The sequence below is a fragment of the Parabacteroides sp. AM08-6 genome (assembly GCF_003473295.1).
Classification (GTDB): domain Bacteria; phylum Bacteroidota; class Bacteroidia; order Bacteroidales; family Tannerellaceae; genus Parabacteroides.
Map to the genome: position 1 here is coordinate 230,687 of NZ_QRMP01000001.1, position 57,671 is coordinate 288,357.

The window sequence follows — 57,671 nt, forward strand, 5'->3', positions numbered from 1 at the left end:
TTATATTTTTGCAAATAATGGTATATAATAATAGCCCACCTAAAGGGACAATCATTGCTCCACGGGTTCCGGAAAGAAGCATTGCATACATACTTAGAATTGATATTATCGCGAAGTATATTTTATAAGCAACATTTTTAGTGTATAAGGCTGTTATCCCAAATAATATGAATGCATATCCCATGTTAGAACCGAAATTACCGGCATCGGTAAAAAACGAAAAATAACGTGTGCCAGTTCCTATTATATGCGTCAAGGCACCTCCATTATTTAACCATTTTCTTTCTCCTGTATCAAAGCCTAGAAACTTTTGCATAAAGGCTTTAAATATCGCAGTGAGTACCAAAATGGAAAATATGAGTGTTAATGTTTTTACAATTTGATATCGGTTGCATAATAATGAAACTATTATAGTGATAATAAATCCGTTGAACACAAGTCCTCTTGATAAATACCATCCTTCGAATAATCCTGTCGGATTTATGATTTCAATTGAAGTATAAATCATCCAAATAAGAGAACCTAATGTTAGAATATTGAATGCACGCTTCCATTCAATATTATTTAATAAAGCAGCATGAATAATTATTAATAGGACTATAAGAATTAAAAGTACATCCATGATAACACTGATACCAGAAATATTCATGTAACGAGTTGTCCCCATGATATAGTAGTTGATGATAAATAAGGTATAGAAAAGGATTATAGGGCGTTTTACTATAGATGTAATCAGGGTGAATAAAAATGGTAGACTAATGATAATGCCAAATATTAATAAACTGTTATTTATTAATGATATGACAATTCCAATTAAGCCTGAAATTAAAATTGCAGGGAGTAAATGATTTTGTTTAATATATATATTATACTTATCCATATATTTATTCTTTTACAGCGGAATTTCTTGCTGTGAGTCCTAAATATATAATACGGTTCGTTAAGTTTCGCATGGAAGCTTTAGGAGGTAGAGGGCCGGTAAAGTCTTCTACAGCCTCTCGTTTTGCATTATTCAAATACATATAAAGAGGGGCATCGGCTTTTACCTCTTTTAAATATTTTAAATATTCGTCATCACTGTTTTTCCAAACTCTACATGCGTTAACAATTAATAAATTCACGTCTGCTTTCTTTAATAATTCAGATGGAATTGTATTTTGTTGCATACATAAATGCTCTATGACTATAATATCAATATTTTTGTCATTTATCTTAAAGTAATCAAAATTATTTGCAAGTAAATAAGATGAATTGACTGTAAAATCTTTTTCTGCAACGAGACAAATCACATTTAAACCTTGTTCTTCCCATTGCTCTTTCAAATATTTAATTACAAAACTTTTTCCTTCTTTTTCTTCAATACTAAGAATATTAATAAAAGTAGGTTTTCCTTTGTGTAGAAAAGAATTCAATCTGTTACATGTGTAGGCGGCTGAAACCCGATTGCAAGCCTTTATATATCCACGGTATTTGAGTTGAATGTTTCCGGTAAAAGCTCCAAATACAGAGGTCTTTGTTAATCTTTTAGCTCGCTCCGCATCTCTTAATGTGCGATCAAGTAGCTCTATTACCAAATTGAACCCAATAATGAAGATAATACTGCCAATCAGTGCTGCTGCCGTTAACAATCCACGTTTACTTCCGTCACTCATCAAAGGGAATGTAGGAGGAGTAATTGTATTAAGGGATGCAGATGTCAATTGTATATTTTTCTGTTTTAATTTCGCTAAATTTAAACCATGCAAAATTTCAAGATAGGATTCCTCTTTTACCCTAATCTCGCGTTCTTTCCTGTTTATTTGTGTTCCGACTGGTGAGAGTGTTTTATATTTTTTATCAAAATCTCCCCTGCGTTCATTTAAAACTTTCAATTCAGCTTCAGCTTTGGTTTTACGAATAGTTTCATTTAACCACTGATTAACCATATCATCAATAGCAACTCCTTCTTTTGAAAATTTATATGCGTTAATGTTATTTGATAAACCTAATATTTTACTTTCGGCTGTTTTTAATTGTTTTTTGTATTTTTCCAGTTCTGTATTTTCAATTATTGCATTATCTGTTTGAAAAGCCTCTATCTCTGTGATTTTACCGTTTATAGTTGAAACTTCGCTCAGTGCATCGAGAAAGTCTGAGTTTGTTTTAATCAATTTAGATTTAATATCCATTTGCGATTCTAATTTGTCAATTAGACTTATCGCGCTTTTTAATTCTCTGGTTGTCTGTTCATATCTATCTTCATAATTTGTATAAGAAATAGCAAGAGCCTTAGTTTGTTCCTCATAATTGATAACTTGGTTTGTTACATTATAGGCAGTTAAATCGTCTTCTAATATATTCAAACTTTCCTGATGTGCTTTAAGTTGTTTCTCATAATAAGAAACAATATCATTAGCTCCTTTATAGCGGGTATTCTCATAAGTACTTATTAGTTCTTCGGTAACAAATTTTATAGTTTGTAGTGCTATTCCGGGATCATTTGATTTGAATGATATTTCGATTAAATCACTGTTGTTTAAACGTACAACCGATATTGTTTTCAATGTATGGTAACTGTAATGTGGATGTGTGTAATTAAACAAATCAAATAAGAAGTTCCGTGGAATTTCTTTTTTATAATTCTCCAAGTTCTTTATTGTTAAAGCTAAAGAATCCTTATTAATTAGATTTTTTACTTCTTCCGGTACGATTTTTTGTAGGGTTGAATAATTTTTAGCAGTAATATACATATTGTCTTCATCCGGATTGCCATAAATCATACTTGCCGCAAACAATTTCAAAGAAACTTTCTCAAGAGAACCTTTTGCTTTGGTTAGATTGATTAAATTATCAAAAGTGTTATTTTGTTCGAAAAAAGTTTGTTTTTCCTCATCGAGTCCGGTTGATGATACAATTCCTGTAAAAATACTTGTATTAACCGTATAGGTTTTAGGCAAAAATTGTGTAAAGTAAGCGACTAGAGCCGTGACGATTAAGCTACCAAAGAATATTTGATATCTGGTTCGATATAGAAATCGCGATATATATAAAGTGATATCCATTTTGACTTATCTGCTTATTACTTTAATATTGGTAAGCATTTCTAATAATGTAATGGAATTATGTAGACTGGCTTTCCCTTCCTGATACGTTACTGCAGCTGAAGTTCGACGGCTTCTTTCCAATGACAATGAAATGATATCAATTTTTCCATTTATAAAATCCTGCTCTGATATTTTCATTTGGGCGTTATATAGGGCTACAGCATCTGCTTTAACTTTAAGTGTGGAAAGTTCTTTAACGACAAGATTATAGGCTTCTAAAATCTTTAACTTTCTTTCCTCAATGGATATTTCATATTCATATTGAATTTGATCAAGACGGCTTTTTTGTGCTTTGTTTTTCTGTTTTTGAATAATAAGATCGCCAAAAGGGATAGAAACCGTAATACCTGCGTTATATTGGTGTTGTGCTCTACTGCTGAAAGCATACATGAGCTCATCTGTTTCTGTTTTTGTTAATCCTGTTACTTGTCCGTATTGGTAAGTACCGGTTGCACGAAAAAAATTGAGCCACTTGAGTTGCGTTTCTTTTAGTATCGCTTTTTCTTCGTCCCGCCTTGCTTCATAAATCTTAATCGATGGATGATCATATATCGATTCTAAGAATATGGATAAGGGGGGTAACTCAAGGTTTTCAAGAGCATCCAGTTCCTCCATAATAGAGATAGTGTCTGTACTCGCAAGTTCTGTTCCGGTGGAGGACGACAGGACGTCTTGGGCAGAAATGCAGATAGATAAAAGCAGTATTATTAAAGTTAAAAAAAATTTCATCGATGTTGATTTAAACATCCTCCTTTTGAATAAAGGATGTGAACGTTTTGAGAATGATTTTTATATCCAATAAAAAGGAAAATTCCTTGGCGTACCGGATGTCAAGTTGTTTTCTTTCCTCAGCAGAGAGGCTACCGCCGTTGCCTCGTTTTTCAACCTGCCAAAGCCCGGTGAGACCGGCAGGACCCATGAATCGTTCTATATAATCGTCGGATGTGAGCTGTTCTGCTTCGTAGACAGGTAGGGGACGATTGCCTACGACCGACATATCTCCTTTTAGGATATTAAAGAGTTGCGGTAATTCGTCAATACTATATTTACGGATAATGTGACCGATACGGGTAATACGCGGATCATTTTCTAATTTGAAGAAGGCGTTGCTACGTTCCGACATTTTATTTTTTAGATATTCATTCTCGGATGTCGTATAATTGTCAGAAAACAGAATAGTATTTGTTGAACTATTACCTGATGTAGGGGTTAACTGCAGTTCTGCAGTTTCAGAAGAACAATATTGTTCTTCTGAAACTGTGGTATATTGATTCAATGCTTTATACTCAGCCAACCTTTTGTCTGCGTCAGGGTACATAGAACGAAATTTATAAAAATCAAATATTTTATAATTGCTACCTACGCGCTTTGACTTATAGACAATAGCCCCCTTGCTTTCCAATCTTATGGCAATTGCCGTTAGTATGAAAATGGGAGATAAAAAGAGGATGGCACCTAAAGATGCGGCAATATCAAACGTTCGTTTCCAAAAAGGAAGATGGAAGTTGGATATCCGTTCCATATCTGACAAGTTCTCTTCATTTTTACTCTGTTTTATTAAAAAGCTATCTGCTATGGTAAGCATTTGGCTCAAATCTTCTTTTGTTATCTCCTCTGTGACAACACAGTTGACACCTGCTTTTATATAGGCTATTTTATCTTCTTTACTTACAATTTTTCCAAATAGGATAATATAGATACGAGAATAAATCTGATGTATTTGCTGAATGGTAATAATATCAGTTTTTACATCATTCATTATCATAAAGATACAAAAGTTGGTGTTCTGAGTATGGAGCAGAGTTTGACAAAGTTGCATATTACTTTGACATTTAATGACTGTGTGATTTAGAGCTTTTTCCAGCCGGCTAGGCAAAGATGGGTGTTTTCCCCAAAAAATATATTCCATATATTTATCTGAAAAGTCTTTTTACTCTGATTTTTAACTCTTCAGGATTGAATGGTTTTATAATAAAATCTTCAACTCCTTTCTCCAGCAATCGTATTCTGGTAGAACTACCTTCCTCGCTCGATAATACCAGAATTGGAATATTCTTGAATAAATCATTTCCTTTCAAGTAGCATACAAATTCTTCCCCGCTCATTTCGGGCATATTCAAATCTGATATGATTCCATCAGGGATATTGCCTTCATTCATCCAAGAAATGGCTTCTACAGGATTCATTTTATACATTACCTGAAAATTACTGGATAAATAAATCATTATTATTTTAGCAATTTCAGGCTTATCATCAACAATCAAAATCGACTTCATTTTTTCTAATTTGATACTACCCTAGTCTGTTTTTTGTTTATTATTTGCTTACTGTTGTAGCATATCCTTACTGAAAATTATAAAAAACAACACCTCCTCCTGATTGAATATCAAGAAAAGGTCAGTATTTAAAATTTTCATTGGGAACTATTACTGATAACAGTATTTAGGTGCAAAAATACTAAAAGGTTTTGGATATCAAAGAGAATTTCGTGTTTATTTGATACTTTTCAGGGTGGATTCGATAAAAATGAGTATTTTTTTACATTTTACCCTTTTACTTGAACTTTTACGATTACTTTTCGAATGGCTCCTTGCCCAATTCCTGGAGCATGGCCATCTTCAGGAAAATAAATAACAAACTGTCCCGGATAGATTTTTGTGTAAGCTGTAGGACGGTCCACATAGAATGTTATATCATTTTCTTCATTGTATGGAATCGACTCTTCTTGCAATTCGCAGCCGGCTTTCCAACCAATTTTTTCCACACCGGCCAAAGGAAGCTGTATGTCGATATATTTTTTGTGAGTTTCAATGGCCGCATCTTTCTTTTCTTTTCCGAAAAGGCTGGCAATGCTGACGTATAGATGTGAACCGTCTATTTCATATTTTCCATCTTCCATTTTGGAGAAATCTGTGGATTTCACATAATCAAAAGCTTTTTTGAATAAAGGATGAAGGCTTTCGATTTTTGTTGTGTTATTCAGTGAGTCAAGTATCATATGCTTTGTTTTTAATCGTTTGTTAGATTTATGAAGCAAAGGTCGTGCATCTTAATGTTAAATAATAGCCTCTTTGTGCAAATAATTCTATTAAAATTCATAGCCTGTCGAATATGCGAGGAAACCATTTTGTTCTATCTTTGTTCTATCTTTGGAATAAGATAACTATATTGAAGTATGAAAGTAACAGAGACCAAGGTGCTGCCCGTACTCGAAATGAGTTGTGCGGTTTGCGCTAATAATGTGGAAAGTACGGTGAATGCCCTTCCGGGTGTGGAAGAGGCAACTGTCAATTTTGCATCAAATACACTTACCGTAAAATATATACCGTCTGTCATTACACTGCAGGCAATGCAGGATGCTGTTCGTGCTTCTGGTTATGATCTTGTTATCGATGCGGAAGACCCTGTTGCCATGCAAGAGGAGATGGCTCATAAACATTATCGTATTTTGAAACGTAATACAATCGGGGCTTGGATATTATCTGTACCGTTGGTGTTATTGGGTATGGTGTTCATGCATGTACCTGGTGGTAATTGGATAATGATGGTGTTGGCATTAGTCATTATGGTATTGTTCGGTAGAAACTTTTATAACAGTGGTATCCGCCATGCTTTGAAAGGAAAAGCAAATATGGATACTTTGGTGGCATTAAGTACTTCTATTGCTTTCATATTTAGCTTGTTCAATACTGTTTATCCTGAGTTTTGGTATGAGAAAGGTTTGGAACCACATGTTTATTATGAAGCATCCGGTGTGATAATCGCTTTTGTTCTGTTAGGAAAATTGATGGAAGAACGAGCTAAAAACAGTACCTCTTCAGCTATTAGAGGATTAATGGGGTTGCAGCCAAAGACAGCTCGTTTGGTGAAAGATGGAGTAGAAACAGAGGTTCCGATTTCATCTCTGCAAGTCGGAAATGTGGTTAGTGTTCGTCCGGGAGAAAAAATTCCAGTTGACGGACTGTTATTGCAGGGTTTTTCGACTGTAGATGAAAGCATGTTGAGCGGAGAGCCAATACCTGTTGAGAAATCTCCGGGAGATAAAGTATTGGCAGGAACGATTAACCAGAAAGGGGCTTTTACAATGAAAGCAACCGGGGTCGGTAATACGACTGTTTTGTCACAAATTGTACAGATGGTTCAGGAAGCACAAGGAAGTAAAGCGCCAGTTCAGCGTATTGTTGATAAAATAAGTGGTATATTTGTTCCGGTTGTAGTGACTCTATCGGTATTGACATTTATTTGTTGGCTGGTAATAGGCGGGGAAAGTTATTTTTCTTATGCATTGTTGTCGGCTGTGTCTGTACTTGTTATTGCTTGTCCTTGTGCTTTGGGTTTAGCAACTCCAACAGCTTTAATGGTTGGAATGGGGAAAGGGGCGGAGCGACACATCCTGATTAAAGATGCTTTCGCATTAGAAAATCTTTGCAAAATAAATACGGTGGTACTGGATAAAACCGGTACGTTAACCGAAGGTATTCCTGTTGTGAATGGTGTTTATTGGATTTCGGAAGCAACTCCTGATATTCTGAATATTTTATATACAGCAGAACAAAAATCCGAACATCCTCTGGCTTCGGCAATTATCCGTTGGCTTGATGAGAACTTTAACGTTTCGGTTTGTGACGTTGAAAGCTTTGAAAGCCTTACCGGACGTGGTATCCGTATACATCTAAAAGGTCTTGCCTATTGGGTCGGTAGCCGGGGATTGCTAGAAATAGCAGGAGTTGTCATACCTGATAAAGCAAAAGCTGAAATGGAAAAATGGCAGGAAGAGGGGCAAAGTGTCGTTTTTTATGGAAAAGAGGATAAGTTGTTAGCTGTTATGGCTATATCTGACCGTATTAAACCCACATCCGCAGAGGCGGTTCTTAAGCTGAAAAGATTAGGTATTGAAGTTCATCTGCTAACAGGTGATGGGGCTAAAACAGCTGAACAGGTTGCTGCCTTGTTAGGTATAGAACGATATAAAGCGGAAGTGCTGCCAAACGATAAAGAGGCGTATATCCAGGCACTTCAACGGCAGGGGCGAAAAGTGGCAATGGTGGGAGATGGCATTAATGATTCGCAGGCCCTTGCGCGTGCTGATGTTAGTATTGCGATGGGAAAAGGGACAGATATAGCCATGGATGTCGCAATGGTTACATTGATTACATCCGACCTATTACTGTTACCGGAAGCTATTCGGCTGTCCAGACAGACGGTCCGGCTAATTTATCAGAATTTATTCTGGGCCTTTATATATAATATAATAGGTATCCCTTTAGCGGCAGGTGTGTTGTATCCGATAAACGGTTTGTTATTGAACCCTATGCTAGCAAGTGCAGCAATGGCGTTCAGTTCAGTTTCTGTAGTGCTGAATAGTCTTCGACTAAAATTTATGAAATTATAATAGATTAAATAATCCGGAGATAAGGTTTATGCTTGTCTTCCTAATAAATTATGAATAAGTATGGCAACAATGAAATTTAAAACAAACGCTAAGTGTGGCGGCTGTGTTTCTGCAATAGGTGCAAAACTGAATAAGTTAATGACTTCGGCAGATTGGTCTATCGATTTGTCTGATTCGAACAAAGTATTACAAGTATCGGCATCTGTTTCTCCGGAAGCTGTTATTACGGCCGTTACTGAAGCCGGCTTTAAGGCTGAACAATTATTATAAGGATGAGTAAACAAAGACAAACTCACGAGGAGGAAGTTGCAAATGTTCTGACTCATGGTGCTGGAATGCTTTTCGGAATAGCAGCTATCATTATTTTAATGTTGGCGGCTATCCGAAGCGGCAATCCTTGGGCTATCGGAAGTTTTGCCGTTTATTCGGTTTGCATGACACTTTCGTATGTGACTTCTACTTTTTATCATGCTTCAGGTAATGCGCGACAGAAGCGTATATTGCGTCGTTTCGATCATAGTGCTATTTATTTGCATATAGCCGGAACATATACGCCATTTTCGCTTGTTGCACTTCGTCAGGAAGGTTATTGGGGATGGACCCTGTTTGTGCTTGTATGGGCAGCGGCAGCTATTGGTGTATATCTCAGTTTTCGTAAAATGAAAAAGACAGACCATCTGAAAACAGCCTGTTATCTGGCAATGGGGTGGGTGGTTATTATAGCCTTCAAACCTTTAATAGATGTTTTTCAACGGACAAACTCTATGGATGTCTTATATTGGTTAATTGCAGGAGGGGTGTTTTATACCGCCGGTAGTATTTTCTTTTTCTTTGACAGATATAAATATATGCATCCTGTCTGGCATCTTTTTGTATTGGGGGGAAGTGTTTGTCATTTTATTGCTATTTATTTACTGGTTTAGCCCTTAAAAAGGCGTAGCAGACCTTTCTTTCCGTTACTTCTTTTTTCTTTTGGACGAGATTTCGGGTAAATTTTCTTTTACGAAACGTTTAAAGCCACTAAGGGATACTTGATAATACTCCGCAAGTTCCGCATAAGTAGTATTTTCATCTCTTAGTTCTTTTTCAATTTGTTTTTTTTGAGAAAGTAAATATTCCATTTTAGGACTACCTTGCGGACGTCCAAGTTTAGTACCGTTTTTTTTGCTAAGGATAAGTGCTTCTTTGGTGCGAGCCGAAATTAATTTACTTTCTATTTCCGAAACGAGCCCGAAGGTGAATGCTAAGGTCTTGCTATCCAGATTGTTTTCAAAAGCATATCCTTCTTTTATGCTGTAAATTGTTACCTTTTTTTCGATACTAAGCAAGATAAGATGCATGATTTCAGTAAGTTTACGGCTTAAGCGGGTTATGTCGGCAACAATCAATATGTCACCGTCCTGCATGCCTTTTATTAATTCTTCAATTTTACTTTTGTTTCTGGGTGTATTTCTTGTATCTTTTATCCATTTATCTATTTCTATTTTTTTATTTCTGGCAAATTGTTCTATTGCATTTTTCTGACTTTCTGCTTGTTGATTGTTTGAGTATGTACGGATATATGCGACTATCATATCTTCTTTTGTTTTTAATTTTATTGCACATTTAATTTATAACAGATTGGTTTGCAATATGTTCATGCTTAGGACTCATAAAACTTTATGATTCTATAATCTCCGATCTCTTACTGTTGCGAATGTACGCAAATAAAAAAACAATGAAATATTTTGTATTTAAAAATAAATACGTATCTTTGCACCGCAATTAAGGAAAATGATTGCAAAACGGGGTGTAGCGCAGTCCGGTTAGCGCACCTGCTTTGGGAGCAGGGGGTCCCAAGTTCGAATCTTGGTACCCCGACACAAAACAAAAAGTTGAAATTCAACTGGTTAATGAGATTTCGAGTCGATACGTATTTGTGTCGACTCGTTTTTTTTATGCCAAAACGATCTTATTTTACCTCAAAAAATAGGATTCATCAATATTTATGTCCTATTAACTCCACTGATATCTAAAAGAATGGTTATCTTTACACTCAAAAAATAAAGCAGCATCTTGGAAATGAACAAAGTATTTCCGGGATGAAGGCATAAAAAGGATAAAATAGAAATCATCTTACTATTCTAATTTAATAACCAGAAAACTCTAAAAAGGATGAAACGTATTGTTTTCTTAGATTATGTACGCGTGTTTGCATGTTTCCTTGTCATAGTTGTGCACGCCAGTGAAAATTTTTACGGTGCTGCCGGATCTACAGACATGGCGGGGCCACAATCCTATTTGTCTAACGAGGCCGACCGACTATGGGTCTCTGTATATGACGGCTTCTCACGCATGGCGGTGCCCCTGTTCATGATTGTTTCCGCCTTTCTTCTTGTGCCGATGAAGGAAGAACAGACCTCATGGCAATTCTATCGTCGGCGTTTTACCCGTATTCTGCCACCGTTATTCATATTTATGATACTTTACAGTACCCTGCCTCTTCTGTGGGGACAAATAGATGGAGAAACATCATTAAAGGATTTATCGCGAATATTACTGAATTTTCCCTCGCAGGCCGGACACATGTGGTTCATGTATCCTCTAATCAGCCTTTATCTTTTCATACCCATAATATCTCCGTGGTTAAGCAAGGCTACAGCAAAAGAAGAACGTTTCTTCATTGGGCTGTTCCTGTTATCGACATGTATGCCGTATCTCAACCGGTGGTCCGGTGAAATATGGGGACAATGTTTTTGGAATGAATACCACATGTTATGGTACTTCTCAGGCTATTTGGGATACCTCGTACTAGCACATTATATACGTGTACACCTAACATGGGACCGTTCCAAACGCCTTTCTATAGGAACCGTTTTAATGATTATCGGGGCTGCATTGACTATCTATTCGTTCTATATTCAGGCTATACCCGGAGAAACTCTTTCCACACCAGTAATAGAAATAGGATGGGCTTTCTGCACAATCAACTGTGTGATTCTTACAACGGGTACGTTCCTTATGTTCACATGTATAAACCGCCCGAATTCTCCACGACTCATAACAGAAATGTCGAAACTCAGCTATGGTATATATTTAATGCACATATTCTGGCTCGGACTATGGGTGACTGTGTTCAAGCACACATTGGAACTACCAACTGTTGCCGCCATACCCAGCATTGCAGTAAGTACATTTGTATGCTGTTATATAACGACAAAAATTATCTCGCTTATACCTGGCAGTAAATGGATAATAGGATAATCGCCGGAGAAACATTCTACTTGTTTAAGAAAATGAAAAGATATGAAGATACTGTTGTTTAGAAAAGCTATGTTACTGGGAGGGCTAAGCCTATGTTTGAGTGTTAGTGCCCAAAAAGTTCACAATCCTATTATTTGGGCAGATGTCCCGGATATGTCGATGATAAGAGTTGGCGATACGTATTACATGAGTAGTACGACGATGCATATGAATCCCGGTACTCCTATTATGAAATCGAAGAATTTGATTGATTGGGAGATGGCAAGTTATGCGTATGAAACATTAGGTTCATTAGATGCCTATGAAATGGAAAATGGTCAGAATGCTTATGGTGGTGGTACCTGGGCTAGTAGCTTGCGTTATCATAACGGTATATTTTATGTGTCAACCTTTTCAAACAATAGTCGAAAAAATTATCTTTTTTCGACAAAGGACCCGGAAAAGACTCCCTGGGAAGTCAAAACGTATGAACCGATGGTTCATGACCATTCCTTGTTTTTTGATGAAGACGGCAAGGTATATATTATAAGTTGCGGTGGAAATGTAGGCATTAGGGAGATGAAAGATGATTTGACAGGGATAAAGGAAAATCAAACAAACAAAATTATTATTGAAAACGCTGATGCAATTACTGGAAAGGAGAGGATGCTTCCTGCTGAAGGTGCTCAAATGTTTAAAGAAAATGGAAAGTATTATCTCTTTCTCATTACTTGGCCTAAAAATAGTATGCGTACGGTTTTGGTGTATCGTTCGGATAATATAATGGGGCCTTATGAAGGGCGTGTGGCACTTGAAGACAAGGGGGTAGCTCAAGGTGGTTTTATTGATACTCCAGATGGAAAATGGTATGGCTATTTTTTTCGTGATTATGGTGCTGTAGGACGTGTTCCGTATTTAGTTCCGATGAAGTGGGAAAACGGATGGCCGGTGTTTGGTGAGAATGGAATTGTTCCTGATTTTCTAGATGTGGATGCGAAACAACCTGTAGTTCCCGGGATTGTTGCTTCCGATGAATTTTCAAGAAAGACGGGTGAGCGGGACCTACCTTTGGTTTGGCAATGGAATCATAATCCGGATAATAAGTATTGGTCTGTTAAACAGCGTCCCGGTTATTTGCGCTTGACTACTTTCAGATTGAATAAGAGCTTTATCGATGCAAAAAATACATTGACGCAACGAACCTTTGGACCTGAATGTTCCGGTGAAATAGCAATGGACGTAAGTAAGATGAAAGATGGTGATTTTGCAGGGATTGGCCTTCTACAGCAACAATATGGAATTGTAGGGGTGAAGATGGAAAATGGGAAAAAGTTTATATTTGCAGGAAATGCCCAGAACAGTAATCGAGAAAATGAAAATTATGAAGAATTGGCTACTATACCTTTTAATGGTAAAACAGCTTGGTTCAAAGTAGAAGCGGATTATAAAAACCGTGCGGATACCGGATATTTCTATTATAGTATGGATGGAAAAAACTGGAAACCAATTGGTAAACCTTTGAAAATGTCTTATATGTTATCGCATTTTATGGGGTATCGTTTCGCTTTGTTTAATTATGCAACAAAAAAAACAGGTGGATATGTGGACTATGACTATTTTAGGATTGGGAACAGCATATCTCTTTTATCAGAAAAAATATGAACAAATTAAAGTCTTTAGGTCTGTTTTCATTATTGGTTTTGACACCAGTCGCTGTGCTAGCTCAAAATCCGATTATTCAAACCAACTATACAGCCGATCCGGCTCCAATGATGTATAATGATAAAGTATATCTGTATACCAGTCATGATGAAGACGGGTCTACTTGGTTCACAATGAATGATTGGAGGTTATATACAACCAATGATATGGTGAACTGGACTGATCATGGTGCTGTAATGTCATATACGGATTTCAGTTGGGCAAAAGGGAATGCGTGGGCGGCACAGTGTATTGAACGTGACGGGAAATTTTATCTTTACACACCTCTTACCGCAAAAGATAATCAGGGAGCGATAGGAGTAGCTGTGGCCGATAGTCCTTATGGGCCTTTTATTGATCCGTTGGGAAAGCCTTTGGTCAGGAGTGGACATGGAGATATAGATCCTACCGTTTTCATTGATGATGACGGCCAAGCTTATCTGTATTGGGGAAATCCGAATTGCTATTATGTAAAATTAAATGAGGATATGATTTCATATGAGGGTGATATTGTTCGTGTACCTATGACTGTGGAATCTTTTGGCAAGCGTGATGGAAATCAGGAAAGGCCTACCCTTTACGAAGAAGGTCCTTGGCTTTATAAGCATGATGGAATGTATTATCTGCTGTATGCAGGAGGCCCTGTCCCTGAACATCTTGGTTATGCAACAAGCAATAAGCCTACCGGACCATGGAAATATGGCGGGGTATTGATGCCGACTGAAGGGCGGAGTTTTACGAACCATCCGGGAATTATCGATTTCAGAGGTAAGACTTATCTTTTTTATCATAATGGTTCTTTACCGGGGGGAGGCGGCTTTACACGCTCTGTATGCGTAGATGAACTGAACTTCAATAAAGATAAATCATTCCCTCAGTTAAAAATGGGTTCCGGACTTGAAAAGCCTTTGGCTACACTTAATCCTTACGTGAAGACTGAAGCGGAAACGATAGCTTGGTCTGAAGGAGTTAAGTCTTACAAGAATAATCAAGTTGGAGTTTTTATAACCGCGATGAAGAATGGTAGCTATACGAAAGTCAGGAATGTTGATTTTCGGGAGAAAGGTGCTTCTAAATTCTTTGCCAGAGTTGGTACTACCCATAATGGTGGTGTTGAAATGGAAGTTCGTCTGGATGAAGTTGATGGGGCATTAATCGGTACGATTCGGGTTCCGTGTACAGGTGGTGATGACAGATGGGCTTTGGTTGATATGGATATTGCTCCAGTCAAAGGAGTTCATGACGTCTTTTTTATTTTTAAAGGACATGCACCAAGTAATATCATGTATTTTGATTATTGGAAATTTGCTGAATAATTTTGTAAAAATGATTATATGAGACAGTTCATGTTCTTTGTTTTTCTTTTGGTCGGAATGAGTCTTTCGGCACAAGATAAGAACTTTTATATATTCTTGTGTTTCGGGCAGTCGAATATGGAAGGAAATGCAAAAATAGAGGCCCAAGATACTGTAGGTGTCAATGAACGTTTTAAGGTTTTGGCTGCCGTAGACTGTCCTGAACTGAAGCGCGAAAAAGGTAAATGGTATACAGCTGTGCCTCCTTTAGTACGTTGTCATACAGGGCTTACTCCGGTTGATTATTTCGGTCGGACCTTAGTGGATTCTTTACCGGATAATGTTCGGGTGGGAGTGATTAATGTTGCGATAGGTGGTTGTAAAATCGAATTGTTTGATAAAGATAGTTATCAATCATATTTAAACGATGTCCCTGATTGGTTGACTAATATGGTTAAAGAGTATGGGGGAAATCCTTATGGACGATTGGTCGAGTTGGCTCGTCAGGCTCAAAAAGATGGCGTCATAAAAGGTTTTTTATTGCATCAAGGGGAGTCGAATACCAATGATGTGGAATGGCCGAGAAAGGTGAAAAAAATTTATGATGATTTATTATCTGATTTGAACCTGAAAGCCGAAAAGGTCCCTTTATTAGCCGGAGAATTGGTAAATGCCGACAAAGGTGGAAAATGTGCAAGTATGAATAAAATCATAGCTACATTGCCACAGCAGATTCACAATGCGTACATTATTCCCTCCAATGGCTGTGGGTGTGCCTCCGATTATTTACATTTTGATGCTGAAGGGTATCGAATATTAGGTCGTAGATATGCAAAACAAATGTTGTTGATTTTGTGATGTGAAACTTTTTGAAACAAAAAACGGAGTGTGAAAGAATGCTGTTATTGCAATTAAAGGAAATACTATAATAATAAAATGAAAACACAATGAGAAAAAAAGAATTTTCGCAATGGATGTTAATACCACTGTTCTGTGTGTGTGTGTTGGGAATATCGGTAACATCTTGTAGTTTAAAGAAAAGACAACCACTCCCGGTAATAGGAAAGTCTGTAGCCCTATTCGATAATTTCACGTATAAGGGGAATGATGATTTTTATATCTCTAATCCTCTGGTTAATGAGAATGATTTTTATAATCCCATTTTGCCAGGTTGGTATTCTGATCCTAGCATTTGTACGAATGGGGAGGGGGATTACTTTTTAGTAACTTCAACATTTACCTATTTCCCGGGTGTTCCTATTTTCCATAGTAAAGATTTGGTGAATTGGAAACAAATAGGTCATATATTGGACCGTCCTTCCCAATTGGTTAATATGAATGGTCAAAATGTTAGTGGTGGTATTTTCGCTCCGGCAATTTCTTATAATCCGCATAATAAGACTTACTATATGATAACGACAAACGTGGGAGCCGGTAACTTTTTTGTAAAAACGCAAGACCCATTCGGTGAATGGTCTGACCCGATTATGTTGCCTGAAGTTACCGGAATTGATCCTTCTTTCTTTTTCGACGATAATGGTGATGCTTATATCATTAATAATGATGATGCTCCGGAAAACAAACCGGAATATAGTGGTCACCGTACCATTCGCATCCAAAAATTTGATATTAAGAATGATAAGACCGTCGGCCCCCGCCTGATTTTAGTCAATAAGGGAGCACGTCCGGAGGACAAACCCATCTGGATTGAAGGTCCTCACATGTATAAGATTAATGGAAAGTATTTTCTGATGTCCGCGGAAGGAGGAACAGGTGGTTGGCATTCCGAAGTTATTTTTCGTGGCGACTCTCCAATGGGGATTTTTATTCCGTGGAAGAATAATCCGATTTTGACACAAAGGCATTTGGATTCCAAACGTCCGAATCCTGTGACATGTGCAGGGCATGCAGATTTGGTTCAGACAAAAGAAGGGGATTGGTGGGCAGTCTTTTTGGCTTGTCGCCCTATTGACAACCGGTTCGAAAATTTAGGTCGTGAAACGTTTATGATACCTGTTAAATGGAGCGAAGATGGCTTTCCATATATGACTCAAGGAGAAGATTTGATTCCCTTGGTCGAAAAGCGAGAGGGGGTTAAACGGGATACTACTGTTACTTTCGGTAATTTCGAGATATGTGAAACTTTTGATGGTACAACTTTAGATATGGCTTGGATGACTTTACGAGGACCGGCTTCCGATTTATATTCTTTGACTGAAACTCCGGGGTATCTTACGTTAAAATGTACGGATGTAAGTGCTTCCGAAAAGAAAACCCCAGCTTTTGTATGTCGTCGTATGCAACATCATAAGTTTGAATGCACCACTCGAATGCTATTTGACCCTTCCGATGATACAGAAGCGGCCGGACTTCTTTTATTTAAGGATGAAAATCATCAATATTTCTTAGCAGTCAGAAAAACGGATACGGGGAAAAGTGTTTTTCTTGAGCAAATAGGAAAATTGGAAACTAAAATATTAGCGAGCCAGGTAATTAATCAAGATACAAAAGTTATTGATTTGAAAGTAGTATCCGAAGGAACTCATTATGATTTCTTCTATTCTGTTAAAAATGAAAACTGGAATTCATTATGTAGTCATATTGATGCCGGTTATTTATCGACGGCTACAGCCGGAGGATTTACAGGATCGGTTATTGGTTTGTATACCTTATCGCAAGCAAAAAAATAATGAAATAGTAAGTTTATGTTATGGTTATGATATCTTATTCTAATGATTTGGTAACGATTAGGAAGCATTTTGGTAAATCTATACACTTTGTACAGTGTAAACTGTATTAGACATGTAATTCATAATAAAGTCATTGTTTTATAAAGAACAGGGCATAAAGGAAATTTAAAGTAGTGTATACACTTACGCATTTTTTGAATAGGCGGGTGAAGTGGGTAGAATATTTGAACCCCAATTCATCCGCTATTTCGTTAATGGATAAAGATGTGTCGGCAAGACGTTGCTTGGCAATGAACATCTCGATGCTACGGGATATCAGGCTGTTGGTATATTTGTCGATTTCACGGTTCAATTCTCCACACCGAATATCTGTCCCGAAACTAATACGTCAAAATGCAGAATCCGTAAAAATGGTTGAAGAGTCAGTAATAAGTATAGCAGCTATCATTTTAAAAGCGTCTAATTTTGCATTATTAAAAAATGTTTCAAACAAAAAAGGATAGAACAATGAAGAATTTATTAATAACCGTTCTTAATAGGATAAAATCTTACTTAGAGATAGACGGAGAACTATCTTCGTATATCGAAATGATATTCTCAAAAAATGCTCGAAAATTATTTAGCAAATGAAAAAGAACATTCTAATCATCTTATCGCTTATGATAACATCACTTCATTTATCGGCACAGGTTGTAAATGCCGACAAGATGCTTGTGCGTATTTCCGAGATTGAGGTCTATGCACAATATCTCGATGAATACCTGCAATATGCCCGCACAGTAGGCATAACTTCTGTCAGTCAGGAACCGGGAGTTATCTGTATCCACCCGATGCAGTTAAAGCGAGATTCTTGTCAGATACGCATACTCGAAATTTATGCTTCGGATGAAGCGTACAAGCATCATATTAAGACTGCTCACTTTCAGAAATACAAGACAGAGACGTTACACATGGTCAAATCACTTGATTTAGTAGATATGAATGCGCTTGCTCCTGCAACAATGCTACAGATATTTAAGAAGATGCCGCAAGCAAATGATAAAACAAACAAAACAGTTACAACAATGGATAGGATAAATGTTTGCAAAGAAAATTTTGCAACCCTCTTTGAAGGAGAAGCATTAAACGGAAAAGGTACAGATCCCGAGATGATGGATATACTGCAAAAGTATATTTTCGGAGAAGTTTTCCGCACTGGTAATATAGATATGAAAACACGAGAATTAATTACTTGTGTAGTTCTGGCTACTATGCAGCAACTTCCGCAACTCGCAGCCCATTCGGCTGCAGCCCTAAATGTCGGAGTTACTCCGATAGAACTTCGTGAAGCTATCTATCAATGTGCATCAAATATTGGCTTTCCAAAAACGCTGAATGCTTTAAGTGCAATAAACTCAATATTTGAGCAAAGAGGCATAAAGTTACCTTTGGAAAATCAGGCTACTACAACCGAAGCCGACCGCTACGAGAAAGGATATGCCATTCAACAATTGCGCTACGGAACCTGTATTAAGGATATGCTGAAAGGACTACCAGACGGAATGAACGAAGAGGTTGCACGTTATCTTACGGAAGTACATTTCGGTGATTTCCAAACTCGTGCCGGGCTGGATTTGAAAACTCGTGAACTATTATCTTATTGTGTAATAACGACTATGGGTATGGACGAGCAACTACGTTTATATTTAGAAAGTAACCTCAAAATAGGGAATAGCATTGAAAATATCACTGCTGCAGTTATACAGTGTATGCCCTACATCGGTTTTCCGACAGCTTTTAAAGCGCTGAAAGTGATTAGTGATTATGCCATTGAAAAAGAATGAACAGATTGCAGCTATTGGTACAAGAAAGCCGAAATACACGATGTGCAGGTAAAGTTTGCGGTAGGAACGGCAACGGTTTACAGTCGGATTCATTTGAACTCGGTAGTCGGAGGCAACACTGTACGTTTCCCTTTTATCGTTACGGAAGTCTATGTAATGGAAAACAGCAAATGGAAACTTTCTACACTTGCCTTTACAAGAAATTTAGGTGAATAATCGAATAAGAGAATGCTCCGATAGCAAACGTAACTTTCGAGCCTGGATGTCGCAACAGTTGGCATTCGCATAAAGCTGGTCAGTTATTGATTGTCCCCCATTCAACTCAGTTGATTGTTGTTCGAATCATAATGGGAGAGTCCCATATTAGGTAACTCTAACCTGTCTGAAACAGGCTGATTCATGGTCTTTTGAGTCTAACCGCTTTCATGCTTTTTGCTATTTATCTCTTTGTTTTCCAGCTTGTTATTTTATTGACTATCTATTCCAGCTTCGTTTTGCTCAACCAATGTGATAAGACTAAATAACACTCCATAAGCCAGTGATAACATAGTTTCTCGTCGAAAGGATTTTCCTTTGCAATGTTGAATAAAAAATAAATGACGATGAAACTACTTTATTATGCAATCTTTTTTCTAGCAGTCAGTGACAGCATGATGGAGGCACAAAACATTCATGGAAGGGTGATAAATCAGGATAATAATCCGGTTGATGGGGTAGCTGTTGTATTACAAACATTGGATTCTATTTATGTGGATGCTGTCGTAACGGATAGTCTTGGTGATTTTATGTTAGAACATCAGGCCGTTCAAACATATCGTCTTTTGTTCCAACATCTGTTATATGAACCGGTTCAGAAAGAAATATCTTCGGCGGATGCCGGAAGCATTCTGCTTCAAAGTAAAGATTACGAATTGGAAGGTGTTGTCGTGAAGGCTGAACGTCCGCAGGTGAAAGTGGAAAACGGGGCTTTGAAATACGATGTCCCTCAATTGATGAAGGATAAAGCTCTCAATAATGCATTTGAGGTTTTGGCACAAATTCCGGGTGTTGTCGCAAAGGATGATATTGTACAGTTGTTGGGAACCGGTTCTCCGGGAATTGTTATTAACGGGCAACTCACCACGATGTCAATGGAACAATTGATTAATTTATTAAAGACAATACCGGCTTCCCGTGTCCAAAATGTAGAGGTAATGTATAATGCTCCGGCGCGTTATAATATGAAAGGAGCCTTGATTAATGTAGTATTGGATACTGTAACCGATACTGCTCAAACTTTGCAAGGTGAGGTGGGAGTCGATTATCTTCAGCAACATTATTCAGGAGGAAAAGTACATGCGAACCTGTTGTATTCGACTTCCCGGTTAAGTGTGGATTTTCTGATTGATGGGTATAAGGGACGTTCCTATATGGGAGAAGATATTTTGGCTCGTCATACTCTACAGGATAAAGTTACAGAAATCAACCAACTTGGGAGAGGAAGTGCAAGCCCTACAACTGGAACAATACGCTTGGGGTTGGATTATACGTTCAAGAATGAGGATAAATTATCAACCTCTTATTATCTGAATCCTAAGAAATCGGAAACTTATCGCATTTCTGCTATAAGTTTCCAAGAATTGAAACCAACTGTATCTGCTCTTGATGAACGCGAAAGTCGGACGGATGTTGACGATAAGAGTACTTTGCATAACGTCCGCCTTCAGTATAACAGTCATTTCGGCTTGATAGCCGGGGGAGATTTCACCCGCTATCATGCTCCGTTTTTCCAAACTTTTGTGGAAAATGGTAAAAGTGGAACTTTGACTGATATGCAGAATAATTCGAAGCAGGATATTTCACAAGGAGCACTATTTATTAACCATACCCACACTTTTGGAGCCGGGTGGACACTGAATTATGGTGTCCACGGCGGTTTCACCTCTTCAAAAACGTCTATAGATTACTATTATAATAAAGGTAATGGTTACGAATTGGATCCGGCATCTCTGGAAAATAACCGTCAGAAAGAGTATAGCGGAAATGTTTTTACAGAGATATCTAAGAGTTTTAATGAGCATTTTTCGGCAACCGCCTCCCTGAAAACGGAATATTTTAAGTCGGATTATACGTCTAACGGAGTTAAGTCTACTCTTTGGGATGATTGGGCATTTTTCCCGAATGCATCACTGAGTTATATGTTCAGTCCGAGTCATATCCTTCAGCTGAATGTGAACAGTGATAAAACTTATCCGGCTTACTGGAATTTGACACCGCAGCAGACACCATTGAATTCCTATTCCGTTGTTGTGGGCAATCCTGCCCTGAAACCGTTTTGCTCGTATGAGGGACAATTGCTTTATATCCTAAAGCAGAAATATACGTTTATCGCTTTTACCAGTTATGATCCGGATTATTTTGCACAATTACCTTATCAGAGTACGTCGGAATTAAAGAATATATTCCGGTATGAAAATATGGATTTTCAGCTTCAGTCGGGAATTGGTGCCGTTGTTCCATTCCGTGTCGGAGAGTTTTGGAGTAGCCAAGCAACATTGACCGGAATACGTATGCAAGAAAAATCCGTTCATTTCCATGATTTGTCATTCAACAACGTGAAATATGTAATACAGGCAATTCTGAATAATACGTTTACACTTTCCAAATCCCGCCCCAATTTGAAACTGGATTTGAACGGCATGTATTTAAGTGGAGCTGTACAGGGTATCTATTCGGTGAGTAATCTGTATGACGTGACTGCTGCATTAAAATGGCAGTTTGCAGATGATAAAGCAACTTTGATGCTGAAGTGTAATAATATTTTCAAGGGCAACGTGCCTGTCACCGAAATAGACGAGTCTGGGCAATACAGCAGGATAAAACAACTGGATGATACACGTTGCTTTACTGTCTCTTTTATCTGGAAGTTCGGTGGCTTCAAAAAGAAGGAACATGAGAAAGTGGATGCTTCTCGTTTCGGCAAATCTTAACTATTAAAAGAATGGTTACTGCCGATAATAAGTAACATTCGCAGTTTTTCATGTAGAATAGCTTCGTTTTTTTTTCAAAAGCTCATAATACTTCTTCCGTTTCACGTTCGATGAACGCAAAAAATACGTTCGATGCTTTTGCGTTCAACGTTCGTGTTTTTTGCGTTCATCGAACGTGAAACGAATCAGACATAATAAGTTTCCTTTTGCATAGTTGCTTACAAGCAAGGCAACAGATGTTTCCAAATTAAATTAAGCTCCGCTTGCATATCTCCGATATGTGCGGTTGCAACAATTACGGCATCTTTTTCCGGCAATATAATAATGTATTGGCCGTCTGCTCCGTCTGCCCGGACACCATTATGGCGACAGCGCCACATTTGATAACCGTATCCTTGCAACCAATCACTGTCTTTGGGCTTCATTTTCAGGTTCTCCGGACGTGTACCTGAAGGATAAGAGGCTATTTTGGAAGTGGTTGCTTCATCTATCCAGGAAACGGGAAGCAATTGTTTGCCATTCCATTCTCCCTTTTGCAGGAAGAATTGTCCCATTTTGGCAAGGTCTTCCGTTTTCAGAAACAGTCCCCAACCCCCACAATTGATGCCTTGAGGACTTTCCTGCCAGTATGCGCCGGTGATACCTAACGGACGGAACAACCGGGGAGATAAATAATCGATTACTTTTTGTCCGGTTACTTTTTGGATAATGGCGGAAAGCATGTAAGTTCCGACACTGTTGTACACAAAATAGCTTCCCGGTTCATGCTCGACAGGTGTGGCAAGGAATGCTTGTACCCAATCGGCATCTTTTTGTCTTTGTATCTGTCCCGTCGGGTCTGTATCATGTCCACACGACATGGTCAGCAAGTGGCGGATTTCCATTTTTTTTAGATTCGGACTTATTTCCGCCGGCAATTTATCCGGGAAAAAAGAGATAACTTTATCGGTCACTTTCAGTTTCCCTTCGGCAACGGCGAATCCGATAGCGGTGGCAGTAAAAGTTTTACTGACGGAATTTAGAATATGCGGTTTGTTTTCGACTCCTTCTCCCAGCCATTTTTCAGCCAGTACATTGCCATGCTGTACAATCATAATACTATGCAAATCCTGCTGTGATTTCTCTACAGCTTTCAGATATTTGTCCATTGCTTTTGACAATTTTCCGGACATTTCAGTACGGGGTAAAGATTTGGTCAAAGCATTGATGCTGATAAGTTTAACTCCTTTTTCCTGAATGGCTTGTTTGACACGCGGACTGGTAAGGATATCAGTGACACCTTGCCGGTCTACAGCCACATCTTCATAGCCGATATGAAAAACGGTTTTCATTTCATCATTATTGAAAGCGGGATGGTCTACAAACATGTACTGTTTGCCCGGTTCCAGTTTATTGATTGCGTTGATGAAGCTGTTTTCTTTTTCTGCCGATGTTTTTTTAGGGCCATCGTAATTTATGTAAGTGTAATTATATTTTTTCATCTGTTCATCACGGTCGACGACGGAAAGGTTGTATTCATCAGCCAGACGCAAAGCCATTTCATATACTTTATCATCGAAACCGTAGCTAAACATGTGTCCGGAGATATGACTGGTCTGCGGAAGATTTTTAAGAGTTGTTTCTATTTGTGCTCTAAATTCTTTTTCTATCTCTTCCAAATTCCATTTGTTTTCTATGATGGCCTGGCCCGGATAATTTGGATTAGGAAATAGCATGGGACGAAAATAACCATTTTCATCTGTCAAACTGGGACAGTGGGTGAGTGGCCGCCATTTCGCATTTTCCCATTCACTGGTCACAACAAGATGTACTCCGACATCCAATCCCGGATTTTCTTTCAGCATTTTGACAGCTTCCGGAAACCAAGCAGCAACCGGCATTACTTCAACGGATTGGGCTATCCCATTTTTATATGTCTCCATACAAGCTGTATTAACTGAATGAAAAGCTCCCATATCGTCGATACGGATTACCAGTGAAGATTGTTCATGCTGAGCAAATGCCGGAATAGTTGATACACATATCATGCATACGTAAATTAGTTTGTTTACATTGTCTATTTTCATAATGAATGAATTAAAATAAAGGTCTCTATTTCAAACAAATATAGATATAAATATGAAAAGTTTATCAGTTTTATGTTTTTTTATTAATTTTCTTCTCATGCTTTATATTTCACAGAGAGAAGTAGAAAAAAAGTTTGTTATCGGTAATATTGGTTACTGATTCTGTAATTCCGGTATGTTCCGGTTAACCGAAATGACATATTTTTGCCTTGTCTTAAATATTTTGAAATTATAAAGTTTTTTAATCAATAAAAATAATATATGCTACGTAAAATCAGACTAATTGTTGCAACTGTGTTTTTTGTACTAATCACGCTATTGTTTCTTGATTTCACAGGAACGGTTCATGCATGGTTTGGGTGGATGGCAAAGATACAATTTTTACCGGCCGTATTGGCATTGAATGTGGGTGTCATCTTTTTTCTTGTGGTACTTACTTTATTGTTCGGACGTATTTATTGTTCGGTTATTTGTCCGTTGGGTATATTTCAGGATACCATATCTTGGATAAGCGGGAAACGGAAAAAGAAAAAATATCGTTTTTCGTATTCGCCTGCCATTTCTTGGTTGAGATATGGAGTATTAGGGATATTTATCATTGCTATTTTAGCGGGTTTCGGTTCGCTGGTTGCATTGTTAGCTCCCTATAGTTCTTATGGCCGTATTGTATCCAATCTGTTTGCTCCGCTTTATCAGTGGGGAAACAATGCGCTGGCGTACTGGGCGGAAAGAGCCGACAGTTATGCTTTTTATGAAACGGAAGTTTGGATAAAAGGACTTTCGACTTTCATAATAGCTGTTGTCACTTTGGTAACACTATTTGTATTAGCTTGGCGTAATGGACGTACTTATTGTAATACGATTTGTCCGGTGGGAACGGTGTTAGGAGTTCTGTCAGAATATTCATTGTTTCGTCCGGTGATTGATACAAAAAAATGTAATAATTGTGGTTTGTGTTCGCGCCGGTGTAAAGCTGCATGTATTAACGGGAAAAAGCATCAGATTGATTACAGCCGTTGTGTCGTGTGTATGGATTGTCTGGATACATGTAAACATGGAGCTATCAGTTATACTTATCGCTTGAAAAAGGTAGAAGCGAATAGTGGAGCGAAACCGGAAAAAGTGATTGCCGGAAAGAAACCGATGGATGAAACTCGTCGTAATTTCCTTTCCGTAACAGCTTTGTTTGCTACTTCCTCTGTTATAAAAGCACAAGAGAAAAAAGTAGATGGAGGATTGGCTACCATCGAAGATAAAAAAATTCCGGAACGTGCTACTCCGTTAGTGCCTCCCGGAGCACAGAGTATTCGCAACTTTGCTTCTCACTGTACAGCCTGCCAGCTTTGTGTGTCGGTTTGTCCGAATCAAGTACTTCGTCCTTCCACGGATTTAGCGAAGCTGATGCAACCTGAAGTATCATATGAACGTGGTTATTGCCGTCCGGAGTGTACAAAATGTTCGGAAGTTTGTCCGGCTGGTGCCATCCTTCCGATTACCCGTGCTGATAAATCGGCTATTCAAATCGGGCATGCCGTATGGATAGAGAAAAACTGTATCCCGTTGACGGATGGTATGGAATGTGGCAATTGTGCCCGGCATTGTCCTGTCTCGGCTATTACTATGGTTGCCTCAAAGCCGGATGATGCCAAGTCTCTTAAAATCCCGGTAGTGAATGTGGAGCGATGTATCGGTTGCGGAGCTTGCGAGAATTTGTGTCCGTCTCGTCCGTTTAGTGCTATTTATGTAGAAGGACACGAAAATCACCGAACTGTTTAAAAACAAAGAATTATGGAAAAGATGAATAAACAGGAAATAAATCGCCGGAAATTTCTGAAAGTATTGAGTGTAGGTACTGCAACAAGTACAGCTGCGTTATATGGTTGTAGTCCGAAAGAGAATTATTCGAAGGAAAGCGGAAATCCCGGAAATGTTCCGGTTGGAGAAATGACCTATCGAACCCATCCCTCCACGGGTGATAAAGTTTCTATATTGGGGTATGGCTGTATGCGTTGGCCAACTATTAAAGATAGTGATGGCGATATTGACCAAGAGATGGTCAATAAATTGGTTGATTATGCGCTAGAACATGGCGTTAACTATTTTGATACATCGCCTGCCTATTGTAAGGGACAATCAGAACATGCCACAGGTATTGCTCTTAGCCGTTATCCGCGTGATAAATATCTTATAGCTACTAAGTTATCAAACTTTTCGCCTGATACTTGGAGCCGTGAAGCATCTATTGCCATGTTTCATAACTCCTTAAAAGAATTGCAAGTCGATTATATTGATTATCTGCTACTCCATAGTGTCGGTATGGGGGGGATGGAGTCCTTTAAAAACCGTTACCTGGATAATGGTATTCTCGATTTCCTGATAGAGGAACGGAAAGCAGGACGTATCAGAAATCTGGGTTTCTCTTATCATGGAGATGTCGAGGTGTACGACTATTTGCTTTCCCGGCATGAAGAGATTAAATGGGATTTTGTGCAAATCCAGCTTAATTATGTAGACTGGAAACATGCAAAGGAAGTGAATACTCGTAATACGGATGCCGAATATTTGTATGAAGAGCTATCTAAACGGAATATTCCGGCAATAATCATGGAACCGTTGCTTGGGGGACGGTTGTCGAATGTCCCGGATCACATTGTTGCGCGTTTGAAACAACGTCGCCCAACGGAAAGTGTCGCTTCATGGGCGTTTCGCTTTGCCGGTTCGCCGGAAAATGTTTTGACCGTTTTGAGTGGTATGACTTATATGGAGCATTTGCAGGATAATATCCGAACTTATTCACCTTTAGTCCCGTTAACAGATGAGGATAAAGATTTCTTGGAAGAGACAGCCCAGTTAATGTTGAAATATCCGACTGTTCCGTGTAATGATTGTAAATATTGTATGCCTTGTCCGTACGGAATCGATATTCCGGCAGTTCTTCTCCATTATAATAAATGTGTGAATGAAGGAAATGTTCCGAAAAACCAACAAGATGAGAACTATCGTAAAGCTCGTCGGGCTTATCTGATAGGATATGACCGGAGTGTGCCTCGTTTACGCCAGGCAAACCATTGTATTGGCTGTAGCCAGTGTAATCCGCTTTGTCCGCAAGGCATTGATATTCCCAAAGAATTGCATCGAATCGACAATTTTGTAGAGCAGTTGAAACAAGAAACTTTATAATTCCTCAATTTCTATCGGGTAAAAAGAAGAAGATACTTTTTTCAAATAGGGGTTTTTCTATATTTTTAGTCTCTTAAATAAAGAGGATGTTGAATATAGATGATGAGGTTGTATTATATATTATTGTTTTTGTCTGTGTTTCTAAATTTGGGAATATTTGCTCAAAACAAAAGTAACGGGAATATCGGTGAAGAAACTCTTTCGATGCAGAAAGATACAATTTTACTGAATGAGGAAACGTTGAAAGCTATTCGGGAAGGAACATTGATTCACATGGAAGGACAGCCATTGGACTTATCTTCTCCCGAATTGCCTATTTTGAGAGATTTTTCTGACTATCTGAAAGCAGATACAACTAAAAAAGCGTTACTGATAGATTCATTGCCTCCGGCTATTTTTGTTTTATACCCGATGGATACCACAGGACATCATATTCGGGGAGTTGTCTATAAACCAATGAATTCGTTGGTCGTAAAAGATCGGATACGGTTGGGTAAAACAACTTTTTATGTGCAGGGAGGGACTCAGAATCTATTTTTGGAAGAAGTAAAAGACGGACAGCGGAGAGGTTCTGTCGGAATTTCCGTAAAAAAAGAATTTTCTCTCGAAAATACATTGCGATATATTTTCTGGAAAAGCGAGCGTGATAAAAGACGTAATCGAAAACGCGAATTTACTTGGAAACATTATAATTCATATCCATGAAGTTGAAAATGTAAGTGTTTGTGAATCAATAATCTTTTGATTTTATCTTTAAATTTTGCCACTCATTTGAAGAATGTATCGGAAATCTTTCTAACTTAGTAGCAATAATCATTAAATCGAAAGATCATGGGAGCAAAGAAGAATTTTGTGCTGGATACCAATGTTATCCTTCACGATTACAAATGTATTGAGAACTTTCAGGAGAATGATATTTACCTTCCTATTGTCGTGTTGGAAGAGTTGGATAAATTTAAGAAGGGTAGTGATCAGATTAACTACAATGCCCGCGAATTTGTACGCGAGCTGGATACGTTGACCAGCAACGATCTCTTTTTAAAAGGTGCCTCGCTGGGGCCGGGGAAGGGAACCCTGCATGTTGTGACCGGCGATAAATATCAGGATAAAATTTACCAATCGTTTCCCGAAAAAACGGCAGATCATCGAATATTGTCGTGTACCCTTTCTGTAGCCGAATCAGAAAAAGATAAAAAAGTGAAGACTATCCTGGTAACAAAGGATGTAAATTTGCGCATGAAAGCCCGTTCATTGGGTATCGAGGTGGAAGATTACATTACTGATAAAGTTATCAATGTCGATATTTTTGAACGTGCACAGGATACTTATGATAATATAGATCCTGATTTAATTGATAAAATGTATTCATCGGTCGAAGGAGTTGATGCGGATTTGTTTGATATCAAATCCAAACTTGATCCGAATGAATGCTTTATATTAAAAAGCGTACGTAATTCTGTATTAGCTCGTTACAATCCGTTTACAAATAAGTTTAAGAAGGTAGAAAAAGGAACGAACTATGGTATCACGCCTCGTAATGCGGAACAAAGTTTTGCTTTTGAAGTATTGAATGATCCGGATGTGAAATTGATAGGTCTGACAGGTAAAGCCGGAACAGGAAAGACTTTGTTGGCTTTGGCTTCGGCCTTGAAACAGGTAAATGTCTATAAACAAATCCTTTTGGCCCGTCCGATTGTGGCGTTGGCAAATAAAGATTTAGGATTTCTTCCGGGAGACGAGAAACAAAAAGTGGCTCCGTATATGCAACCGTTATTTGATAATCTGAATGTAATAAAGGGGCAGTTTGCTCCGGGGAGTGCCGATGCCCGTAAGATTGATGATTTGCAAAAGAACGGACAGTTAGTGATTGAGGCATTAGCCTTTATCCGTGGTCGTAGTCTTTCTGAAACATTTTGTATCATCGATGAGGCACAGAACCTGACACCTCACGAAATTAAGACAATCATAACCCGTGCCGGCGAAGGAACGAAGATGGTATTTACCGGGGATATCCAGCAGATTGACTCTCCGTATCTGGATGCCCAAAGTAATGGTCTGGCTTATATGGTAGATAAGATGAAGGGGCAGGATTTGTTTGCTCATATTAATCTGATAAAAGGTGAACGTAGTCAGTTGTCGGAATTAGCTTCGGACTTGTTATAATATTTTAGATTTTTATATTGGAAGTCTGTTGTTCCAGTGGCTGTTTGATGCTTGAGGACAACAGGCTTTGATATTATTGTTAACAAATAAAATTATATGAAAACCAAAAGTGTTTATTTTTTAGTTCTATTAGTATCCGTCTGTTTATTTGTAAGTTGCGTTGAGGCTGATAAGCAGGATAAAGTAAGTACAACGGACTTACGTTGTCGCGGAATCGTTAATCCGGAAGGAGTGGACGAAGCTGTTTTTAGTTGGAAAATTCAGGCAGATGAAAATAATGTTGTTCAATCTGCATGGGAAATAGAAATAGCCTCTTCACGAAAGGAACTGGAAAAAGGAGTTTCTATTTGGAATTCGGGGAAGATAGAATCGGAGCAACAGCTAAATATACGTCCTGAAGGAGCTAAATTAAAAAATGGGATGCTTTATTGGTGGCATGTACGTATTTGGGACAAAGATGGCAAAATGACAGCATGGAGTAAACCTGCTTCTTTTTCCATCGCTTTAAATACTTCCGATTGGAAATCACAGTGGATTACTTCTACTTGGACGCAGAAAGAGAGTCCGATGCCTTATTTTCGTAAAGTTTTCACAACAAAGGAAGAAAGGAAAAAAGTGCAAAGAGCTGTGGTTTATTTTTGTGGTTTAGGATGCGGCGATCTTTATCTGAACGGTAAACTTGTTGATAAAACACGACTCCTTGACCCGGCTCAGACCAATTATGACCAATACGCATTGTATTCAACTTTTGATGTGACATCTGAATTGAAAAAAGGAGAAAACTGTTTGGGCGTAATTCTAGGTGAAGGATGGTATGGGCAAGGTAAAGTTTGGGGAGGCGGTATGAAATATGGAAATCCGCTTTTTAGACTGCAAATGGACATCTTTTATGAGGATGATTCCAAACAAACAATTGGTTCCGACACATCTTGGCAATGGTATCCTAGCCCGGTACAAAGTGCTAACCTCTATGCCGGTGAAGTGTATGATGCTACGAAAAAGGTGAAAGGCTGGGCGGAAGCAGAAACTCAACTCGACGGCTGGAAAAATGCGGTACAGGCAAGCGGTATTATTCCGCCCCATTTATATCCTCAACTAATGGAACCTATCCGGCTAAAAGAGGATATTAAAGCCGTGAAAATGTGGAAGGATCCTTCCGGAAAATATATATATGATTTTGGCGTGAACATAGCCGGCGTACCGCAAATAACGGTCAACCAACCGAAGGGAACGCGTCTGAAAATGAGAATGGGAGAGATTGTTCGTGAGGACGGCTCAATAGAATATAATACAACCGGAGTATTTGCTACCGGGGTTGCACAAACAGATGAATATGTTTGTGCTGGAACCGGAAAAGAGATTTGGACTCCTCGTTTCACTTATCATGGTTATCGTTATTTGGAATTGTCGGGTGCAGCTACGGAACCTGAATTAGATTGGATAAAAACAATTATTGTTCATACGGATGTTACTCGCAGAGGTTATTTCGAATGTGCCGATTCGCAAATAAACAAGTTGCATGAACTGGCGGTGAGAACGATGCTTAGCAATACGCACGGTTTACCGACAGACTGTCCTCACAGAGAGAGATGTGGTTGGTTGGGTGATGCGCATACCGTAGCCCCTTTTGAGAATTACAATTTTGATTTGAATAATTTCTGGATGAAATATATGGCTGATATCAGCTCAACTTCTTCTGTTTTCTTGGAAAATACTCTTCATCAGATGCTTTATAATACACAATTTTATTTTGCAGATAAGCCATCTGGCATACCTTTTATGATTTCTCCGGGAAGACGTCTTTGCGGAGTGGCTTCTCCTGATTGGGGAACAGCTGTCGTGCAATTGCCTTGGTACACTTATTTGTATTTTGGAAATGAAGAGCCTTTGCAAAAATATTATAAGGAAATGAAGCAATGGGTAAATCATGTAGAAAGTCTTTCATTGAGCGATACACTACCAACCAAGCATATTGTACCGTATGGCTTGGGCGATTGGTGTCCACCGGAAGGAAAGATTGATTGTCCTATTGCTTTAAGCTCGACTGCTTTCCATTATCTTGATGCTTCAATTGTAGCTAAAGTTGCAGCTATATTGGGTCATAATGATGATGCCGGGTTTTATAATGATTTAAAAGATAAAATTGCATCGGCTTTTGTTAATGAGTTTTATGATAAGGACAATAAAACATTTGGAAGCCAGACGGCAAATGTGATGGCGTTGGATTTTGGTTTGGTTCCTGCTGGTGATGAAAGAGCTGTATCTGATGCTATTGTCAAGAATATGAAAGAAAAATATAATGATTTTATGCATGTCGGTATCTTTGGATTGGGACGTATCGGGCAGGCTTTGTCGCGTTTTGGTAATGGTAAAGCAGCTTGGGATATGTTTACTAAAACGGGCGAAAATAGTTTTGCTTATATGTGGACCGATGCGGATGCTACTTCATTATGGGAAATACTTCCGGTAAATGAAAAAAGTAAAAAGGTTTGTTTGGGAGGAAGTTCGCTCAATCATCCTATGCAGGGAGGTTATGATACTTGGTTTTATGAAGATATAGCCGGTATACGCCCGGACGCTTCCGGGCCGGGGTTCAAGGTGATACGTTTTGAACCTACGATGGCTACATTTCTGCCCTGGGCCAAAGCTTCGATTGAAACACCTTATGGTAAGGCTGAAAGTGATTGGACGAATAAAGACAACAAATTCGTTTGGAAAATAATGCTCCCACCGAATACTACCGGCAGTGTCGCTTTGCCGAATGGCAAGGATATAACCGTTAATAAATTATCTTTTGATGAAACAACTTATCCGGTTATTGAAATAAAGGGGGAAACAACCCTTTACCGTTTTCCGTCGGGTACATATGTGATAGAAATCATTTGATTGTGCTAAATAAAAGATAATAAGAATTCCTTTTTTCAAAAACAACGATTATTGAGTCTAAAAGTAATTGTATTTGGATTCAATAATCGTTGCGTTGTGCTTGGATACTATGTTAACTGTTCTTTACATCCATCCGCATGATGTAATCATTCATGTAGTAACCATCTCCAATATGGAAATCCCGTGTAGCATGTTCGTGGAAGCCCATGTGTTTGTAGAAACCTACTGCCGGATTTTGCCGGTTTACATTCAGTTCTACTGTGAACGGTTCCGGATGGATGCTTTTTAAATATTCGATTCCTTGTTCAATAATGTATCGTCCGATACCTGTTCCGTGTAATGCAGGCAATGAATATATTTTCTGAAACTCGTACAAATCCCTATCTACTGTTTCTATGGATAGATAACCGGAGGGTTCTCCATCTGCATAGATTATAAAAAATTGATGATGAAGCTCGTTTATTTGTTTTAACAGATTTTCGGGAGCATACATCATATCGAACATGTAATCCAGTTGCTCGCGCGAAAGAATGGAGCCATAGGTTGGTTCCCAGATTTTTGATGCCAGCTTATTAATCAACGGACAATCTTCAATAGTCGCTTTTCTGATTGAGAACATTTTGCTTTTTTATTTAATTGTACAAAAGTATAAATTATTTAGAACAATTCTTTTTTTGCATTGATTTAATAAATAAGTCTATGTTAATTCGAGGAAAGAATTAACTTTGTACGCGTTTGATACTTTTAGAAAAACAATTTAAAAAAACAGATAGAAATGGATACTAAGATTCAGGAACTGACCGACAAGATCTACAAAGAAGGAGTAGAGAAAGGTAACGAAGAAGCAGGGCGAATCATTGCTGATGCAAATGCTCAGAAAGAAACTATTTTGAAAGATGCAGAAGCTGAAGCAAAGCACATTGTCGCTACTGCCGAGAAACAAGCTGCCGAATTAAAGAAAAATACGGAAGCCGAGTTGAAACTTTTTGCTACCCAGTCTGTAGAAGCACTGAAAAGTGAAGTGGTAAATCTTATCACCGGGAAAATTACTTCCTCCAATGTAAAGGCTATCGTTTCTGATGTTGCATTTATGCAAAAAGTTATTCTGGAAATGGCAAAAGAATGGGCGAAAAAAGAAGCGATTACCATTCAAACCCCGGAAGCAGAGGCCTTGGCCAAATACTTTGAAGCCAATGCCAAAGCCTTGCTTGATGGTGGCGTGAAAATAGAGAAGGTAAATGGTAAAGAAGCTTCTTTCACTATTGTTCCGGCCGACGGTTCTTATAAAGTAAGTTTCGGCGAAGATGAATTCGTCGCATTCTTTAAAGATTTCTTACGTCCTCAGTTGGTGGAAATATTGTTTTGAGTATGAGTAAATATTATTGCTTAATAGCCGGACTCCCCAACATTGCTCTCGATGACAGTAAATTAACCTATTCGATTACCGAATTTAGACAGGAATTGGATGGCATACTGACGAGTGCTGATAAAAAACTGATAGACTTGTTCTTTCTTAAATTTGACAATAAGAACCTGATTGCTTATGTTAAAAATCCGGATTGCGACTTGGATGTGAGAGGGGGAATCACGTATGACGAATTCACTGACTACTTTAGGGCATTGAAGGAAGACGAAAAACTTTCGGAATACAAGCAGATTCCGCCTTATTTCAAGGAATTCTTAGAGTTGTATCTGGAGAGTGAGGGCAAGGAAGATAAGCAGGATATTTCGTGGGAAGACCGTTTGGCAGCTCTTTATTATGCTTTTGCAATGAGGAATAGTAATAAGTTTATTGCCGATTGGTTTGAGTTCAATCTCAATATAAACAATTTGTTTACGGCTATTACATGCCGCAAATACGGTCTTGATAAATCCAAATACATTGTGGGTGATAATGAAGTAGCTGAAGCATTACGCACATCGAATGCACGTGATTTCGGATTGGGCGATACAGTAGATTATTTGTCAGCCTTGCAACGTATTGCTGAAGAAACGGATTTGATGGAACGCGAAAAGAAAGTGGATTTACTAAAATGGCAATGGCTTGAAGATAACACATTCTTCACCCCCTTCGATATTGAAAGTGTATTTGCTTATCTGTTGAAGTTGGAAATGATTGAACGTTGGGTGACATTGGATAAAACGACCGGTGAAAAAACATTCCGTGAAATCGTGAGAGCAATGAAGAAAGGCAGTGATAATGTCTTGGAGGAATTTAAAAGAAATAATATAAAATGAAAGTAGCAAGTAGAAAGTAGGGAGTATCAGTAGTTAGTAGCAAGTAGTTAGTAGTCAGTAGGTGACAAGCGGATTATTTCCGAACCTATCTAGTTCCAACTACCAACTACTGACTACCAACTACCAACTACTGGCTATTAGTTACCAAGTATAACAACAATAATTATGGCTACGAAAGGAATAGTTAAAGGAATCGTTTCCAACCTGGTTACAGTAGAGGTTGACGGACCGGTTTCCCAGAATGAAATCTGTTACATTTCCGTGGGAGGCGTAAAGCTGATGGCGGAAGTAATTAAAGTAATAGGTAAGAATGCTTTTGTACAGGTCTTTGAAAGCACTCGCGGTATGCGAGTAGGCGACGAAGCCGAGTTTGAAGGGCACATGTTGGAAGTTACGCTCGGACCGGGTATGCTGTCACGCAATTACGATGGTTTGCAGAACGACCTGGATAAAATGGAAGGTGTTTTCCTGAAACGCGGAGAATATACTTTCCCCTTGAATAACGAAAAGTTGTGGGACTTTAAACCGCTGGCAAAAGTAGGTGATCAAGTTGCTGCCGGTGACTGGTTGGGAGAAGTTGACGAAAACTTTCAACCTCATAAAATCATGGTTCCTTTTACTTTCAAAGGAGCATATACAGTTAAGAGCCTCGTAGAGGAAGGGGAGTACACCATCAATCAGGTTATAGCCGTTCTGACAGATGAAGCCGGTAAAGATGTGGAAGTCACAATGATACAGCGGTGGCCGGTGAAAAAAGCTATTACTTGTTATAAAGAGAAACCACGTCCTTACAAATTGTTGGAAACAGGTGTCCGCACTATTGATACGGTGAATCCGATTGTGGAAGGGGGTACAGGATTTATTCCCGGTCCCTTCGGTACAGGAAAGACTGTACTTCAGCACGCTATTTCCAAACAGGCGGAAGCAGATATCGTGATTATCGCAGCCTGTGGTGAACGTGCTAACGAGGTTGTGGAAATCTTCACCGAGTTCCCGGAATTGATAGACCCGCATACGGGACGTAAATTGATGGAACGTACCATCATTATTGCCAATACTTCAAACATGCCTGTGGCCGCTCGTGAAGCATCCGTATATACAGCCATGACAATAGCCGAGTATTACCGTAGTATGGGATTGAAAGTACTGTTGATGGCCGACTCTACTTCCCGTTGGGCACAGGCGCTTCGTGAAATGTCCAATCGTTTGGAGGAACTTCCCGGACCGGACGCATTTCCGATGGACTTGTCTGCCATTGTTGCTAATTTCTATGCCCGTGCCGGTTATGTTCATCTGAATAATAACAAGACCGGTTCCGTTACATTTATTGGAACTGTATCGCCTGCCGGTGGTAACCTGAAAGAACCTGTAACGGAAAATACGAAGAAAGTTGCCCGTTGTTTCTATGCTCTGGAGCAAGAACGTGCAGACCGTAAACGTTATCCGGCCGTGAATCCGATTGACAGTTATTCTAAATATCTGGAATATCCCGAATTTCAGGATTATATAGCCAAACATATTTCTCCTACTTGGATTGACAAGGTGAATGAAATCAAAACCCGTATGTTGCGCGGTAAGGAAATTTCCGAACAGATTAACATTTTGGGTGATGACGGTGTACCTGTGGAATACCATGTGATTTTTTGGAAGTCCGAATTGATTGACTTCGTTATCCTGCAACAGGATGCGTTTGATGTAATCGATGCCGTAACGCCGTTGGCTCGTCAGGAATTTATGTTGGACAAAGTAGTGAAAATCTGTCATACGGAATTCAAATTCGATACTTTCCTTGAAGTAATGGAATACTTTAAGAAGATGATTAATATTTTCAAACAGATGAACTACTCGGAATACGAGAGCGAACAGTTTAAGAAGTTCAACCTAGAACTTGACGCCCTGCTGGCAGAGCGCGAGGATAAATAAATAGAGCGTATGGCAACAAAAGCATTTCAAAAAATATATACAAAGATTACCCAGATTACAAAGGCAACCTGTTCGTTGAAAGCAACAGGTGTTGGGTATGACGAGTTGGCATCCGTGGATGGAAAGCTGGCTCAGGTGGTAAAGATTATCGGCGACGAAGTAACGTTGCAGGTATTCTCCGGAACGGAAGGTATCCGTACGAATGCCGAAGTGGTATTCATGGGGAAGGCTCCTTCGTTGAAGGTGGGAGACCAGTTGGCCGGCCGTTTCTTTAACGCGTATGGTGAACCGATTGACGGTGGTCCTATACCTGAAGGGGTAGAAGTGGAAATTGGTGGTCCGTCCGTAAACCCGGTTCGCCGTGAACAGCCGTCCGAGCTGATTGCTACGGGTATTGCCGGCATCGACTTGAACAATACATTGGTGACAGGGCAGAAAATTCCGTTTTTCGCGGATCCCGACCAACCGTTCAACCAAGTAATGGCCATGGTAGCCTTGCGCGCCCAATCCGACAAGATTATTCTGGGTGGTATGGGGATGACTAATGACGATTATCTGTTCTTTAAAAATACATTTAGTAATGCCGGTGCACTCGACCGCATCGTCAGCTTTATCAATACGACGGAGGACCCGTCCGTAGAACGTATCCTTATCCCGGATATGGCATTAAGTGCTGCCGAATATTTCGCAGTACAAAAAAATGAAAAGGTATTGGTTTTGCTTACGGATATGACAAACTATGCAGATGCTTTGGCAATCGTGTCAAACCGCATGGACCAGATTCCTTCGAAGGACTCTATGCCGGGTTCCCTGTATTCGGATTTAGCTAAGATTTACGAAAAGGCAGTACAATTTCCTGCCGGTGGTTCCATTACAATTATAGCCGTAACTACTTTGTCCGGTGGCGACATTACGCATGCCGTGCCTGATAATACAGGTTATATTACCGAAGGGCAGTTGTATTTGCGTAAGGATAGTGATGTAGGCAAGGTTATTGTAGACCCATTCCGAAGCTTGTCCCGTTTGAAACAGCTGGTAACCGGAAAGAAAACGCGTGAAGACCATCCGCAGGTAATGAATGCCGCCGTGCGTCTATATGCCGATGCAGCTAATGCAAAGACAAAAATGGAAAACGGTTTCGACTTAACCGACTACGACAATCGTACGCTTGCCTTTGCCAAAGATTATTCCGAAAAGCTACTGGCAATCGACGTGAACCTGGACACAACCGAAATGCTCGATGTGGCATGGGGCTTATTCGGTGAATATTTCACTCCGGCCGAAGTGAATATCAAGCAGGCTTTGGTTGATAAATACTGGAAAGAATAAGCAAAAAGAGGCGTGAATAATCCATTCGGATGAAAATAAAATTCATTCGAAAGGAATTTGAATTTCATTCGAAAGAAGTTTAGGTTCCATTCGAAAGGAAAATAAAACGATAAAATATGGCAATAAAGTTTCAATATAATAAGACCTCTCTTCAGCAACTGGAGAAGCAACTGAAGATGCGTGAGCGTTCCCTGCCGACCATTAAAAGCAAGGAAAGTGCTTTGCGTATTGAAGTGAAGCGAACCAAGGATGAAGTAACAAAATTGGAACTTCAGCTGGAAGAAGAAATACAGAGCTATGAGGATATGGTTGCTTTGTGGAATGAGTTTAATCCAGAACTGATTGCAGTGAAGGATGTTTTGCTCTCCACAAAGAAGATAGCCGGTGTGGTAGTACCTGTATTGAATGAGATACAGTTTGAAATCGGACATTACAGTCTTTTCAACGCCCCGGCCTGGTTTACCGATGGTATCGAGCTGCTGAAAAAGTTAGCACGTACCGGTATCGAAGCCGAGTTCTCAGGTATGAAGCTGGAGTTATTGGAGCATGCACGGAAGAAGACAACTCAAAAGGTGAACCTTTTTGAGAAAGTACAGATACCGGGCTATAGGGATGCGATTCGAAAAGTGAAACGATTTATGGAGGACGAAGAAAGTCTGTCCAAATCGTCACAGAAAATCATGCGGGCAAATCAGGAAAAGCGTAAAGCGAAAGAAGAAATAGAGGAGGTTGGAGCATGATAGTAAAGATGAATAAATATGCCTTTATGGTATATTACCGGGAATATGATACATTTCTGGAAACCCTTCGGAATTTGGGCGTTCTCCATGTAAAGGAAACCAATTCTATTCTGGATAATGCGGAATTACAGGCTTTGCTTGCTGAACGCAAACGTGTGAATTTGGCACTTCGTTTCTGCAAAAGCTTGAATGCACAGGACAAAAGCGTCACGTTAGCTCCGGGACGAGAACTGACAAAAGAAGCCGGTTTGAAACTGCTGGGCAAGTTGGAGGAAATGCAGAATAAAAAAGTACAGTTGCAGGCCACCGAAGCCTCACTGGAAAAGGATATCGCCTATATGGAAATATGGGGAGAGTTCAGTTATGCCAACATCAACCGCTTGAAAAGAGCGGGATACGATGTTACTTTTTTCAGCTGTCCGACTTCCAAATATGAGCCTAAATGGGGAGAAGAATATAATGCCTTTCTGGTGAATAACTATCAATCGGTTACCTATTTCGTAACAGTTACAAAAACAGGAACTGCTATTAATATAGATGCCGAACGTCCGAAGATGCCTGACCGTGGTCTGGCAAAACTGCATCTTGCCTATGAGCAATTGCGGGAAAACTTCAAGGTTCTGGACAAGCAGATGAAAGAGTTTGCCGCCGCCCAATATAATACACTGATAGAACTGGATAAGAATATCCAAAACGAATTCAATCTGTCGAATACGTTGGTGCAGACAGACCGTGAAGCCGGCGATAAACTGATGCTTCTGGAAGGTTTTGTTCCGGCAGAAGATGCTCCGGTTATGGAAGAGACACTCGAAAAGGATGGTTACTATTTCCAACAACTGGATATCCTGGATGACGAAAAGGTACCAATCAAACTGAAGAATAATAAGTTTACCAAGCTATATGAGCCAATTACCAGAATGTTTTCGTTGCCGAACTATTCAGAGTTCGACCCGACTCCTTTCTTTGCTCCATTCTTTATGCTGTTTTTCGGATTATGTTTCGGGGATGGCGGATACGGCTTGTTGGTATTGATAGTTTGTACTATTTTGAAACGAAAAGTCAATCCGGACTTCAAACCCTATCTGACTTTGTTTCAGTTTTTCGGATTGGCGGCATTGATTGTAGGTTCATGTACGGGTTCTTTCTTCGGTATCGAACTGGCGAAAGTTCCGGCTTTCTCTGCTGTGAAAGACTATTTTGTGAATAGTGACAATCTGATGACATTCTCTATAATCATCGGTTTGGTACAAATTATATTCGGGAAAGTGGTTGCTGCCCTGAAAACCATGTCGCAGAAGGGAACGAAATACGGGATTGCCCCGCTTGCGTGGGTGTTTATCATCATCGCTCTCTGTTGTTTTTTCGGTTTACCGATGCTACATGTACAACTGTCTGATATGGTTAAAAACATTTTTATGGGAATAGCGGCAATCGGTTTGTTGGTAGCGTTCCTTTATAATTCTCCTGGAAAGAATATATTCCTAAACTTCGGTACAGGTTTATGGAATACTTATAATGTAGCTTCCGGACTGTTGGGAGACACATTATCCTATATCCGTTTATTTGCTATCGGCTTGACTGGGGCTATTTTGGGTGGCGTGTTCAACTCGTTGGCTGTCGATATGACGGAAGGCATGAATGTGGTGTTGCGTGCGATTTGTATGCTGCTGATTTTATTAATCGGGCATTCAATCAATATCGGACTTTGTACGATTAGTTCGCTGGTTCACCCGTTGCGTCTTATCTTTGTGGAATATTATAAGAATGCCGAATTTGAAGGAGGCGGTAAAGAATATAAACCGTTCAAAAAGGCATAGTTTCAAGAACGCTTGAAATCATTTTTGAAAACAAGTAAATTAAATAATAACAAAAGAATAAATTAAAAAACAAATTTCATTATGGAACCAATTTTATTAGCTTATTTAGGTATTGCATTCATGACAGGTTTAACCTTCATCGGCAGTAGTTATGGTGTAACAATCTGCGGTAGCGCAGTCGTAGGTGCAATGAAGAAAAACCCGGATGCGATGGGTACTTATATAGCCTTGAGTGCATTGCCTTCTTCACAAGGTCTGTACGGCTTTGTCGGATATTTTATGATGCAGAAATTTTTAGTTGAAAGTATTACGATGTTGAATGCTGCCGCCATACTCGGTTCAGGTTTGGTACTGGGTTTTGCCGGTTTATTCTCAGCTATTCGTCAGGCCGGAGTGTGTGCAAACGGTATTGCTGGTGTGGGTGCAGGTCACAATGTGTTTGGTACGACAATGGTGATGGCTGTGTTCCCTGAATTGTATGCAATTCTTGCGCTGTTGGTTGTTATCTTGATTGGTAATGCTCTTCCGGTTTAAATAGAAGTTGCTCTTAAGAGACACTGACGACGCTGAGAGCGTAAACTTATGTTGTTGAAATCAGCATAAGTTTCGTTTTCAGCGTCGTTTCTGTCCTTTAAATAGTCCGATTTGATTATGATATTCATTTAAAACGTCAAATATGAAAAAACAATTGTTACTCATTTTAGCCTGTTCAGGATTGCTGGCGTCTTCAGGCATACATGGCCAGCAGGTGCAGTCTGATTGGTTGGCCGGTTATACACAGGCACAGCGGTTCACCAAGGAGAAGCTGAATACGATGTTATTTTCGACCACAGTCGACCCGCATTGGTTCCAAAAAGGAAACTGTTTCTGGTATTCATACAAAACCAGTAATGGTAATTGTTGGTATGTGGTAAACCCGGCGGCAAAGACCAAACGTCCGTTGTTTGATATGGATGCGATAGCTGCACAAATTACTGAAATAGTGAAAGACCCCTTTACGGCACAGCATCTTCCGATTCAAAAGCTGGAAGCACAAGAGGACGGACGCACGTTTACTTTTCAGATAACCTCTTCGCAGGACGCCAAAAAGGATACGACAGACAAAAAAGAAAACAAGAATAAGAAAGAAGTCTTCTATTTCTCCTATGATTATCCGACCCGTAAACTGACTTGGATGGAAGAGAAGAAGAAAGATACCGAATATCCCAACTGGGCAACTTTCTCACCCGATGGTAAGACGATCGTTTACGCCAAAGACCTAAATCTGTACCGCATGTCCCGTGAAGACTACGAGAAACTGAAGAAAGATGATAAAGACAGCACCGTTACCGATATTCAACTGACCACTTTCGGAGTGAAGGATTTTGGTTTCGGACAACCATACAGCCTTCTGAATACCGATACGCTTTGTAACGGCAAACGTAAAGGTGTCTGGGGTATCGTTTGGTCGCCGGATTCTCGTTATTTTGCCATAACCATCGACGACGAGCGCGAAGTAAAAGACCTTTGGGTCATCAACTCCATGGCGTCTCCTCGTCCGACCCTTGAGACTTATAAATATCAGATGCCGGGTGAAAAAGAAGCCCCGGAGACGCATCTTTACCTGTTCGATATGAACGATAACAGCTATAAGGAAATCCGCACATCCGCTTTTAAGAACCAGACACTACGCCTGGCTTATAAACCTACTCTGCAAAAAGAAAGGGATATGAAGGAGCGCGGTTATGCCTGGTTGGGAGACAACAACCGTTTCTTTGTCACCCGTTCCAGCCGCGATTTATATCGTATCGACATTTGCTCCTATACAATAGGGGAGGATTCAATCCGTCCTCTTATCCAAGAGCGAATGAATACCTATCAGGAAATGCGTCCACTGGCGACAGTCAACGGAGGGAAGGAACTTATCCAATGGAGTGAACGTGACGGTTGGGCACATCTATACTTGTATGATGGCGAAGGCAACCTGAAAAACCGTATCACATCCGGACCATGGCACGTCGACCAGATTGTCAAGGTGGATGATGCGAAGCGCGTCGTCTATTTCTTGGCAAACGGGAAGGAGAAAGACGAAAATCCCTATTACGAACATCTCTATCGGGCTAATTTGGACGGAAGCGGATTGCAGCAGGTGACGGCCGGAGATTATTTCCACGATATTCGCATGGATGATAATGCGCAGTTTGTCGTCAGCAACTATTCCCGCGTGAATACGATTCCGAAGACGGATTTGTTGGATAATACAGGCCGTAAGGTAATGTCGCTCGAAGAAAGCGACTTCTCCCAACTGCTGGCCGCCGGCTATAAGTTTCCGGAACCGTTTAAAGTAAAAGCTGCCGATGGCGTAACGGATTTGTATGGCGTGATGTACAAGCCGTTCGACTTTGACTCGACACGAATTTATCCCATTATCGACTATGTTTATCCCGGTCCGCAGGTAGAAGCAACCGTTTATCCCTTTACCCGGATGAGCGTACGTACCGACCGTTTGGCTCAAGCCGGATTTATCGTGGTTACTGTAGGCAATCGCGGCGGACATCCGAGCCGTTCGAAGTGGTATCATAATTTCGGCTACGGAAACCTGCGCGATTACGGATTGGCAGACCAGAAGACAGCCATTATCCAGTTGGCCGACCGTTATAAGTTTATCGACATTCACCGTGTAGGCATCCACGGACATTCGGGAGGCGGTTTTATGTCGACTGCCGCTATCCTGCAATACCCGGACTTCTTCAAAGTAGCGGTTTCCTGCGCAGGAAATCATGATAACCGTATCTACAACCGCTGGTGGAGCGAAACGCATCATGGTGTGAAAGAGGTTGTATCCGACAAAGGCGACACGACATTTGTTTATAACATCCGGACCAATCCGGAGATTGCCAGACAACTGAAAGGGAACTTGATGCTTGTACACGGTGACATTGATAATAACGTACATCCGGGAAATACCCTGCGCGTGGTGGATGCCCTGATACGAGCCAACAAACGTTTCGATATGCTTATCCTGCCACAGCAACGTCATGGCTTTGGTGATATGGACGAATATTTCTACTGGCGTCTGGTGGATTATTTCTCTCGGAACCTATTAGGCAGCCAGGATACATCGATTGATATTCCGCAACGATAAATAGTTTAAGAAGCATTCAGGAGAGTTCATTCCTTAATCTAGCAGCTTCACGCTTTTACATAATGAAAGGCAAAGGTACAATCGTATCTTTGCCTTTATTAGTAATCTAATATGATAGTAAGATGTTTAAAGCAATTGTTTATTTTTCAATTCAAAAGAAGTTGTTTGTAGGACTTACAGTACTATTTTTATTAATGGGAGGAATTTATGCCATGTTGACACTTCCGATAGATGCAGTACCGGATATAACCAATAACCAAGTGCAAATTGTAACTGTATCACCAACATTAGCTCCTCAGGAAGTGGAACAATTGATTACGATGCCTGTCGAAATGGCGATGAGTAATATCATGAATGTAGAAGAGATACGTTCTGTGTCTCGTTTCGGTCTATCTCTTGTAACGGTTGTTTTTAAAGAAAGTGTTCCGACTTTAGATGCTCGCCAACTTATCAATGAACAAATACAAGCTGTTTCTAGTGAAATCCCTTCTGAATTGGGAACACCAGAATTGATGCCTATTACTACGGGATTGGGGGAAATTTATCAATATATATTAAAAGTCGCACCTGGCTATGAAAAAAAATATGACGCGATGGAATTACGTACTATTCAGGACTGGATTGTGAAGCGTCAACTCTCAGGTATTCCCGGAATTGTTGAAATTAATAGTTTTGGTGGTTATTTGAAACAATATGAGGTAGCGGTAGACCCTGATGCACTTTATTCATTGAATATTACTATTGGAGATGTTTTTGAGGCTCTTCACCGTAATAATCAGAACACAGGAGGCAGCTATATTGAAAAAATCAATCGTGCTTATTATATTCGTTCTGAAGGAATGATAAGTCAGGTAAAAGATATTGAACACATCGTGATAACTAATCGGGGAGGGGTTCCTGTTCATATCAGTGATGTGGGAAGTGTTCGTTTTGGTGCTCCTAAACGTTTCGGTGCTATGACCAATGATGGTACGGGGGAATGTGTAGGGGGAATTGCTATGATGTTAAAAGGAGCGAATGCGAATGTTGTTACTAAAGAATTGGAGAAACGTGTAGAAAAAGTGCAAAAGATACTCCCAGAAGGTGTCAGTGTAGAACCTTATTTGAATCGTTCTGAATTAGTAAATCGGAACATAGCGACAGTTGTCCGTAACTTGATAGAGGGTGCACTTATTGTATTTTTGGTTTTGATGATATTTTTAGGAAATGTACGAGCAGGTCTAATTGTTGCTTCTGTAATACCACTGGCAATGTTATTTGCTTTCATCCTAATGAGATTTTTTGGTGTGTCAGCAAATTTAATGAGTTTAGGTGCCATTGATTTCGGTATCGTAGTAGATGGTTCTATTGTGATAGTAGAAGGAGTTTTAGCACATCTTTATTCAAAGCGTTTGGTTGGCCGTACACTGACGCAAGAAGAAATGAATTCGGAAGTAGAGCAAGGGGCTAGAAATGTTGTGCGAAGTGCTACATTTGCGGTTTTGATTATTCTAATTGTATTTTTTCCTATATTAACATTGACAGGTATTGAAGGAAAATATTTTACTCCGATGGCAAAAACACTTGTATTTTGTATCATTGGTGCTTTGATATTGTCACTTACTTATGTACCAATGATGGCTTCTTTATTTTTAAAACGGAATATTTTGGAAAAGAAGACCTTTGCAGATCATTTTTTTCATAAAATGAATGTGATTTATCATCGAAGCCTTTTGTTTTGTTTACATCGTATTTGGGGAACAATAACTGTAGCTTTTGCCATGTTGGCTGCTTCACTTATCCTTTTTACGCGTTTGGGAGCGGAGTTTATTCCGACACTTGATGAAGGGGATTTTGCTATGCAAATGACATTACCTGCTGGAAGTTCATTAACACAAAGTATTGAATTATCGTGTCAGGCAGAAAAAATACTGATGGACAAATTTCCTGAAATTAAACATGTGGTAGCCAAGATTGGTACGGCAGAAGTTCCAACCGACCCTATGGCCGTTGAAGATGCGGATATAATGATTATAATGAAACCATTTAAGGAATGGACTTCTGCTGGTAATCGTGCTGAAATGGTTGAAAAAATGAAAGCTGCATTAGAACCTATCACTGGCGCGGAATTTAATTTCAGCCAACCTATTCAATTACGTTTTAACGAGTTGATGACTGGTGCAAAAGCAGATATTGCTATAAAACTTTATGGTGAAGATACACATGAACTTTATACCAAAGCGAAAGAAACTGCTAAATTCGTGGAAAAAATAGATGGTGCTTCTGATGTCATTGTTGAACAAACAATGGGATTACCTCAACTTGTTGTTAAGTATGATCGCGTCAAAATAGCCCGTTATGGAATGAACATTGAAGAACTGAATACTATTATCCGAACTGCTTATGCTGGTGAAACTGCGGGTGTAATCTTTGAGAATGAGCGTCGTTTTGACCTAGTACTTCGTCTTGATAATGAAAAAGTTGTAGATTTGAATTTAGACAAACTCTTTGTTCGTACAGGTGAAGATATTCGTATTCCGGTTAGCGAAGTTGCAACAATCGAATTAGTAAATGGGCCTTTACAAATTAATCGTGATGCGACAAAACGTCGTATTGTGATTGGAGTCAATGTTCGTAATGCTGATATTCAAAAGGTTGTAAACGATATTCGAGAAACTTTGGAAAAAAACATTAAACTTCAGCCAGGTTATTATTTTGAGTACGGAGGTCAGTTTGAAAATTTGCAGAATGCCATCAAAACTCTGCTTATTGTTATTCCGGTAGCTCTTTTATTAATTTTGTTATTACTATTCTTTGCATTCAAGAGTGTGACGTATACGCTTGTGGTATTTTCTACGGTCCCATTATCATTGATTGGTGGGATTATAGCACTTTGGTTGCGTGGACTTCCATTCAGTATTTCTGCAGGTGTAGGGTTTATTGCTCTTTTCGGCGTTGCTGTGTTGAATGGTATTTTGATGATTAACCACTTTAATGATTTACGTAAACAAACGAAATATGCGATGACTACAAATAAAATTATAGCTTGTGGCTGTCCGCACTTGTTACGTCCGGTATTTTTGACAGGCTTAGTGGCATCATTAGGATTTGTGCCGATGGCAATTGCCAAATCTGCAGGAGCAGAGGTACAACGTCCGCTGGCAACAGTGGTGATAGGAGGTTTATTAGTCTCTACTATCTTAACATTGATTGTTATTCCTGTATTTTATCGACTGGTACATCTTATACCAGTTTGGTGGAAACGGAAACACTTTATCTCCTATGGACGGCCTATCCTGTGGATTGGGATTATGATAATGGTTCCATTTATTGGTTTTACACAGGAAGAAGTAAGAGGGCAGAAAAATGTAGTAACATTGGATGATGCTATAGAAATGGCTTTGCAAAATCATCCTCGCTTGAAAATGGCAATTGCGTCTGTAGAACGTTCACGTGCATTGAGAGGAGAGGCTTTTGAATTATCTTCAACTTCATTTAATTATTCTTGGGGACAGATTAATGGAGAGGCACGAAATGATAACCAGATGGAATTGACTCAATCTTTCGGTTCTCTTCTTACCCCTTTTTATAAGAATGCACTTATTTCTCGTCAGGTGAAAACCGGACAATATTATCAAGAAATGGTGAAAAAAGAAATTATCGCTGAGGTAAAGCGCGCTTGGGCTTATTACCAGTATGCATTTCATTTGCGAGCGCTTTATTGTGAACAAAATGATTTGGCAGAACGCCTTCGGAAAGCCGGTGAACTTCGTTATGAGCAGGGTGATATCACTTTGTTAGAACGCAATATGACAATAACGCTTGCCACAGAACTACATACTCAATTAATACAAGCAGAGGAAGAATATACGTTGGCTACCCGCCGTTTTGTTTGGGCATGTTATGCAGATTATCCTATTATTCCAGCCGATACAAGTCTTAGACTTTTTCCTATAGATACAAATATTCGTTCCTCTTCGGAAATTTGGCATAATTATTTTCAGAGTCAGGCTGATGAAAAGAAAGTAATGCTCCTTGTGGAACGTAGCCGTTTTTTTCCGGAACTTTCTCTAGGATATGTCCGGCAAAAAATAGCTCCTGCCAACGGACTAAATTCTTGGATGGTAGGTGTCTCATTTCCAATTCTTTTCTTTCCACAAAAAAGTCGGGTAAAACAAGCAAAATTAGATGCTTATATTACCCGTATGAATGCAGATGCTACTATACGAGAAACTGATAATAAAGTGGAAGAATTACAAGTCACGCTTCGTAAGCATTCTGAAAGTATCCAATATTATATAACAAGTGCTTTACAGGAAGCAGAAGCCTTAAAGGAAAGTGCGTTAATTCAATTTCGTGAGAGTGAAACCGATATCACGCAATTTGTGCAAAGTTTGAATGTCGTTCTCGGGATACGTCGTAGTTATATAGAAACCGTTTATAATTATAATATAGCAGCTTTGGAATTGGAAATGTATACCCAGTGAAAAGTTCCAAAAGAGATTTTGAAATGATTTGAAAGTAAAAAACAAAGGATTAAAAAAGAATTTAACAGTTATAGAAGATGAAAAAAGTGATAATACCCATTGTTTTCCTGTTGACTGCCTGCAACCAGTCCGGAACAGAACAATTCTCCGAAGGGAAAAATTCTACTCCAACAGAATTAGTTGTTGAAACGACTTCCCAAGATACTATTCCGGAGGTCGATGCTGTTACCTCAGCTACAGCTATGCCAAACCATTCGTCGTTTAATGGAACACTTATGATTCCTCCTCAATACCATGCCACCGTAACTCTCACTATGGGAGGAATTATCCATAAAACCACATTGCTTTCCGGCAATTATGTAAAAAAAGGAGAGATTCTGGTCACACTTGAAAATCCAGACTTTATCATTCTCCAACAAAACTATCTGGAGGCTCATGCACAAGTTGAATATCTGAAAGCTGAATATGAACGCCAGTTACGTTTAAGTGCGGAAGAAGCTGCATCAAAAAAGCGCTTTCAACAAAGTAAGGCTGATTATCTTTCAATGAAAAGCCGTCTCGAATCTGCTGCCACCCAACTAACTATCTTGGGAATTATTCCTGAGGAATTGCTTACTACCGGTATTCGTCCTTATTTGGATGTGAAATCTCCGTTGAATGGTTATGTTGCAGGTATAACCGTAAATCTTGGAAAATATGTCAATTCAGGTGAGCCGATTTGTGACATCATAGATAAGGTGGAAACATTGTTATGTCTGACGGCTTACGAAAAGGATTTACAAGACTTGGTACCAGGTAAACGTGTGCAGTTTCGTGTGAACGGCATGGGCAAGCAGACATTTGATGCAACTCTAATTTCAGTCGGGCAGGAGGTGGACCAGATAAATCGATCGCTTGTGGTCTATGCTCGTGTGAAAGAAACCAATCCTTATTTTCGTCCAGGTATGTATGTGACGGCTCGTGTGGAAAAATAATTATCTTTGTATCTGATGAAAATGAATAGAATAGATAAATATGTGGTAGTGTTGAGTGTTGTATCAGTGATGGTCGCTTTTCTGACGCACTTCCCGGAACTAATATCTTTGTTCGACCATTCCGGGCAAAATAATCTTTTTCCCGGGATGCGTTGGATGGATGTGACCAATGAAATATTTTTTACGTTCATTTCGCTCTTATTACTATTTAGCCTGAACACGGTTGTTTTTCACTTTAACCGTGCTTCAGTTGTTATTGGCTGGAAAACAATCGTATTGTCATTTGTAGTAACTTGGGTGGTTAGCAACTTGTTGGGAAAAGGTTTTGTTTTTTTACATCATCACTTTGATATTCCGGCCATTGATGCAATGGTGCATCATTATTTGCACCCTTTACGTGACTTTATTATAACCTCTATTGTTACAGGTACTTGCTATATAAGTTATTTGGTACATAAGAGTCAGCTGGTCTCATTGGAGAACCAACAACTTCGGACCGAGAATCTCGTTAATCAATACGAAGCCCTTAAAAACCAGCTTAATCCGCATATGCTTTTTAATTCGTTGAATACGTTGCGTTCATTGATACGCGAAGTACCGGATAAAGCCCAAGATTACTTGCAGGAACTATCACGTGTGTTGCGCTATACTCTGCAGGAGAACGAGAACCAGAGTGTTACACTTCGGGAAGAAATGGATTTTGTTCGTGCCTATATCTTTCTTTTAAAGATGCGTTATGAAGAAAATCTCTCTTTTGATATTAAGGTAGACGAAAAAATGTCCGCTCATCGTCTTCCGCCTATGTCAGTGCAGTTGCTTATTGAAAATGCAGTCAAACATAATGAAATTAGTTCTCGTCGTCCGCTGGTCATTTATATTCAAACTGTTGATGATAAATTGAAAGTATTTAATCCAATACAGCCCAAATTGACATCCAGTGCAGGGACTCGTATTGGGTTGTCTAATTTAGCTAAACGTTATCGTCTCCTGTTTAAGAAAGAAATTGAGGTGAAAGAAGAAAATGAAATGTTTATAGTAATAATCCCTTTGATATGAAAGCAATCATTATAGAAGATGAAAAAGCTGCTGTTCGCAATCTTCGCGCTTTATTGTTGGAGGAAACTATTGAGATTGAAATAGTGGCAGTTTTAGATAGTATAGTGGAGACTATCAATTGGTTTTGTAAGTATCCGGTTCCTGATTTGGTTTTTTTGGATATTCATCTGGCAGATGGTTCTGCTTTTGAAATATTTGAACATGTAAAGGTGAATTGTCCTGTTATATTCACTACAGCCTATGATGAATATGCCTTGAGAGCATTCAAAGTGAATAGTATTGATTATTTATTGAAACCTATTGGTGCAGAAGACCTTCGTAACGCACTTGATAAATTGAAGCGTTTATATACCAGTCCACTATATAATGAACCGGATTATATTACTTTGATACGTGCGCTTCGGAAAGAAGAAAACTATAAAACACATTTTCTCATACCTGCCAAAGGAGATAAGTTACTGCCAGTTTCAGCCGATATGATTTTGTATTTTCATATTGACGAGGGTGTTGTTAAGGCTGTATTGACGGATGGAAAAGAATATCTTTTTCCACAGACACTGGATGAATTGTCCGAATGCTTGAATCCAGTCCAATTTTTTCGTGTAAACCGCCAGTATCTGATTGCAAGGAAAGCTATAGCTGATATTGATTTATGGTTCAATGGCCGGCTTTCTCTAAATTTAAAAGTCTCTGTGGCAGAAAAAATATTAGTAAGTAAAGCACGTGTTCCGGAATTTAAAGATTGGTTTACGGGAGGAATGTGACCGTGTTTTTTTACCCTCCGATAATCGTCTCAATCCCATACCCGGCAAAGATACTCCGGCAGCGTTCCACCGTTTCTTCCGAAGGAGCGGACAAGGGGTAGCGGTTCGGATTGTAAACACTTCCCCGTTTCTCATGTTTCCCTTTCCCTATATCGTGATAAGGCAACAGGTTCACACACCTGCGTTTCCAAGGCAATGATGCCAGAAAAGCAGCGGATTGAGTCATGTTTTCTACATCCGCATTTACCCCTTCTATCAATGGAATACGAATATGAAAATCATGTCCGGCTTCGGCTATCATCCGCAGGTTGGAAAGTATCTGTTCGTTAGGGACACCACAGAAAAGCCGGTGCTTTTTCGTATCCATTTGCTTCAAATCGACTAAAAGCAGCTCGCAATTCTCCATCACTTTCCGGACTGTTTCGGGACGGGCGAATAGCGTGGTGTCTACCGCCCGGTGAATACCCAACTCACCGCAACGGCGCAATAGTTCGAGTAGCTCGTCTGGATGCAACAACGGTTCTCCGCCACAAAAAGTAACGCCGCCTTCCGAACGGTCCATAAAGAGCGTTTCCTTTTCTATTTCCTTCATCAACCTGTCCGTCGAGTATTCCGTACCGGAAATCTCTATAGCCAGAGCCGGACACACTTCCGCGCAATTGCCACAGACGATGCAGCGGTTTTTATCCGTTACAATCCCGTCGGCAGTCAGGGTTAATGCCTTCTGCGGACAAGCTTCCACGCAAGCCGAACAACCGATACATTTCTTTTTCGTATAAAGTTTCTCTTTTTGTCCGGACACTCCCTCCGGATTGTGGCACCAAATACACGACAGCGGGCATCCTTTCATAAAGATGGTTGTGCGGATGCCCGGCCCGTCGTTGATAGCATATCGTTTGATATCAAAAATCAGCATATAGAATAAGATTGCCGGTGATTAAAAAGCTTCCTGTTCCGTACGGGCAATCACGTCCGCCTGCAAGTCGGCATTCATATCGTTGAAATAGTCGCTGTAGCCGGCAACGCGGACAAGCAAATCGCGGTAATCTTCCGGACATTTCTGGGCGGCGTAGAGCGTTTCCGTATCGACAATATTGAACTGGATATGATGTCCGCCAAGGGCGAAATAGCTGCGTATCAGGGCTGCCAGCTTCGAAATGTCCTCTTCACGTTTCAGCAGGCTGGGGAGGAAGCGTTGGTTGAGCAGAGTTCCGCCACTCTTCACCTGGTCCAGTTTACCGAGCGATTTGATTACGGCGGACGGACCGTGCGTATCGGCTCCGTGCGAAGGAGAGGTCCCGTCGGAAATGGCTTTCCCGGCCAGGCGTCCGTTGGGAGTGGCTCCCATCACCTTGCCGAAATAGACATGACAAGTAGTGGACAACATATTGAGATGGAAACATTCGCCTTTCGTATTGGGCTTTCCTTCGATAGAGTCGTACAGGTCGTTGAATACTTTAACGGCAATACTGTCGGCATACTCATCATCGTTCCCGAAGAACGGCGTACGGTTCAGGAGAGTCTGCCGCATCGCCTCGGCTCCGGCAAAGTTGTTTGCCATCGCCTTCAGCATGTCGTCCATGGAGAAACGTTTATCTTCGAATACATGCTTTTTTAGCGAAGCCAGACTGTCGGTGACAGTCCCCAAGCCTGTACATTGGATATAGGTAGTATTATAGCGTGGACCACAGTTGTAGTAATCCCGGCCTTTGGCAATGCAGTCGTCGATAAAGAGCGAAAGGAACGTGGCCGGCGCGTATTTGGCAAACATCCGGTCGATATAGTTGCTGACACGCACTTTCATGTCTACAAAATACCGAACCTGCTTCAGGAAGGCCGTGTACAATTCGTCGTAACTGGCAAAACTACGCGGGTCGCCGGTCTCCAGGCCGACTTTCCGACCGGATACCGGATCTGTGCCGTTGTGTAGCGTCACCTCCAATATCTTCGGGACATTCAGATAGCCGGTCAATACATACGCTTCCTTACCGAAAGCCCCCACTTCAATACACCCGCTACAACCTCCTTCGCGGGCATCCTGTAGAGATTTCCCTTGCCGCATCAGCTCCTGGATATAAACATCCGGATTGAATACGGACGGGTAACCATGCCCCTGCCGGATTACCTTGCAACCGGCCCGGAGAAAACGTTCCGGCGTACGTGCGCTGATGTGTATGGCGCTGCCCGGTTGTAAGATATGCAATTCCTCAATCGTTTCAAGCATGATGTAGGATACTTCGCTCACCCCGTCGCTACCGTCCGCTTTTACGCCCCCTACATTCAGGTTCGTGAAGTCGTTGTAAGTTCCACTTTCCTTTGCCGTAATTCCAACTTTGGGAGGCGCCGTATGATTATTCACTTTGATAAAGAAGCAGGACATCAACTCCTTGGCCTGTTCACGCGTCAGTGTCCCGTCGGCAATACCTTTCTCATAAAACGGGGCCAGATGCTGGTCGAAATGACCGGGATTCATCGCATCCCAACCATTCAGCTCCGTAATCGTTCCGAGGTGTACGAACCAGTACATCTGAATAGCTTCCCAATAGTTACGCGGTGCATAAGCCGGAACCCGGCGGCAAACTTCGGCAATACGACGCAGCTCGGCGGCACGTTTCGAATCCTTTTCCGTCAAAGCCATTTCGTCTGCCAAATCCGCATGCCGTTCGGCAAAGAGGATGGCGGCATCGCAAGAGATGGACATAGCCGTCAACTCTTCCTGTTTGTCTGTGGCCTCAGGGTCGTTTATGAAGTCGAGATTGTCCAACTCTTTCCGGATACGTGCTTTCAAATCCAGTAATCCAAACTTATATACTTTACTATCTAATGCCGTATGTCCGGGAGCACGCTGTTCCATGAACTCGGTGAACATACCAGCTTCGTAAGCCTCTTTCCACTCTTTCGGCACATGGCTGAAGATGCGTTCGCGTTGTGTACGGCCTTTCCAGTAGGGGATAACTTCACGTTCGTAAGTGTCGATATCCTCCTGGCTAATCGTATAACGTTGCAATTCGCGCGTATTCAGCACATGCAGGTCTTCAACGCTATGGCAAGTCAATTCCGGGAAGGTCGGGACACATTTGGGTTTCGGGCCACGTTCGCCGACAATCAATTCATCTTTACCTATATAAATAGTTTTCTGTTTGCATATCTCCAGGAAGTTCATCGCCCGGAGGACAGGAATAGGATATTTACCGTAGTTTTCTTTATAGAAACGGGTTTCTATTAGCGCACGTTCTATCGAGAGGGACGGTTCGGCGTCGAATGTTTCTTTCCGTAACCGTTTGATGCGGTCGTTCATGCCGTATGCATTCGCTTCTACTGCGGGTGCAAAATTAGATGCACTTTTAGGTGCACGCTGTGCTGTGATTGTTTGCATATCAAAGTTGGTAATTAAATAAACAAAAGAATAAAAAGGAAACTATATAATAATAAGGAAAGGCGGTCTGGCCGGAAAGGACAGAACCGGACGGGATACTTTGCTTAAAAGTAAAATATCAAGCAGTTAAAAAGTCGTCTGTAGGATTTAACAAGCATAATATATACGTGTTTGTCGATTACACAGCCTTCCCGTTTTGAGAAGGAATATGACTCTGCAAACATAACTGTTTTTTCTGAAGTGTCAAAATATACGAGTTTTGTTTTTATAGGTTTCTGGAGTCTTTTATTTTCATGCCTATCTTTTCCTGTTTTCGTCCGTTCCTATTAGTTGTTTCCTCCCTATGTAATAACCGTTCGTCAGCTGGCGAACGATTGTCCGCCAATTGACGAACGGTCGTTCGCCAATTGGCGGACAACTAACCGAACCTAATGAATCAACTAAAAGAATAGCTTCTTTCGGCTAATTCATTATATGTAAAGGGATAGAAGGGAATAAGCTTTTTATTTTGGCAACTCTAGCATATTAATGTGCTCTCTCCCTGAATTCGGAAGGAGTTACACCCTCTTTCTTTTTGAAGAAAGTGGAGAACTGACCGGCATTCTCGAAACGTAGGCTATAAGCAATTTCCGATATATTCAGATTGCTTCCTGTCAGCAACTCTTTAGCTTTTAATAATTTCTGTTGTAATTGATATTGTGCAGGAGAAACACCTGTGTATTCTTTGAACATCCGACGAAACCATGAATACCCTAATCCTAAATTAGAAGCGATTTCTTCGGGAGACAAAGGATTCTCCACCTGCTCTTTCATCAGGATACGAGCTTCATTAATTTTATCGACTACATAGGTATTCGTGAAGGAATTGTTTTTTCTTTTATAATATACAGTTCCGAGAATATGTAAGACAATACTTGATATCATTTGCTGATAACCGGATTTTTCTTCCGATGCGAACTTCAGAATATCCTCATATAACCCTACGATTGTGGCACTTAACCCGATATGCTGAAGCGGTTCTTCCTTCGTAAAGAACCGTTTCTCTACTCGTCTGTCAATGTGAATGCCCCTGAAGCCGACCCAATATTCGTCCCAGCCTGTCTCACTGTCAGGATAGTAACTATGCCATTCTCCCGGGAACAATAATATCATTGTTCCTGCATTTATTTTTTGTAACTTGCAGGACTGGGAGGAGAAGTATCCGCTACCCTTCGTTATGTAGACTAACTGGTATTCGTTCAGAATACGTCCGGTTTGCGGCTTAAAGTCGTAGTTATCAGGGTGTCTGGAAAGAGGGTAATGCCCCTTTGGCGGGATAAACTGATAGCCCACGGTAGTAACAACGATACCCCAATCTTCATCAGTGGTTCCGATGGTCAAATATCTCAATTGATCGCTTAGCTGTCTTTCCATGTCAGAATTGTAAGGTTTAAAATCATTTTCGAAAGCAAAGATAGTAATTAATCGGTTACTTTTGCTATCAAATAATAAACAACTTTGTTTTTACCATGAAGACATATAACTTTTTAGCTTTTGATATCGGGGCAACCAGCGGTCGTGCTGTTCTGGGTTCATTGGTTGGTGACAAATTTGAAATGCAGGAAATTAATAGATTTCCAAATGCTATTATGGAGCTGCATGGAAAGTATTACTGGAACATCTATAAATTATATGAAGCGCTAAAGGATAGCCTGTTTATTTGCGCGCAACAACAAATTCCATTAGATTCAATCGGTATAGATACGTGGGGAGTCGATTTTGGCTATTTGGCCGAAGACGGAACATTGCTGGGGTTGCCGCGTGCTTATCGCGATCCTTACACAGATGGCGCTCCGGAAGAATATTTTAAGATTATTTCCCGGGAGGAAGTGTATCGCCTTACCGGTATCCAAATCATGAACTTTAACAGTCTGTTCCAGTTATTCCGGGCTTCGAAAGAAAATTTCGGGCCATTGGGTTCAGCTAAAGAAATACTCTTTATGCCGGATTTATTGTCTTATCTGTTGACGGGTAAAAAAGTCTGTGAATATACGGATGCATCAACCTCTCAGATATTAAATCCGATGACCAAGCAGTTTGAAGCATCTTTACTGGAAGCAGCCGGAGTTTCCCCTTCCATTATGCGTCCTTTGGTAATGCCGGGAACATTAGTCGGAGAATTGACAGATGCCTTGGCGAAAGAAACAGGTATCGGTAAAATACCGGTTATTGCTGTTGCCGGTCATGATACAGCTTCGGCTGTTGCTGCTGTTCCGGCTCTTGATTGTGAGTTTGCTTATCTGAGCAGCGGAACTTGGAGTTTAATGGGAATAGAGACTGAAGAACCGATTATTACCGAAGAATCATTCCGGAATAATTTCACAAACGAAGGAGGTTTGGAGGGTACGACACGTTTCCTTAAAAATATTACAGGCATGTGGCTCTTGGAGCAATGCCGGAAGGAGTGGAGTAAAGCCGGACGGGATTATGCTTATCCTGCAATTGTCCGGATGGCGGAACAAGCTGTTCCGTTCCGTAGTCTGGTGAATCCTGATGATCCCCGATTTGCTAATCCGGCCAGCATGACGGAAGCAATTGCTTCATATTGTCGTGAAAGCGGACAAGAAGTGCCGGAAAAAGACGCGGAATTTATCCGTTGTATTTTTGAAAGTTTGGCATTCCGTTATAAAGAAGTATTAGGAATATTAATGAATATGGCTCCTTTCCCGATTCGTTGTTTACACGTAATAGGTGGAGGATCAATGAATAACCTTCTTAATCAATTTACAGCCAATGTGATTAATATGCCTGTTATCGCCGGTCCTTCGGAAGCAACGGCAATAGGGAATTGCATGGTGCAAGCCAAGGCCGCCGGATTGGTGGCTGATCGTTGGGAGATGCGCCGTTTAATAAGTACTTTCATTTCTCCGACAGTTTTCCGTCCGGAAGATAATGGTGAATGGGAGGAAGCCTATAAGAAATATCAATTAATAACCTCAAAAAAATAAGACCATGACAAAAGAAAGTATTATCAAACAAGCTTATGAAGTAGCAGTAGAACGTTATGCCTCAATGGGTGTAGATGTTAAAGATGCAATGGATAAATTGCAGAAAATATCTCTTTCAATGCATTGTTGGCAAGCAGATGATGTATCGGGATTTGAAAATCAAGGTGGTTCGTTGACCGGTGGTATCCAGGTGACCGGCAACTATCCGGGTCGTGCCCGTACAATCGAAGAAGTACGAGCAGATGTTCTTAAGGCCAGTTCACTTATTGCCGGTAAACATCGTTTAAACTTGCATGAAATTTATGGCGATTTTCAGGGAAAGAAAGTGGACCGTGACGAAGTAGAACCCGCTCATTTTGAAAGTTGGATGCAATGGGCAAAGGAAAATGACATGAAACTGGACTTTA

General features: G+C 40.0%; 41 protein-coding genes, 1 tRNA gene and 4 pseudogenes (2 of these 46 running past the window's edge). 33 read left to right on the plus strand and 13 right to left on the minus strand.

What is annotated here, in order from left to right; translation table 11 throughout:
* The 6 genes from DW103_RS00915 to DW103_RS00940 all read right to left on the minus strand — a co-directional run.
* Nucleotides 1-880, minus strand: the 5' portion of a protein-coding gene (locus DW103_RS00915) for an O-antigen ligase (RefSeq protein ID WP_122273784.1). The gene continues 581 nt to the left of window position 1, outside the view; 880 of the gene's 1,461 nt are visible here — the first part of the coding sequence; it begins with the start codon at nt 878-880; its stop codon lies beyond the left edge, outside the window.
* Between the two features lie 4 nt (nt 881-884).
* Nucleotides 885-3,041, minus strand: a complete 2,157-nt coding sequence (locus tag DW103_RS00920) for a hypothetical protein (protein WP_122273785.1) — start codon at nt 3,039-3,041, stop codon at nt 885-887.
* A gap of 6 nt (nt 3,042-3,047) precedes the next feature.
* On the minus strand, nt 3,048-3,812 hold the full coding sequence (locus DW103_RS00925) for a TolC family protein (protein ID WP_122273955.1): 765 nt from the start codon (nt 3,810-3,812) through the stop codon (nt 3,048-3,050).
* Between the two features lie 10 nt (nt 3,813-3,822).
* Nucleotides 3,823-4,992, minus strand: coding sequence for a sugar transferase (locus DW103_RS00930; RefSeq protein WP_122273786.1), 1,170 nt, complete (start codon nt 4,990-4,992; stop codon nt 3,823-3,825).
* Nucleotides 4,993-4,996: 4 nt separating this feature from the next.
* Nucleotides 4,997-5,359 (minus strand): PleD family two-component system response regulator, encoded by a 363-nt coding sequence (locus DW103_RS00935; protein ID WP_122273787.1) that lies wholly within the window; start codon nt 5,357-5,359, stop codon nt 4,997-4,999.
* A 269-nt stretch (nt 5,360-5,628) separates the two neighbouring features.
* The gene (locus DW103_RS00940) at nt 5,629-6,081 is read right to left on the minus strand and encodes a YhcH/YjgK/YiaL family protein (protein WP_122273788.1); all 453 of its coding nucleotides are present in this window, start codon (nt 6,079-6,081) and stop codon (nt 5,629-5,631) included.
* Between the two features lie 177 nt (nt 6,082-6,258).
* Between DW103_RS00940 and DW103_RS00945 the strand changes: the two genes are divergently transcribed.
* From DW103_RS00945 to DW103_RS00955, 3 genes are read left to right on the plus strand one after another with little or no spacing between them, the layout of a single operon-like run.
* The gene (locus tag DW103_RS00945; RefSeq protein WP_122273789.1) at nt 6,259-8,475 is read left to right on the plus strand and encodes a cation-translocating P-type ATPase; all 2,217 of its coding nucleotides are present in this window, start codon (nt 6,259-6,261) and stop codon (nt 8,473-8,475) included.
* Between the two features lie 60 nt (nt 8,476-8,535).
* Nucleotides 8,536-8,745 carry a heavy-metal-associated domain-containing protein gene (locus DW103_RS00950; RefSeq protein WP_122273790.1) on the plus strand — a complete coding sequence of 70 codons (210 nt, stop codon included), beginning with the start codon at nt 8,536-8,538 and terminating at the stop codon, nt 8,743-8,745.
* A 2-nt stretch (nt 8,746-8,747) separates the two neighbouring features.
* Nucleotides 8,748-9,398, plus strand: a complete 651-nt coding sequence (locus DW103_RS00955; RefSeq protein ID WP_122273791.1) for a hemolysin III family protein — start codon at nt 8,748-8,750, stop codon at nt 9,396-9,398.
* Nucleotides 9,399-9,431: 33 nt separating this feature from the next.
* Here DW103_RS00955 and DW103_RS00960 read toward each other — a convergent pair whose 3' ends face one another.
* A complete protein-coding gene (locus DW103_RS00960; protein WP_122273792.1) occupies nt 9,432-10,049 on the minus strand; it encodes a recombinase family protein in 618 nt (205 codons plus the stop codon).
* Between the two features lie 211 nt (nt 10,050-10,260).
* Between DW103_RS00960 and DW103_RS00965 the strand changes: the two genes are divergently transcribed.
* The 6 genes and pseudogenes from DW103_RS00965 to DW103_RS00990 all read left to right on the plus strand — a co-directional run bounded on the left by DW103_RS00965 (nt 10,261) and on the right by DW103_RS00990 (nt 17,383).
* Nucleotides 10,261-10,335, plus strand: a tRNA-Pro gene (locus DW103_RS00965).
* Between the two features lie 294 nt (nt 10,336-10,629).
* Nucleotides 10,630-11,718 (plus strand): acyltransferase, encoded by a 1,089-nt coding sequence (locus DW103_RS00970; protein WP_122273793.1) that lies wholly within the window; start codon nt 10,630-10,632, stop codon nt 11,716-11,718.
* A 42-nt stretch (nt 11,719-11,760) separates the two neighbouring features.
* A complete protein-coding gene (locus DW103_RS00975; protein WP_122273794.1) occupies nt 11,761-13,359 on the plus strand; it encodes a glycoside hydrolase 43 family protein in 1,599 nt (532 codons plus the stop codon).
* Nucleotides 13,356-14,714 carry a glycoside hydrolase family 43 protein gene (locus tag DW103_RS00980; RefSeq protein ID WP_122273795.1) on the plus strand — a complete coding sequence of 453 codons (1,359 nt, stop codon included), beginning with the start codon at nt 13,356-13,358 and terminating at the stop codon, nt 14,712-14,714. The genes DW103_RS00975 and DW103_RS00980 overlap by 4 nt, the downstream gene beginning before the upstream one ends.
* An 18-nt stretch (nt 14,715-14,732) precedes the next feature.
* A pseudogene (locus tag DW103_RS00985) lies at nt 14,733-15,548 on the plus strand (sialate O-acetylesterase); the annotation flags it as partial.
* Nucleotides 15,549-15,640: 92 nt separating this feature from the next.
* A complete protein-coding gene (locus DW103_RS00990; protein WP_122273796.1) occupies nt 15,641-17,383 on the plus strand; it encodes a glycoside hydrolase family 43 protein in 1,743 nt (580 codons plus the stop codon).
* Nucleotides 17,384-17,513: 130 nt separating this feature from the next.
* On the opposite strand, the gene DW103_RS18350 is transcribed toward DW103_RS00990, so the two are convergent.
* Nucleotides 17,514-17,681, minus strand: a complete 168-nt coding sequence (locus DW103_RS18350; protein WP_370453446.1) for a helix-turn-helix domain-containing protein — start codon at nt 17,679-17,681, stop codon at nt 17,514-17,516.
* A gap of 328 nt (nt 17,682-18,009) precedes the next feature.
* Here DW103_RS18350 and DW103_RS01000 point away from each other — a divergent pair, with 328 nt between their 5' ends.
* From DW103_RS01000 to DW103_RS01015, 4 genes and pseudogenes are all read left to right on the plus strand, one after another.
* A complete protein-coding gene (locus DW103_RS01000; RefSeq protein WP_122273798.1) occupies nt 18,010-19,206 on the plus strand; it encodes a carboxymuconolactone decarboxylase family protein in 1,197 nt (398 codons plus the stop codon).
* Nucleotides 19,207-19,233: 27 nt separating this feature from the next.
* A pseudogene (locus DW103_RS18355) lies at nt 19,234-19,422 on the plus strand (nuclear transport factor 2 family protein); the annotation flags it as partial.
* Between the two features lie 11 nt (nt 19,423-19,433).
* A pseudogene (locus DW103_RS18360) lies at nt 19,434-19,514 on the plus strand (cupin domain-containing protein); the annotation flags it as partial.
* 288 nt (nt 19,515-19,802) lie between these two features.
* Entirely contained in the window at nt 19,803-22,175 is a 2,373-nt protein-coding gene (locus DW103_RS01015) for an outer membrane beta-barrel family protein (protein ID WP_122273799.1), read from the plus strand.
* A 218-nt stretch (nt 22,176-22,393) separates the two neighbouring features.
* Here the strand turns inward: DW103_RS01015 and DW103_RS01020 are convergent, their stop codons facing one another.
* A complete protein-coding gene (locus DW103_RS01020; protein WP_122273800.1) occupies nt 22,394-24,241 on the minus strand; it encodes a ChbG/HpnK family deacetylase in 1,848 nt (615 codons plus the stop codon).
* A gap of 261 nt (nt 24,242-24,502) precedes the next feature.
* Here DW103_RS01020 and DW103_RS01025 point away from each other — a divergent pair, with 261 nt between their 5' ends.
* From DW103_RS01025 to DW103_RS01045, 5 genes are all read left to right on the plus strand, one after another.
* A complete protein-coding gene (locus DW103_RS01025; RefSeq protein ID WP_122273801.1) occupies nt 24,503-26,017 on the plus strand; it encodes a 4Fe-4S binding protein in 1,515 nt (504 codons plus the stop codon).
* Nucleotides 26,018-26,029: 12 nt separating this feature from the next.
* Nucleotides 26,030-27,421 carry an aldo/keto reductase gene (locus tag DW103_RS01030; RefSeq protein WP_122273802.1) on the plus strand — a complete coding sequence of 464 codons (1,392 nt, stop codon included), beginning with the start codon at nt 26,030-26,032 and terminating at the stop codon, nt 27,419-27,421.
* 147 nt (nt 27,422-27,568) lie between these two features.
* Nucleotides 27,569-28,126, plus strand: coding sequence for a hypothetical protein (locus tag DW103_RS01035; RefSeq protein WP_233545577.1), 558 nt, complete (start codon nt 27,569-27,571; stop codon nt 28,124-28,126).
* Between the two features lie 126 nt (nt 28,127-28,252).
* Complete coding sequence (locus DW103_RS01040; protein ID WP_122273804.1) at nt 28,253-29,584, plus strand: PhoH family protein; 1,332 nt, start codon at nt 28,253-28,255, stop codon at nt 29,582-29,584.
* A gap of 96 nt (nt 29,585-29,680) precedes the next feature.
* Complete coding sequence (locus DW103_RS01045; protein WP_122273805.1) at nt 29,681-32,470, plus strand: alpha-L-rhamnosidase; 2,790 nt, start codon at nt 29,681-29,683, stop codon at nt 32,468-32,470.
* Between the two features lie 112 nt (nt 32,471-32,582).
* On the opposite strand, the gene DW103_RS01050 is transcribed toward DW103_RS01045, so the two are convergent.
* The gene (locus tag DW103_RS01050) at nt 32,583-33,089 is read right to left on the minus strand and encodes a GNAT family N-acetyltransferase (protein ID WP_122273806.1); all 507 of its coding nucleotides are present in this window, start codon (nt 33,087-33,089) and stop codon (nt 32,583-32,585) included.
* Between the two features lie 156 nt (nt 33,090-33,245).
* On the opposite strand from DW103_RS01050, the gene DW103_RS01055 reads away from it, so the two are divergent.
* The 13 genes and pseudogenes from DW103_RS01055 (at nt 33,246) to DW103_RS01110 (ending at nt 50,901) form a co-directional block, all read left to right on the plus strand.
* Nucleotides 33,246-33,836, plus strand: coding sequence for a hypothetical protein (locus DW103_RS01055; protein ID WP_122273807.1), 591 nt, complete (start codon nt 33,246-33,248; stop codon nt 33,834-33,836).
* Between the two features lie 2 nt (nt 33,837-33,838).
* Entirely contained in the window at nt 33,839-34,708 is an 870-nt protein-coding gene (locus tag DW103_RS01060; protein WP_122273808.1) for a DUF2764 domain-containing protein, read from the plus strand.
* Nucleotides 34,709-34,873: 165 nt separating this feature from the next.
* Nucleotides 34,874-36,631: a V-type ATP synthase subunit A gene (locus tag DW103_RS01065; protein ID WP_122273809.1), complete on the plus strand. Its 1,758-nt coding sequence runs from the start codon at nt 34,874-34,876 to the stop codon at nt 36,629-36,631.
* A gap of 9 nt (nt 36,632-36,640) precedes the next feature.
* Nucleotides 36,641-37,960, plus strand: coding sequence for a V-type ATP synthase subunit B (locus DW103_RS01070; protein WP_122273810.1), 1,320 nt, complete (start codon nt 36,641-36,643; stop codon nt 37,958-37,960).
* Nucleotides 37,961-38,076: 116 nt separating this feature from the next.
* On the plus strand, nt 38,077-38,700 hold the full coding sequence (locus tag DW103_RS01075) for a V-type ATP synthase subunit D (RefSeq protein ID WP_122273811.1): 624 nt from the start codon (nt 38,077-38,079) through the stop codon (nt 38,698-38,700).
* The gene (locus DW103_RS01080; RefSeq protein WP_122273812.1) at nt 38,697-40,517 is read left to right on the plus strand and encodes a V-type ATP synthase subunit I; all 1,821 of its coding nucleotides are present in this window, start codon (nt 38,697-38,699) and stop codon (nt 40,515-40,517) included. Before DW103_RS01075 ends, DW103_RS01080 begins: the two co-directional genes overlap by 4 nt.
* An 81-nt stretch (nt 40,518-40,598) precedes the next feature.
* Nucleotides 40,599-41,051 carry an ATPase gene (locus DW103_RS01085; RefSeq protein WP_122273813.1) on the plus strand — a complete coding sequence of 151 codons (453 nt, stop codon included), beginning with the start codon at nt 40,599-40,601 and terminating at the stop codon, nt 41,049-41,051.
* A 142-nt stretch (nt 41,052-41,193) separates the two neighbouring features.
* Nucleotides 41,194-43,641 carry a DPP IV N-terminal domain-containing protein gene (locus DW103_RS01090; RefSeq protein ID WP_122273814.1) on the plus strand — a complete coding sequence of 816 codons (2,448 nt, stop codon included), beginning with the start codon at nt 41,194-41,196 and terminating at the stop codon, nt 43,639-43,641.
* A 122-nt stretch (nt 43,642-43,763) separates the two neighbouring features.
* Nucleotides 43,764-46,860: pseudogene (locus DW103_RS01095) on the plus strand (efflux RND transporter permease subunit); the annotation flags it as partial.
* A gap of 77 nt (nt 46,861-46,937) precedes the next feature.
* A complete protein-coding gene (locus tag DW103_RS18610; protein ID WP_370453447.1) occupies nt 46,938-48,107 on the plus strand; it encodes a TolC family protein in 1,170 nt (389 codons plus the stop codon).
* Nucleotides 48,108-48,184: 77 nt separating this feature from the next.
* A complete protein-coding gene (locus tag DW103_RS01100; protein WP_122273816.1) occupies nt 48,185-49,081 on the plus strand; it encodes an efflux RND transporter periplasmic adaptor subunit in 897 nt (298 codons plus the stop codon).
* A gap of 15 nt (nt 49,082-49,096) precedes the next feature.
* A complete protein-coding gene (locus tag DW103_RS01105) occupies nt 49,097-50,137 on the plus strand; it encodes a sensor histidine kinase (RefSeq protein ID WP_122273817.1) in 1,041 nt (346 codons plus the stop codon).
* Nucleotides 50,134-50,901: a LytTR family DNA-binding domain-containing protein gene (locus DW103_RS01110; RefSeq protein ID WP_122273818.1), complete on the plus strand. Its 768-nt coding sequence runs from the start codon at nt 50,134-50,136 to the stop codon at nt 50,899-50,901. Before DW103_RS01105 ends, DW103_RS01110 begins: the two co-directional genes overlap by 4 nt.
* Before the next feature lie 10 nt (nt 50,902-50,911).
* Here the strand turns inward: DW103_RS01110 and DW103_RS01115 are convergent, their stop codons facing one another.
* From DW103_RS01115 to DW103_RS01125, 3 genes are all read right to left on the minus strand, one after another.
* The gene (locus DW103_RS01115) at nt 50,912-51,817 is read right to left on the minus strand and encodes a glycyl-radical enzyme activating protein (protein WP_122273819.1); all 906 of its coding nucleotides are present in this window, start codon (nt 51,815-51,817) and stop codon (nt 50,912-50,914) included.
* Between the two features lie 21 nt (nt 51,818-51,838).
* On the minus strand, nt 51,839-54,277 hold the full coding sequence (gene hypD / locus DW103_RS01120; RefSeq protein ID WP_122273820.1) for a trans-4-hydroxy-L-proline dehydratase: 2,439 nt from the start codon (nt 54,275-54,277) through the stop codon (nt 51,839-51,841).
* A gap of 525 nt (nt 54,278-54,802) precedes the next feature.
* A complete protein-coding gene (locus DW103_RS01125; protein ID WP_122273821.1) occupies nt 54,803-55,690 on the minus strand; it encodes an AraC family transcriptional regulator in 888 nt (295 codons plus the stop codon).
* A gap of 95 nt (nt 55,691-55,785) precedes the next feature.
* Between DW103_RS01125 and DW103_RS01130 the strand changes: the two genes are divergently transcribed.
* Together DW103_RS01130 and DW103_RS01135 are read left to right on the plus strand one after the other, a co-directional pair.
* On the plus strand, nt 55,786-57,264 hold the full coding sequence (locus DW103_RS01130) for a rhamnulokinase family protein (RefSeq protein ID WP_122273822.1): 1,479 nt from the start codon (nt 55,786-55,788) through the stop codon (nt 57,262-57,264).
* Nucleotides 57,265-57,268: 4 nt separating this feature from the next.
* On the plus strand, nt 57,269-57,671 hold the 5' end (the start) of the coding sequence (locus tag DW103_RS01135) for an L-rhamnose isomerase (RefSeq protein ID WP_122273823.1). Its footprint extends 854 nt past the window's final position; the window shows 403 of its 1,257 coding nt (coding positions 1-403); the start codon lies at nt 57,269-57,271; the stop codon falls past the right edge of the window.

Coding starts and splice junctions, on each gene's coding strand:
- DW103_RS00920 (WP_122273785.1), bottom strand. CDS start 3,041: ATGGATATCACTTTATATATATCGCGATTTCTATATCGAACCAGATAT.
- DW103_RS00925 (WP_122273955.1), bottom strand. CDS start 3,812: ATGAAATTTTTTTTAACTTTAATAATACTGCTTTTATCTATCTGCATT.
- DW103_RS00930 (WP_122273786.1), bottom strand. CDS start 4,992: ATGGAATATATTTTTTGGGGAAAACACCCATCTTTGCCTAGCCGGCTG.
- DW103_RS00935 (WP_122273787.1), bottom strand. CDS start 5,359: ATGAAGTCGATTTTGATTGTTGATGATAAGCCTGAAATTGCTAAAATA.
- DW103_RS00940 (WP_122273788.1), bottom strand. CDS start 6,081: ATGATACTTGACTCACTGAATAACACAACAAAAATCGAAAGCCTTCAT.
- DW103_RS00945 (WP_122273789.1), top strand. CDS start 6,259: ATGAAAGTAACAGAGACCAAGGTGCTGCCCGTACTCGAAATGAGTTGT.
- DW103_RS00950 (WP_122273790.1), top strand. CDS start 8,536: ATGGCAACAATGAAATTTAAAACAAACGCTAAGTGTGGCGGCTGTGTT.
- DW103_RS00955 (WP_122273791.1), top strand. CDS start 8,748: ATGAGTAAACAAAGACAAACTCACGAGGAGGAAGTTGCAAATGTTCTG.
- DW103_RS00960 (WP_122273792.1), bottom strand. CDS start 10,049: ATGATAGTCGCATATATCCGTACATACTCAAACAATCAACAAGCAGAA.
- DW103_RS00970 (WP_122273793.1), top strand. CDS start 10,630: ATGAAACGTATTGTTTTCTTAGATTATGTACGCGTGTTTGCATGTTTC.
- DW103_RS00975 (WP_122273794.1), top strand. CDS start 11,761: ATGAAGATACTGTTGTTTAGAAAAGCTATGTTACTGGGAGGGCTAAGC.
- DW103_RS00980 (WP_122273795.1), top strand. CDS start 13,356: ATGAACAAATTAAAGTCTTTAGGTCTGTTTTCATTATTGGTTTTGACA.
- DW103_RS00990 (WP_122273796.1), top strand. CDS start 15,641: ATGAGAAAAAAAGAATTTTCGCAATGGATGTTAATACCACTGTTCTGT.
- DW103_RS18350 (WP_370453446.1), bottom strand. CDS start 17,681: ATGTTCATTGCCAAGCAACGTCTTGCCGACACATCTTTATCCATTAAC.
- DW103_RS01000 (WP_122273798.1), top strand. CDS start 18,010: ATGAAAAAGAACATTCTAATCATCTTATCGCTTATGATAACATCACTT.
- DW103_RS01015 (WP_122273799.1), top strand. CDS start 19,803: ATGACGATGAAACTACTTTATTATGCAATCTTTTTTCTAGCAGTCAGT.
- DW103_RS01020 (WP_122273800.1), bottom strand. CDS start 24,241: ATGAAAATAGACAATGTAAACAAACTAATTTACGTATGCATGATATGT.
- DW103_RS01025 (WP_122273801.1), top strand. CDS start 24,503: ATGCTACGTAAAATCAGACTAATTGTTGCAACTGTGTTTTTTGTACTA.
- DW103_RS01030 (WP_122273802.1), top strand. CDS start 26,030: ATGGAAAAGATGAATAAACAGGAAATAAATCGCCGGAAATTTCTGAAA.
- DW103_RS01040 (WP_122273804.1), top strand. CDS start 28,253: ATGGGAGCAAAGAAGAATTTTGTGCTGGATACCAATGTTATCCTTCAC.
- DW103_RS01045 (WP_122273805.1), top strand. CDS start 29,681: ATGAAAACCAAAAGTGTTTATTTTTTAGTTCTATTAGTATCCGTCTGT.
- DW103_RS01050 (WP_122273806.1), bottom strand. CDS start 33,089: ATGTTCTCAATCAGAAAAGCGACTATTGAAGATTGTCCGTTGATTAAT.
- DW103_RS01055 (WP_122273807.1), top strand. CDS start 33,246: ATGGATACTAAGATTCAGGAACTGACCGACAAGATCTACAAAGAAGGA.
- DW103_RS01060 (WP_122273808.1), top strand. CDS start 33,839: ATGAGTAAATATTATTGCTTAATAGCCGGACTCCCCAACATTGCTCTC.
- DW103_RS01065 (WP_122273809.1), top strand. CDS start 34,874: ATGGCTACGAAAGGAATAGTTAAAGGAATCGTTTCCAACCTGGTTACA.
- DW103_RS01070 (WP_122273810.1), top strand. CDS start 36,641: ATGGCAACAAAAGCATTTCAAAAAATATATACAAAGATTACCCAGATT.
- DW103_RS01075 (WP_122273811.1), top strand. CDS start 38,077: ATGGCAATAAAGTTTCAATATAATAAGACCTCTCTTCAGCAACTGGAG.
- DW103_RS01080 (WP_122273812.1), top strand. CDS start 38,697: ATGATAGTAAAGATGAATAAATATGCCTTTATGGTATATTACCGGGAA.
- DW103_RS01085 (WP_122273813.1), top strand. CDS start 40,599: ATGGAACCAATTTTATTAGCTTATTTAGGTATTGCATTCATGACAGGT.
- DW103_RS01090 (WP_122273814.1), top strand. CDS start 41,194: ATGAAAAAACAATTGTTACTCATTTTAGCCTGTTCAGGATTGCTGGCG.
- DW103_RS18610 (WP_370453447.1), top strand. CDS start 46,938: ATGGTTCCATTTATTGGTTTTACACAGGAAGAAGTAAGAGGGCAGAAA.
- DW103_RS01100 (WP_122273816.1), top strand. CDS start 48,185: ATGAAAAAAGTGATAATACCCATTGTTTTCCTGTTGACTGCCTGCAAC.
- DW103_RS01105 (WP_122273817.1), top strand. CDS start 49,097: ATGAAAATGAATAGAATAGATAAATATGTGGTAGTGTTGAGTGTTGTA.
- DW103_RS01110 (WP_122273818.1), top strand. CDS start 50,134: ATGAAAGCAATCATTATAGAAGATGAAAAAGCTGCTGTTCGCAATCTT.
- DW103_RS01115 (WP_122273819.1), bottom strand. CDS start 51,817: ATGCTGATTTTTGATATCAAACGATATGCTATCAACGACGGGCCGGGC.
- hypD (WP_122273820.1), bottom strand. CDS start 54,277: ATGCAAACAATCACAGCACAGCGTGCACCTAAAAGTGCATCTAATTTT.
- DW103_RS01125 (WP_122273821.1), bottom strand. CDS start 55,690: ATGGAAAGACAGCTAAGCGATCAATTGAGATATTTGACCATCGGAACC.
- DW103_RS01130 (WP_122273822.1), top strand. CDS start 55,786: ATGAAGACATATAACTTTTTAGCTTTTGATATCGGGGCAACCAGCGGT.